The organism is Paracoccus limosus, from assembly GCF_009711185.1.
In the GTDB taxonomy this organism is placed as follows: domain Bacteria; phylum Pseudomonadota; class Alphaproteobacteria; order Rhodobacterales; family Rhodobacteraceae; genus Paracoccus; species Paracoccus limosus.
In genome coordinates this window covers 164,867-220,079 of the sequence record NZ_WMIF01000002.1, presented here as the reverse complement: position 1 = coordinate 220,079, position 55,213 = coordinate 164,867, and the positions used below count along the sequence as shown (strand labels likewise).

Below are 55,213 nucleotides of genomic sequence, written 5' to 3'. Positions count from 1 at the left end.
GCCCGAGGCAGCGGATGAGATCGTGGCGCAACTGCACGCCGCCGGCCTGCCGCTGGCCACCCGCATCGGCACGGTCGAGGCCGGTCCGGCCGGGATCACGGTGATCTAAGCCCGAACCGGCGCGCGAGGGTCTGCCGCTGCGGAACCCCGGCCCCGGCCCGGCGTTGGGCCAGACAGCCGACAGCCGCAGAGGTTCGACCATGAAATCCCGTCATCTGGCCGGTATTCTGGCGCTGGCTCTGGCCGGCGCAGCCCCGGCCTTGGCCCAGACCACCCCCACACCCGCCACGTCCACACCCGGCCCGCAGCCGGCGGCAACCGAATGCCCGCCCGCCGCCGCGCAGGCGCAGCCTGCCACGCCCGAGGTCGCCGGCGCCGATGCCACCGCGCCCTCGAATTCCGGCTCGACCGGATGGACTGGCGGCGCCGGGGGATCGCATATCGGCACCACGCCCTCGGGCGCGGGCACGCAGACCCGGACATGGCAGCCGCCGACCGCACGCGGTCTGGACCTTGCCGGCAGCCCCGAACCGGCGCCGCCCTGCTGACCGGCGCCGGACAGCGCGCGCGCCGGGGGGCGGATCAGATCGAGGCGTCGGGCGAAATGACGCCCTTTTTCAGGATCACATTGGCATAAAGCCGGGTGTCGATGGTTTGCAGCACGGCAAAGGCGCCCCGCGTCAGGTCATAGAAGCTGAACCGATCCACCGACTGGATCACCGAGCCCGCCGTCTGGATCACCGGCACGATCTCGTCGATGGCGGGGGGAACGGCCTCGGGATCATCGACCACCTGCATCGAGATCGCGGCCGCCGGGACGAAACTGTCCAGCGGCAACAGCGACAGCACCATCTGCAGGGCGCCCGGCAACCGCGCCGCGGTCTGGATCACCCGGCCGCTCAGCGCATGGGCGGGAAAATTGGCATCCACGATGGCGATGTCGTCGCCATGACCCATCTGCGCCAGCGCATAAAGCAGGTCGGGCGAGATCCGGGGATCGATTCCCTTGAGCATCTGTCATTCCTTGTTCTTGGTCCCGGCACGGGGCCTCGAACGCCAACAAACCGCCGCCGGCCTGCGCCGTCAATGGGCTGTCACACAACTGCGCGCGGGCTCAGATCATCTCCAGTGGCCGGGCCGAGCGCGGCGGCGCAAAGATCGCGTCCAGCTCGGTCATGACCGCAGGCGTCAGGCCCAGTTCGACGGCGCGCAGGTTCTGATCGACATGCGCGGCGGTGCCGGCCTTGGGGATGGCGATCATGCCGGGGCGGTTCAGCACCCATGCCAAGGCCAGCTGCACCGGGGTCAGGCCCAGACCCGCGCCGATGCGATACAGCGCGTCATGCTGCGCCAGCCGCCCCTGTTCGAACGGGCTATAGGCCATGGCCGGCAAGCCGCGCGCCTGCAACCATGGCAGCAGGTCCCATTCCGGGCCGCGCCGGGTCAGATTGTACAGCACCTGATTCGTCGCGCAGCGCCAGCCGCCCGCCGCCATCAGCTCGTCCATGTCCTGAACCGAGAAATTGCTGACCCCCCAATGCCGGATCATCCCGGCATCGCGCAGCCGCTCCATCGCCTCGACCGTCTCGGCCAGCGGCACGTCGCCGCGCCAATGCAGCAGGTAAAGATCCAGCCGGTCGGTCCGCAGCCGCCGCAGGCTGCGCGCGCAGGCCAAAGGCAGCTGCGTGGCATCGGCATTCCACGGATAGGCCTTCGAGACCAGAAACAGCCCGTCGCGGCGCCCGGCGATGGCCTCGGCGACCAGTTCCTCGGCCGCGCCCTCGCCATACATCTCGGCCGTGTCGATCAGGGTCATGCCCAGATCCAGCCCCCGGCGCAGGGCGGCCAGCTCGGCCTGCCGCCGGCCGGGGTCCTCGGCCATCATCCAGGTGCCCTGGCCCAAAGCCGGAACCGTTTCGCCATCGGGAAGTTTGGTGCGTGGGATCATTCCTCAACCCTGTCTGCGGCCGTCGGCACAGGCAAGCCATCCGATACGCCCCCGACCTCGATTCCCGTCCGCGCCCGGACCAGACATGCAAGGCAGAGCACATGCAGCGACTCGATTGCCCCAGTTGTGGACAAGCTGTCTATTTTCGCAACACCATCTGTTCCTGCGGCGCGCCGCTGGTTTTTGACCCCGAGGTGGGCCGTTTCGTCGCCGATGCGCCGGTCTGCGCCAAACTGATCGATCTGGGCTGCAACTGGGCGGCGGAAAGCGGCGGGCTGTGCCGGTCCTGCGCCATGACCACGACGATCCCCGACCTGTCGGTCGAGGGCAACCACGAGCTTCTGGCCCGCAGCGAAGAGGCCAAGCGCTGGGTTCTGGCCAATCTGGCGCGCTGGCGCTGGTTCACCACCGCCGATCCCGGCCCGCGCCCGGTGTTCCAGATGCTGTCGGAACGCGCCGGCCAGCAACAGGTCAATGTCACCATGGGCCATGCGGATGGCGTCATCACCATCAATGTCGTCGAGGCCGATGCCGCCGTCCGCGTCGAGCGCCAGCTGCAACTGGGCGAGCTTTACCGCTCGATGATCGGCCATATGCGCCACGAGATCGCGCATTTCCTGTTCGAGCGTCTCGCGGCGCTGCCGGGCTTTCTGGAGGCATTCCGCGCCATGTTCGGCGACGAGCGCGCCGATTACGCGCTGGCGCTGCAACAGCATTATGCCCAGCCCAAACCCCCGGGCGGCGAATATATCAGCGAATATGCCACCATGCACCCGCATGAGGACTGGGCCGAAACCGCGGCGCATGTGCTGCATTTGGTCGACATGACCGACAGCCTGATGGCGACCGGCCTGACCGGACCCGAAATTCCGGCGCCGGGCTACGACGCCTATGCCGATGCCGACGGTGACCACCTGCTGCACGCAGCGACGGCGGTGGCGCTGGCGGTGAATGAAATCAACCGCGCGCTGGACAATCCCGACGTCTATCCCTTCGTGCTGACCGATGCGACGCGCACCAAGCTGAAATTCGCGCTGCACTGGCTGTCGGGCGGGGCGACCATGACGCCGCAGGCCGAGGCCGCCGAACTGGCGCTGCCCCCGGCTTGACGGCGGGAATCGCGCGCCGCAGCATGGCGCTTCGATCCGTCAGCAAGGACCAGCCGTGCCCTCCAGCGACCCCACGCATCTTCTGGCCCAAGACCAGCCGCATTTTTCACTGGTTCTGGGCTTTCGGCTGATCTCGGCCACGCTTGACGAGGTGGTGGCCGAAATGCCGGCCACGGTCGAACTGTCGAACCGCAACGGCGTGCTGCATGGCGGCGCGATCATGGGCTTTGCCGACAATCTGGGCGGCACGGCGGCGGTCATCAACCTTTGCCCCGGCCAGTCCACCACCACCATCGAAAGCAAGACCAATTTCCTGCGCCCGATCCGCATCGGCGACGTGGCGCATGGCCGCTGCGTCCCGCTGCACAAGGGGCGCACGACGCAGATCTGGCAGACCACCATCACCCGCCGCGACGGCAAGGTGGCCGCGATCATCACCCAGACGCAGATGATGATGACCTGGCAAGAGCCCGGCCAGGACGCCCGGCAAAACCCCGCCTGACCACCCGCCGGGCGCGAACCATCTCGATTTCGTGATCCCGCGCCACCGGGCAGGCGGCGGGGCCGGCACCCGCCCCGACCCCGAGCGGCCGGGCACCACCGCAGGCCCGGCCCCGCGCGCATTTGCGCAGGCCCGCGCGGGCCGGAAACGGCCACCGCCGCACCCGCCCGGCGCTGCGACCCGGCTCCGCCCGGCCACAGCCTTGCGCCAAACATGCCGCGCAGCGTTGCCCAGCCTGAATTTTCGTGGCAAGAGGACGTGTAGCCAACGAGAGCAGGGTTCGCATAAATGAGCGATTTCGCGCAGCGCCGCACCATGATGGTCGACACCCAGGTCCGCCCCAACGACGTGACCAGCTATCCCGTCATCGACGCCATGCTTCATGTCCCGCGCGAGCAATTCGTCCCCGATTCCCGCCGCGACGTCGCCTATGCCGGCGAGAATCTGGACCTTGGCGCGGGCCGCGTCCTGCTGGAGCCGCGCACCCTGGGCAAGATGATGGAGGTCCTCGACCTGCAATCGGACGATCTGGTGCTGAACGTGGCCGGCGGCTACGGCTATTCCGTCGCCGTGATGGCCCGCATCGCCGAGGCCGTGGTCGCGGTCGAATCCGATGCCGTCATGGCCGCCGAGGCGCAGGCCCGGCTGGCGGCGCAGGACATCTTCAACGTCGTCGTGGTCGAAGGCCCGCTGGCCGATGGCTGCGCCAGTCAGGCCCCCTATGACGCCATGCTGATCGAGGGCGCGATCGAAACCCTGCCCGAGCCGCTGGCCGACCAGCTAAGCGACGGCGGCCGCGTGGTCGCGCTGTTCCAAGAGGGGAATCTGGGCGTCGTGCGCATCGGCCGCAAGGTCGATGGCCGGATCAACTGGCGATTCGCCTTCAATGCCGGCGCACCGATCTTGCCGGGCTTCGAGACGAAACGCGGCTTCATGCTATAGCCGGAACAAACAAAGGACAGGGCATGTTTCGCAAGACGGTGAACGAACTGCGCCAGCGCCTGCGGCGCCCCATGCTCGCGCTCGTGCTTGCCGGGGCGACTGCCCTGCCCGCCCAGGCCGAAAGCCTGGCCGACGCCATGGTCGCCGCCTACCGGCATTCGGCCCTTCTGGACCAGAACCGCGCCGTGCTGCGCGCCGCAGACGAGGACGCGGCCTCGGCCCTTGCGGCCCTGCGTCCGGTCCTGCAATGGGTGGCCAATTACACCTATCAGAACATCGAGGGGTTCGACGGCAATTCGCGCAGCCTGTCGCTGCAAGCCTCGATGACGCTTTACGATTTCGGCCGCAGCGCCATTGCCATCGACATCGCCAAGGAAACCGTGCTGGCCACCCGCGCGGCGCTGGTCGGCGTCGAACAGGACGTGATCCTTGGCGCGGTCGAGGCCTATCTGAACGTGCGCAGCGCCACAGAACAGGTTGATCTACAATCGAATTCCGTGCGCGTCATCGGTCAGGAACAGCGCGCCGCCACCGACCGTTTCGACGTCGGCGAAATCACCCAGACCGATGTTTCGCAGGCCGATGCCGCGCTGGCCGCAGCCCGCGCCAACCTCGCCTCGGCCGAGGGCGAATTGCAGATCGCGCGCGAGGTCTATCGCACCGCCACCGGCAAGATGCCCGGCAAGCTGTCCCCGCCGCCGCCGACGCCCAAGCTGCCGGCGACGCTTGAGCAGGCCCGCGACATCGGTCGCCGCAGCCATCCCGCGATTCAGGAAAGCCAGCGTCAGGCCGCCGTCTCCGAGCTGGGCGTGGCCGCCGCCGCCGCCGAGCGCAACCCGCAGCTGACCGGCAGCGCCTCGCTCAGCACGTCGCGCAACAAGTCGCTCAGCCCCTTTGGCGGCATCTCTCATGGCGGGCAGGATGTCGGCCAGCTGTCGCTGCAGATGTCGCAGACGATCTATTCCGGCGGCCGCCTGCCAGCCGCGCATCGCAAGGCCATGGCGCAGCGCGATGCCGCGCGCGCCGCGCTTTTGAACACCTCGCGTCAGGTCGATCAGGCCGTCGGCACCGCTTGGGCGGGAATCGACGTGGCCCGGGCACAGATTCGCGCCATCGACGAACAGATCACCGCCGCGCAACAGGCCTATGACGGCGTGCGCGAGGAGGCGACGCTGGGCGCGCGCACCACGCTGGACGTTCTGGATGCCGAACAATCGCTTCTGGAGGCCCGCGCAAACAAGATTACGGCGGAAGCCAACCTGCAATTAGCACATTATCAACTTCTCTCGGCTATGGGTTTGTTGACGGTAGAAAACCTGAAACTGGGGATTCCCACCTATGACCCATCGGCCTATTACAATGCGGTGCAGGACGCACCCTATACCAGTCGGCAGGGCAAAAGCCTTGACCGCGTCTTGCGCGCCATCGGCAAGCAATGACCGGCTGATGCCCCCCTTATCGGGGGCACGCCATGCAGCATGAACGCATCCGCCCGACCGGCCAGCAGGCAGGTTCGGAAAATGTCGGCGACGTGCTGGCCTCGATCCGGCGCCTGATCGCGCAGGACCAGACGCCCGCCGCCGCCGGGCTGCGCCCGCGGCTTGCCCATCCGGCCCAGCCGGGAACGGCCTTTGACCCGCCCTTCGTTCTGGCCCGTCAGGACATGGTGGCGGGCCTGCCACGCGGCACGGCTGCCGCCCAGCCGCATCTGTCGCTGGCCAGCAGCGCCGCCCCGGTCCAACCTCTGGCCCAGCCCTTGGCCGAGGCACCAACCGGCTGGCAACCCGCCCCGTTGCGCGATTGGCCCCAGACCGGCGTCGCAGCGGCGACCAGCGACAGCCCGGCCCTTGCCCAGCCTCTGGCCGAGGCCGCCTGTGACGACGCCTCCGCGCCGCTCTCGCCCGAAGAAGAGGCCGAATTTGCCGAGGCCGAGGCGGCCTTGGCCCGGATGATCGCGCCCCGCCCGACCGAGGCGCTGCAAACCCCGCAACCCCCGGCTCCGGCCGAACAGCTGACCCCCACCGAGGAACCCGCAATGGCCCAGGATATGCGCATGATGGAAATGGGACGGATCGACGATTTCACCGCAGTTGCGCCGCAGCCCGGCCTCGACAGCGGCCTTGACGCCCGGCGCGGCACGACCACCAGCGCGCCGAACCTCTTCGGTGAAATCGGTGCCGTCGCCAAGGACGCGACCATGCGCATGCTGATCCGCGACGCCATCCAGCAGGAACTGCATGGCGAGCTGGGCGCCCGGCTCAGCCGCAACATGTGCCAGATGATCCGTCAGGAGGTCGAGGCCGTGATCCGCGAGATCTGCACCGAGCAATAAGCGCTCTGCAATAAGCACTCCGGCCCCGCCGGATTGCCCATGTCCCGGGCATCGCCCGCGACACGCCCCGCAAACGCCGGCCGCCGGTTCTCCGGCCGGCGGATGCCCGGCCAAGGGTCGCAAGGACACGCCACGCGCCTCGCTGTCACCAGCCCGCCCGGTCACAGCCGGCACAAGCGTCCACCGCACGCCCGGCGCCCTGCCACGGCCCATCCGGACCACCACGCCGCCAATTCGGCGGGAGACGCGGAACCGGCCAGAAACGCCGAAAAGTGAAAACGCGCGACCGCGCAGAAACCGGCCCGACGGCCGCAACCTGCCGGACCCAAAACACCGCCGCTCGCCGCGCCTATCCCCGCACAGCGGGCGGCCCCGAAACCGGCCCCGCCCTCAGCCCTCAGCCCTCAGCCCTCAGCCCTCAGCCCTCAGTTCAGATATTTCTCGGGATCGACGCTGTCAAAGCCGTTGCGCACCTCGAAATGCACCACACCCTTGCCCCGCGCCTTGCCCAGCTGGGCGCCGGCGCTGACCTTCTGGCCCTTTTGCACGGTGACATCATCCAGCCCGGCATAGACGGTCATCAGGTTGTTGTCATGGCGCACGACGATGATCGGCACCTGATCCACGTCGCGGGTGATCGCCGCCACCGTGCCCGAGCCGGCCGCCGTGACACTGCTGCCCGGCGCGGCCGAGATGTCGATGCCGTCGTTCTTGCCCTTCTGATAGGTGCGGATGATGGCGCCATTGGCCGGCATCCGGAACTTGCCGCTGCCCGAGGCGGCGGTGCGCGTCTTGCCCAGATCCGGCGCCGCCGGCTTGTCGACCGGCTTGCTGGCCGGCGCCGTCTTTTCCTTGGGCAGCGGTTCGGCGGCCGAGGGCGGGCGCGGCGTCGGGCTGCCGGCGCCGGGCGCGGTCACCACATTGGCGGCACTGGGCGCCTTGCCCGCGACCGGGATCAGAAGGCGCTGGCCGGTGCGCAGCGCCATGCTGCCGGTCAGCCCGTTCCATGCCGCCAGATCATTGACAGCGACATTGTATTTGCGCGCCACCGACCATGCGGTTTCGCCTGCGGTGACCACATGCTGACGCGGCTGGCTGGCCGCCGGCTGCGTCACCGGCTGGGCCGCAGCCGCAGCGCCTGCGGTCGGCACATTGGGCTTTTTCATGCCCTGCCCGGCAAAGGGATCGCTCACCGCACCCGAGGCCGCGCCCGCCGCCAGCGGCGGCGCGACCGCAGCACCCGCCGGTGCCGCCGCGACCCGGCCGGGCAGCGCGACCACGGCGCCCGGATTCAGCGGCGCATTGGCGTCGATGGCGTTATAGGTGGCCAGCTGCGCCGCGTTCATGCCCAGCCGCGCCGCGATGGTCGCGATCGTGTCACCGGCCCGCGCCACCGCGACCTGATACCCCGGATAGCTGATGACGCCGCGGGTGTCGGGCGCCGGGCGCGGCGATGCCGCCGCCGCAGCCGAGGCCGTGTCCAGCCCGCCGCCACCCCAGCCGCGCAGATCGGGGTCCAGCTGGCTCAGGTCCATCCCCCCTTGCGGGCTGCATGCCGCCAGCATCGCCAAGACCCCGGCCGCCATGGCCATCCGACCGAAATTCATCATCTGCCCATCCTCAATTCCTGTGCCGGGGGTCATGTCTGTCCCAACCCCTCGACCAGCGGCACGAAACGCACCTGCCGCAACTCGTCATAGTCAAAGCCGGTCTCGCTGCGCCGGACCCGGATCAGGGTCTGCACGGCATCCGACTGCCCCACGGGCACCACCATGATACCGCCGATCTTCAACTGCGCCAAGAGCGAGCCCGGCGGGTCCTCGGCCGCAGCGGTCACCATGATGCGATCAAACGGCGCCTGTTCCTGCAACCCGCGCGAGCCATCGGCCACCATGGCGGTGATATTGGACAGGCCCAGCTCGCGAAACAGCGCCTCGGCCTCGGCCACCAGCCGGCGGTGACGGTCCAGCGTATAGACCCGGCGGCACAAAAGCGACAGCACCGCCGCCTGATAGCCCGAGCCGGTGCCGATCTCCAGAACCTTGTCGCGCGGCCCGACCTGCAAGGCCTGCGTCATCAGCCCCACGACCGAGGGCTGGCTGATCGTCTGCCCACAGGGGATCGGCAGCGGCGTGTCCTCATAGGCGCGGTCCTCGAAATGGCCACGCACAAAGGCGCCGCGGTCGATGCGCTCCATCGCGTCCAGCACCCGGGGATCGGTCACGCCGCGTTGGCGCAGCGCGAACAGAAAGCGCATCTTGCGCTCGGCCGGGTCGGTCCCGGCCCCCGGCGCATCGCCGGGCTCGTCTCCGGGGTCTCTGGGCGCGCCGCTCATGGCTCAGCCTTCCTCAAGGGCGCGCAGCGCGTCCAGACTGGCGTGGCAGGTCAGGTCCGGCCGCATCGGCGTGACCGAGATGTAATCGTGCATATTGGCATCGACATCGCTGCCCGGCGTGGCCGGCGCCGTCTGCGAGCCACCAAGGATCCACAGAAAGCGGCGGCCATTGGGCGCAAGATAGGGCTCGGCCTCGAAATTGACGCCCTGACGCCGGCCCTGCGGCGCGACCCGGACGCCCTTGACACCTGCGGCATCGCAGGGCGGAAAGTTGATGTTGTAAAACAGCCGGAAGGCGGCCTCGCCGTTCCAGTCGGCGCGATCGAGCAGCTGGCGGATCAGCCGGGGGCCGTGACGGCGCGCGGCCTCGAACGGATCGGCCAAAGCCGCCGTGCGCGTGCCCATGTATTGCGACAGCGCGATCGCCGGCAGGCCCTGCAACGCCGCCTCCATCGCCGCGCCGATGGTGCCCGAATACATCACGTTCTCGCCGGCATTGTTGCCCCGGTTCACCCCCGACAACACCAGATCCGGCGGGCTGTCGCGCATCACGTCCGAAATCGCCGCCAGCACGCAATCGGCGGGCGAGCCTTCGGCGGCAAAGCGGCGCGGGGCCAGTTCGGCGATCAGGGTCGGATGGGTATAGCTGATGCAATGGCCGACGCCCGATTGCTCGAAGGCGGGGGCAACGGTCCAGACCTCGCCGCCCGGCCCGGCCAGCTCGGCCGCGATCTCGGCCATTGCCACCAGCCCCGGAGCATTGATGCCATCGTCATTGGTGATCAGGATCCGCATGCCGTGTCTTGTCCTTTTCTGTCCAGCCCGGCGGCCACGGGCCGCACCCCCGACCGCAATGCAGGCCGGGATCGGCGGGGGCCATCGCCCCCTGCGGGCTGGCACATCACATTGCCGTCACCGGAATGCTTATCCGCGCCACAGTCCTGCGACAACCCGCTGCGAAGGCGCGCGTGCCGTTTGACCTGCCGGCCGGGGACGGGCAGGATCGAACAGGGGCAAGAGCCGGGCCGAACATGCAGATCTATCTTCCCATCGCCGAGGTGGTGGTCAACGCCTTTACCCTGATCGGCCTTGGCGGCATCGTCGGGCTGATGTCGGGCCTGTTCGGCGTCGGCGGCGGCTTTCTGATCACGCCCCTGCTGTTCTTCATCGGCATCCCGCCGGCCATCGCGGTCGCCACCGGCGCCAATCAGGTGGTGGCCTCGTCCTTTTCGGCGCTGCTGGCGCATGTGAAGCGCAAATCCGTCGATTTCCGCATGGGCTGGATGCTGCTGGCGGGCGGGCTTGCCGGCTCGTCCCTTGGCGTGATGCTGTTCAACATGCTGCAAAAGCTGGGGCAGGTCGATCTGGTGGTGCAGCTGTGCTATGTGGTGTTTCTGGGCCTGATCGGCGCGATGATGCTGCAGGAAAGCCTGCGCAGCCTGCGCCGCGCCAAGCAAAGCGGTCCGATCCGGCCGATGCGCCGCCACCAGCACGGCTGGGTGCACCGCTGGCCGCTCAAGATGAAATTCCGCGCCTCGGGCCTTTATATCAGTGCGATCCCGGTGCTGCTGGTCGGCGCCTGCGTCGGTGTGCTGGGCGCGCTGATGGGGGTCGGCGGCGGCTTCATCATGGTGCCGGCGATGATCTATCTGCTGGGGATGCCGACCAAGGTGGTGATCGGCACCTCGCTGTTTCAGATCACCTTCCTGTCGGCCTATACCACGCTGATGCACGCGGTCTATTCCAACACCGTGGACGTGATGCTGGCGCTGCTGCTGATCATCGGCGGCGTGACCGGGGCGCAGATCGGCACCGGGCTCGGCGCCAAGCTGCGGGCCGAACAGCTGCGCATCCTGCTGGCGCTGCTGGTGCTGGTGGTCTGCGGCAAGCTGGCCTTGGACCTGTTCCTGCGCCCGTCCGAGCTTTACTCGCTGACGCCGGGGATCCTGAAATGATCCGCGCGCTGATCGCCCTGCTGGCCCTGCTGGCACCCTGCATCGCGCTGGCGCAGGCCTATGACGATCCCGATGCCGCGCCCCGCGAAAAGATCGTCGCCGGCCTGTCGCGCAATGATGTGGACATCACCACCAGCTTTGACGGCTCGGACATCATCATCTATGGCGCCGTCAAGCGCGAGACGCCGATCCCCTATGACACACTCGATGTCGTCGTCACCGTCGAGGGCCCGGCCCGCGCCATCACCATCCGCCACAAAGAGCGCCGCTTCGGCATCTGGGTGAACACCGGCAAGGTCAGCGTCGGCGCGGCGCCGAATTTCTATGTCGTGGCCACCACCCGGCCGCTGGACCAGATCCTTGACCCGGCCGAGGATGACCGGTTCCGCATCTCGGTGCCGCTGGCGATCCGGGCCTATGCCGGCACCTCCAGCGTCGAGGATGTCGTGCCCTATACCGAGGCGCTGGTGCGGTTGCGCGAATCGGGCGGGCTTTACCGGCTGGACGAAGGCGCGGTGCGGCTGGCGCAGGACACGTTGTTTCGCGCCGATGTCCAGCTGCCCGCCAACCTGATCGAGGGCTTTTACGGCACCCGCATCTTTCTGCTGCGTCAGGGCAAGGTCGTCGCCACCTTCCGCGCCCCGATCGAGGTGCGCAAGGTCGGGCTGGAACGCTGGCTCTATCGGCTGGCCCGGCAGCAGCCCTTTATCTATGGCTTCATGTCGCTGGCCATCGCCGTTCTGGCGGGTTGGGCGGCCTCGGCGCTGTTCCGGCAGCTGCAGCGGCGCTAGCTGATCTCGCCGCGGCGGAACGGGCCCATCTCGGTCAGCGCGGCCATGTCGTAATCGACGGCCTCGCGCTCGCGCTTCAGGAAATCGGCGATGGCCTTGCCAAAGCCCTGATCGCGCACCCAATGCAGCGAATGGGTCGCGACCGGCAGATAGCCGCGCGCCAGCTTGTGTTCGCCCTGCGCGCCGGCCTCGACCCGCTGCAAACCGTGCGCGATGGCCCAGTCGATGGCGCGGTGATAGCACAGCTCGAAATGCAGAAACGGGTGATCCTCGACGCAGCCCCAATAGCGGCCATAAAGCGTGTCGCGCCCGATCAGGTTCAGCGCCCCCGCAATCGGCCGCCCGTCGCGCAGCGCAAGCACCAGCAGGCAGTCGTCGCGCATCGTCTCGTGCAGGAGGTCAAAGAACGCCCGCGTCAGATAGGGCCGGCCCCATTTGCGCCCGCCGGTGTCCTGATAAAACGCCCAGAACGCCTGCCAATGTTCGGGGCGGATGGCATCGCCGGTCAGGCTGACGATCTCGCCGCCGAAATCCAGCGCCCGCTCGCGCTCCTTGCGGATCGCCTTGCGCTTGCGCGAACTCAGCGCGGCCAGAAAGTCGTCGAAACTGCCATAGCCCCGGTTCAGCCAGTGGAACTGCTCGCTGGTGCGGGACATAAAGCCCACCGCCTCGCCCAGGCGCGCCTCGGCCTCGGTGCAAAAGGTGACATGCGCCCCCGACAGGCCCGACCGGCCGGCGACCTCGGCCATGGCCTGCAACAGCGCCGCCTGAACCTGCGGATCCTGCGCAATCAGGCGCGGCCCGGTGACCGGAGTGAACGGCACGGCGCATTGCAGCTTGGGGTAATAGCGCCCGCCCGCGCGCTCATAGGCCTGGGCCCAGGCGTGGTCAAAGATGTATTCGCCCTGACTGTGGGTCTTCAGATAGCAGGGCGCGACGCCTGCCACGCGGCCATCGACCCGCGCGACCAGATGGCTCGGGTGCCAGCCGGCCTCGTCTCCGACCGAGCCGGATGCTTCCAGCGCGGCCAGAAAACGATGCGTGGTAAAGGGGTTATCCCCCGCGCCGCAGCCATCCCATTCGGCGGCGGACAGCCCGGCAATGGCGGGCAGCACGGAAACGGTCAGTTCGCTCATGCGGCGAAACATAGGGGCGTCGCCACGCTTTGTCAGCGGGCGACGCAGGGTTCAGGGCCGGTATTGCTCAAAGGTGATGTTGTCGGCCACCTGCCGGGCATCGGCGGCCTCTTCGGGGCTGCGGATGGTCCAGCACAGCACCGGCACGCCGCGCGCCTTCAGCGCCGTGACCGCAGGATTGTCCAGATCGTTGCGGTCATGCGAGATAAAGCTCGCCCCCACCGCATCGAAATCGGCAATCGCGGCCAGCCTTTCGCGCGTCGGCGCATCCAGCATCGGCCATTCGCCCTCGTCATAGCCGCAGGTGGTCAGGCCGGCGGCTATGCCGGGCGCTGCCGCGTGAAAGGCCGCGATCACATGCGGGTTGAAGGACATGACGGCAACCGGCCCGCCATAGTCGCGCAGCTCCTCGGCGACCCGACCCGGCAAAGCGCCCACATCGGGGCCCGAATCGATGGTCGGATCCTTGATCTCGATCAGCAGCGGCGCGCGGCCGGCGACCTCGGCCAGCATGTCGCGCAGCGTGGGGATGGTTTCGTCGCTTTCGCGCAGATGCAGCTTGACCAGTTGCGCCGGGGTGCTGGCGGCAACGGTGCCGTTTTCGATATCGGTCAGCCGGCCCAGCTCATAGTCGTGAAACACCATGGGCGTGTTGTCCATGGCGCGCTGGATGTCGCATTCGATCCCGTAGCCGGCGGCGATGGCGGCGATGAATGCCGCCATGCTGTTTTCCGGCAGGCTTTCGTCATGCAACCCGCGATGCGCGATCGGCTTTTGCAAAAAGTCCGGGTGCAGGCCCATCAGGCGATCTCGAAAATGGCTTCGATCTCGACCGCCACACCGCGCGGCAGCGCCGGCGAGGACACGGCGGCGCGGGCATGGCGACCCTTGTCGCCGAACACCTCGACCATCAGGTTCGAACAGCCGTTGATGACCTCGGGCTGGTCGGTGAAATCGGCGGTCGAGTTCACAAAGCCGCCCAGCTTGACCACGCGCGCCACCCGGTCCAGCGACCCCAGCGCCGCCTTGGCCTGCGCCAGCAGCGACAACCCGCAGCCGCGCGCGGCCTCGGCCCCCTGATCGACGCTCACGTCTTCGCCCAGTCGGCCCTTCAGCGCCGAAATCTGCCCCGAGACGAACAGCATATTGCCCGAAATCACATAGGGCACGTAATTGGCCGCCGGCGCCGGGGCGTCCGGCAGGGTGATGCCCAGTTCGGCGAGTTTGCTTTCGATGCTCATCGTCTTCCTCATTCGGTGATGGAGGCGCGGAAATCGCCCAGAACGGCACGCCATGTGTTCAGCGTGTCTTCCAGATTCTTGCGCCCCAGCCCGTCGTCCGCAACCCCGATATCCATCTCCAGATAGGGATCGCCGGCGTCGTTCAGCACCAGCTTGCCAAAGGGGTTGTCCCGGTTCCAGGCATTGGCATCCTCGGCCGACATCGGCGCGTTGAGGTTAAAGCCGGTCACCAGCTGCATCCGCCGGCACAGCGGCGTGCAATCATAAAAATAGACGTTGAACAGCGTGTCATCGACGCGGCTTTCCAGCATCGGCTGGCCCTCGATATCCTTACCCTGAGTGGCGGGCATGCCCATCTCGGTCAGCACCCGGGCAATCGCCTTGGGATCGCCCAGAACGGTGGCATGGGCAGGATGCGCCGCAAGGAAAGCGGCAATCAGCAGGAAAGGCAGGGCACGCATGTCAGGGGGTCCGGTCCGGGAATCGCCTGCCAATAGCCGTTTGTCGCTCAGGCGACCAGAGCTTCCGCGCGTTTCAGATCGACGCTGACCAACTGGCTGACGCCCTGTTCCACCATGGTCACACCGAACAGCCGGTCCATGCGCGCCATGGTGACGGCATGGTGGGTGATGACCAGAAAGCGGGTTTCGGTGCGGCGCGTCATTTCGTCCATCAGGTCGCAAAACCGGGTGACATTGGCATCGTCCAGCGGTGCGTCGACCTCGTCCAGCACGCAGATCGGCGCGGGATTGGCCAGAAACACCGCAAAGATCAGCGCCATGGCGGTCAGCGTCTGCTCGCCGCCCGACAAAAGGCTCAGCGTCGACAGCTTCTTGCCCGGAGGCTGGCACATGATCTCCAGCCCGGCGTCCAGCGGATCGTCGGATTCGACCAGCACCAGACGCGCCTCGCCACCGCCAAACAAATGCGTGAAGAGCGTGGTGAAATTGCGGTTCACCGTGTCAAAGGCCGCCAGCAGCCGTTCGCGGCCCTCGCGGTTCAGGCTGCCGATGCCTTGGCGCAGCTTGCGGATCGCCTCGGTCAGGTCGTCCTTTTCGGCGCCCAGGCGGTCGCGCTCGGTCTCCAGCTCGGCCTTGTCCTCGTCGGCGCGCAGGTTCACCGCGCCCAGAGCATCGCGTTGCTGGCGCAGTCGGGCGATCTGATCCTCCAGCGCATCGGGTGCGGTCTCATCGACCTCGCCCAGCGCCTGCAACAGCGCCTCGGGCGTGGTCTCGGCATCCTCATGGATGCGCAGGCGGGCGGCGGCCTCGGCCTCGGTCGCGGCCTCGGCGCGGGCCTGCCGGGCGGCGCGGGCCTCGCGCGCCTCCGAGGCCGCGCGCTCGGCATCGCGCTCGGTCTCGGCGGTGCCGCGCAGCGCCGTCTCGGCGGCGGACAGCGCGGCACGGGCGCGCGCCAGCCGCGCGGCGGCCTGCGCCTCGGCCTCGGTCAGGGTTTCGCGCCGCTCGGCCAGAACCTCGGGCTGCGCCTCGGCCTCTTCCAGTTCGGCGGCGGTCTGATCGCGGCGGGCGGCCAGTTCGGCGGCGCGGGTGCCGGCCTGATCCAGCCGCAGCCGCCAGCCCGATTCCTCCTTGGCGATTTCCTGCAGGCGCTTGGTGCGCGCCATCGCCTCGCGGCGCAATTCGTCCAGCGCGCTGCGCCGGGTCAGCGTGGCGATGCGCGCCGCCTCGACGCCCATGCGGGCATGGTCCAGCGCCTCGGCGGCATCGCCCCGGTCGGGCAGCGCGGCGCGCGCAGCCTCGGCGTCGGCCAGCCGGGCACCGGCGTCGCTGGCATCGGCATGATGCCGGGCCAGCTCGGCGCGGGCCGATTCCGCGCGGCTCTGCGCCAGTGCCAGCTCCGATTCGGCCCGCGTCACCGCACGCGAGGCATCCGACAGGCCGCGCTCGGCCTCGCGCCGGGCATCGCGGGCGCGTTTCTCGGCCTCGGTCGCGGCGGCATGACGTTCGGTGCACGCCCGGTGTACAGCCTGTGTACGCTCGGCACAGGCCTGCGCCGCCTCGAACTGCACCGAGATCTCGGCCAGCTGGTTCACCTTTTGCAGATGCAGCGCGGCGGTCGATGCCGCATCCCCCGCCATCACCCGCATCCCGTCCCAACGGAACAGATCGCCCGCCAGCGTCACCAGCCGCTGGCCCGGATGCAGCCCGGATTGCAGCGCGACCCCGGTCTCGGCATCCGCCACCAGCCCGATCTGCGCCAGCCGCCGCGCCAGCGCCGGCGGCGCCTCGACCCGATCCGCGATCGAAGGCACCGGCAGCACAGGGCCGCCCTCGGCCGGCGGCAGCGCATGCCAGCCCGTGCCGTCCTTGACCAGCGCCGCGCCCAGATCATCGCCCAGCGCCGCGCCAAAAGCCGTCTCATAGCCGCGCGCCACCCGCACCAGATCGAGGATCGAGCCGCTGGCCTGCCCGCGTTCGACCAGCCGTTGCAAGGCCGCACGCTCGGCCTGCAGGGCCGACAACTCGCCCTCTGCCTCGGCGCGCTGCGCCCGTGCCTCGGTTTCCTCGGCCTCCAGCGCGCTGCGGGCCTCCTCGGCGGCACCCAAGGTTTCCTCGGCGATTTCAACGCGTTCCCGGGCCTCTTCCAAGGCCTCCTCGGCGGCGGCACGCGCGGCTTCGATGTCCTGTCCAAGCGCCATCGCCGCCTCGGTCGCGGCCCGCGCCGCCTCGGCCGCGCGGCTGGAGCGGTCGCGCATCTGGGTCAGATCCTGCACCAGACGCTCGGCGGATTGGTGACGGGCGGCAAGGCGGGCGGCCTCGTCGGTCAGCTCGGCCAGCGTGGTTTCGACCTCGCGCAGCGCCTCGGCGGCGGCTTCGGCCAGCTCGGTGGCGCTGTCCTGCCGGGCGTCATGGCCCTCGCCGGCCTTGTCCAGTTCGCGCTGTTCCCATTCCAGCCGCGCGATCACCTCGCCCGCGTCGCGGTTCAGTCCCGATTCGCGCTCGATATCGCGATCCAGCTGGGCAATGCGGCCCAGCAAGGTCTGGATCATCTGCACGGCGCGGGCCTCGGCCTCGTCCAGCGCCTCGCGCTCGACGGTGGCGCGCGACAGGATGGCGCTTGCGACCTGCTCTTCCTCGCGCAAGGGCGGCAATTGCGCCTCGGCAGCCTCGCGCGCGGCAATGGCGCGCCGCGCCTGCGCCTCGGCCTCGCCCGCAGCGCGGATCGCATCATGCAGCGCTGCGGCGGTCGCGGCCTTGGCCTGATCGGCCTCGGCCCAGCGGCGATACAGCAACAGCCCCTCGGCCCGGCGCAGCGCGGCGCCGATCTCGCGATAGCGCGTGGCGGCGCGGGCCTGACGTGCAAGGCTGGCGGCCTGCGTCGACAACTGGTCCAGCGTGTCATCGACGCGGGTCAGGTTCGCCTCGGCCGCGTTCAGCTTCAGCTCGGCCTCATGCCGGCGCTGATACAGGCCCGAGATCCCGGCGGCCTCTTCAAGGATGCGACGACGCGCCTTGGGCTTGGCGTTGATCAGCTCGGAAATCTGCCCCTGCCGCACCAGCGCCGGCGAATGCGCCCCGGTCGAGGCATCCGCGAACAGCATCTGCACATCGCGCGCCCGGACTTCCTTGCCGTTGATGCGATAGGCGGAACCGGCATCGCGGGTGATCCGGCGCGAGATGTCCAGCGTATCGGCATCGTTCATGCCGGCGGGCGCCAACCGGTCCTTGTTGTCGATGCTGAGCGTGACCTCGGCATGGGCGCGGGCCGAGCGCCGGGTGGTGCCGGCAAAGATCACATCCTCCATCCCCTCGCCGCGCATGGCGGTGGGCCGGTTTTCGCCCATGACCCAGCGCAGTGCCTCAAGCAGGTTCGACTTGCCGCAGCCGTTCGGGCCGACCACGCCGGTCAGCCCCTCCTGGATCACCAGATCCGTGGGGTCGACAAAGCTCTTGAAACCGTTCAGGCGCAGGCGGTCGAAACGCAAAGGTCCATCCCACAGGGGTCAATGGCGCCGATTTTTCCCGGTTTTGCGGCAATGAGTCAACCGCAGCCCCTAGATGTGGCGGCGCCGGGAATGTTATCCACAAGATTTGATCGGCCATTCGGGATGCCCGCCATGATACCCGCCCTTCTGATCCTGTTGTCATTTCAGCTGGCCGGAGAGGTCGCCGCCCGCAGTCTGGGCCTGTCACTGCCCGGCCCGGTGCTCGGGCTGGTGGCGCTTGTGCTCAGCTGCAGCCTGCGCCCGGCACTGGCCGAGCGGCTGCGCCCGGTGGTGCTGGGGCTTTTGGGCAACCTGTCGCTGTTCTTCGTGCCCGCCGGCGTCGGCGTGGTGGCGCATCTGGGCGAATTCCGCAGCGACGGGCTGGCGATCGCGGTGGCGCTGATGGCCTCGACCGCGCTGGCGATCGCGGTGGCGGCGCTGGTCTTTGTGCAGGTCGTCCGCCTGACCGGGCGCGGCAAGGCCGAGGTGCAGGAATGACCGATGCGGCGCTGATCTGGTCCTATCTGACGCAGGGGCCGCTGCTGTGGCTGACCGCGACGCTGGCGGCCTATTGGCTGGGCGACAGCTTTTTCCGCATGACCGGGCGGAAAAGCTGGGCCAACCCGGTGGCGGTGGCGGTGATCGTGCTGGCTCTGGTGCTGTGGAGCACCGGCACCAGTTACAAGACCTATTTCGAGGGCGCGCAATTCGTGCATTTCATGCTGGGCCCGGCGACCGTCGCGCTGGGGATGCCGCTCTATGACAACCTGTCGCGCGTGCGCCGCGCCGCGCTGCCGCTGGCGGCGGCGCTGCTGGCCGGTTCGCTGACCGCGATTGTCTCGGTGCTGGTGATCGGCAAGGCCTTTGGCCTGTCGGCCACCATGCTGGCCAGCCTTGCGCCGAAATCGACCACCGCGCCGGTGGCCATCGGCATCGCCGAGGGGCTGGGCGGCGAGCCGACGATCACCGCCGTGCTGGTGCTGCTGACCGGCATGTTCGGCGCGATCGTCGTGACGCCGCTGCTGAACCTGCTGCGGGTGCACGACTGGCGGGCGCGCGGCTTTGCCGTGGGGGTCGCCGCGCATGGCATCGGCACCGCCCGCGCCTTTCAGGTCAACGAGACCGCCGGCGCCTTTGCCAGCATCGGCATGGGGCTGAACGCCGTGCTGACCGCTGTGCTGGCGCCGCTGGTGCTGCGGCTGTTCCAGTAAGCAGCGCGGGGGACGCGGGCAATAAAAAGGCCCCTCGCGAACGAGAGGCTAGAAAACCTGGGCTGACGAACGGCAAGGGGCGGAAACGACCTTGCCGCTGTGGCCAGCCCTGCCGCACGGGCGGCGGGGCGCCGCAGCTGGATCAGGCCGCGTCGGCCTCTTCGGCGGCATGGCGGCGCTCGGATTCCTCGCGCGACAGCGCGACCGAGGTGCGCACGCCCTTGGCCACGAATTCCATCAGGCCCTTGACCACGCGCTCGTTCGGGTCGATGCCGGCGCAGGACAGAACCTCGCGCCCATCGCGTGAGCGTGCCCAACGTGCAATCTGATCGGGCCCGTTGCCGTATTTTTTGTCATCGGCGATGGCGTCATCCAATGCGGCCAGCACGACGGCGGCAAAAAGCTTGCGGGCCCGCTGCCCTTGCTCGAAATTGAAAGCCGAACCATCCACGAAATCGCGCATCTTTTCTTGAATCCTGTTTTTCTTGCTGCCGCATATCGACGGGCCCCCGGCCCTGTCGAGTCATTTTTGCCATTGACTGGCACCGCAGACCGGGGATTATCCGATCCCGGTGCCGATTCGGTATGGCCTCGCCGTCATGTCAGCCATGCGCCCCGCGCAAACCCCTGCAATTTCCAGTCTATTTTACGGGTCGTGACGAATTCACGACATCGCGAAGGCACGCCGTCGGCTTGACATCGCCCGGAATGCGATTCTGTTGCCTGCAGCCGTGCCAAGGGATATAGGTGCGCATCATCGCGGTTCAACCCTTGGGCCACAACGATTAACACAACCTTTTCAAGGTATTGGAAATATGCCCAAGATCAACGGCAACGAAATCAAGCCCGGCGTGGTGCTGGAACATGACGGCGGCCTGTGGGCGGCGGTCAAGGTGAACCACGTCAAACCGGGCAAGGGCGGCGCCTTTGCCCAGGTCGAGCTGAAGAACCTGCGCGACGGCCGGAAGCTGAACGAGCGCTTCCGGTCCGAGGACAAGGTCGAGCAGGTGCAGCTGGAGTTCAAGGACCAGCAATTCTTGTATGAAACCGACGGCAAGCTGGTGTTCATGGACAGCGAGACCTTTGAGCAGACCGAGCTGGACGCCGATCTGCTGGGCGACCGCCGTCCCTTCCTGCAGGACGGCATGATGGCCGCCATCGAATATTACGGCGACGAGGCGCTGTCGGTGCGCATCCCGCAAAAGGTCATCTGCAAGGTGGTCGAAACCGAGCCTGTCGTGAACGGCCAGACCGCCGCGAAAAGCTTCAAGCCGGCGATCCTCGACAATGGCGTGCGCGTCATGATCCCGCCCTTCGTCGGCACCGACGAGGATATCGTGGTGAACACCGAGCTTTTCGAATATTCGGAACGCGCCTGAACGGAGCCGGATGCGGTTCTTATGCGTTGAGGGGCAGGCCCCAGGAGAACGAGCATGTCCCAACCCGCCATTCGCGTCACGCATGAGGATCTTGGCACGGCCGGGCGCTATGTCGTCCATATGCCTGGCATCGATCCCGAGGCCGAGCTGACCTGGCGCAGCGCCAGCCCGGGCGTCATCGTCGCCGATCATACCTATGCCCCGCCGCAGATGCGGGGCACGGGCGTCGCCGAGGCCATGGTGCAGCAGCTGATCGCGGATGCCCGTAACAAGGGGCTGCGCATCGTGCCGGCCTGCAGCTATGTCCGGGCACAGTTCGACCGCCATCCCGACTGGGCCGGGCTGCGCGCCGAGGCCTAGCCGCGCCGCAGGTCCAGCTCGGTCCGCAGCACCGCCATGAAGGCGGCAACGGCGGGATTGCTGAGCTGCCCGCGCAGCGTGACCAGCGAATAGGCCGCGACATTCAGATCCTCGGCCACCGGCAGCAGCACTAGCGGCGCGCCGGGAAAATCGGCGAACTGCCGCGCCGCTGCGGCCGAGATCACCCCCACCGCCTGCGACTGCCGGGCAAAGGCCAGCGTCAGCATGATCGAGCCGGTCGCGATCACCGTTCGCGGCAGATCCAGCCCGCGCTGGTCCAGATAGCGCGCGACCGTGCCATGCAGCACGCTGCCCGCCGGCTGCATCACCCAGTCAAAGGCCAGACAATCGGCAAGGGTGCAATCGGGCCGGTCCAGCGCATGGCCCCGGCGCACGACCAGCGCCAAGGGCTCGGGGCCGACCGGGGTCTGCTCGAAGGGGGCGGGATCCAGCCGTTCGGGGATGCGGCCCAGATACAGGTCCAGCTCTCCGGCCAGCAGGGCGGCGGCCAGCCGGTCGCTGCTGTCGACCTTGATGATGACCCGCATCAGCGGCTCGGCGCGCTCCAGCCCGCGCACCACCGGCAGCACCAGATCCAGCGACGGCCCCGAAACCGAGCCCAGCCGCACCTGCCCGACCTGGCCACGCCCGATCGCCTGCACCTCGCGCCCGGCCAGATCGAGATCGCGCAACATGCTGCGCGCACGCTCGGCCAGCCGCTGCCCGGCCGGGGTCAGGCTGACGCCCCGGCTGTGACGCTGCGTCAGGGCGGTGCCGAACAGCCGCTCCAGATCGGCCAGCATCCGCGAGGCGGCGGGCTGGGTCATGTGCATGATGCCGGCGGCGCGGCCCAGCTGACCGCTGCGTTCCACCGCAACCAGCAGGGCCAGCTGCCGCAGTTTGACCCCACGGGCCAGCAAGTCGCCCCCGACATCATCCTGACGTGACATGTGTTTCATCCTGTTGTTAGCGCCCTGATATATCAGAATCGGCATAATACAGCGCGCAAACCGAAATTGACGCGTCCGATTGCAGCGGTCTAGCCTGTCCACAGGTGCGTGGCTGCAAGGCCGCCGCCGTGGAGGCGGCCCGATCGGCCCCGCCACAAGGGGGGAAGCAGCGAAAGACAGCAAGGGCGCGCTCGACGCCATCTTTCGTATGCGCAAAAAACGGGAGGAAAAATGTTCAACCTCAGGACTATCGCCCTGGCGGCGGCTTCGGTCATGGCGCTTTCGGTGCCGGGAATCGCTTCGGCCGAAGGCATGGTGGGCATCTCGATGCCGACCAAGACCTCGGCGCGCTGGATCGCCGACGGCGACAACATGGTCAAGCAGTTCCAGGAAGCGGGCTATCAGACCGACCTGCAATATGCCGATGACGACATTCCGAACCAGCTGTCGCAAATCGAAAACATGATCACCAAGGGCGTGAACGTGCTGGTGATCGCGGCCATCGACGGCACCACGCTGTCAAACGCGCTGGCCAATGCGAAGGCCGCCGATATCAAGGTGATCGCCTATGACCGCCTGATCCGCGACACGCCCGATATCGACTATTACGCCACCTTCGACAACTTCAAGGTCGGCGTCGAGCAGGCCAACACGCTGGTCGAGGGCCTGAAAGAGCGGTTCCCGGATGTGAAGCCGTGGAACGTCGAGCTGTTCGGCGGCTCGCCGGACGACAACAACGCCTTCTTCTTCTACGACGGCGCCATGTCGGTGCTGCAACCTATGATCGACTCGGGCGCCATCGCGGTGCCTTCGGGCCAGATGGGCATGGACAAGGTCGGCACCCTGCGCTGGGATCCGGCCACCGCGCAATCGCGCATGGATAACATCCTGTCGGCCAATTACACCGACAAGCATGTGAACGGCGTGCTGTCGCCCTATGACGGGCTGTCCATCGGCATCCTGTCCTCGCTCAAAGGCGTGGGTTACGGCTCGGGCGATCTGAAGATGCCGATCGTTTCGGGTCAGGACGCCGAACTGCAATCGGTCAAGTCGATCCTCGCGGGCGAGCAATACTCGACCATCTTCAAGGACACCCGCGAACTGGCGAAAGTCACCGTCAGCATGGTCAACGCCATGATGAAGGGCGAAGAGCCGCAGGTGAACGACACCAAGACCTACAACAACGGCGTCAAGGTCGTCCCCTCCTACCTGCTTGAGCCGGTCGCCGTGACCGAAAAGAACCTCAAGGACGTGCTGGTCGGCTCGGGCTATTACACCGAAGATCAGCTGAAGTGACCCAAGATGCGCCGTCGCGGGGCCGGTTGCGGCCCGGCGGCGGCGTTTTGCGTTCAGGCAAGGGGGAACAGCAATGAACGCCATTCTGGAAATGCGCGGGATCACCAAGGAATTCCCGGGCGTCAAGGCGCTGGACAATGTCAACATCACCGTGCAGCGCGGCGAGATCCGCGCGCTTTGCGGTGAAAACGGCGCCGGCAAATCCACGCTGATGAAGGTGCTGTCGGGCGTCTATCCGCATGGCTCGTATCAGGGCGAGATCCTGTATAACGGCAAGCCGATGGCGTTTCGCGGCATCCCGGACAGCGAAGAACAGGGCATCGTCATCATCCACCAGGAGCTTGCTCTGGTGCCGCAGATGTCGATTGCCGAGAACATCTTTCTGGGCAACGAGCTTGCCCATCGCGGTGTGATCGACCGTCATGAGACGAACCGCCGCACCGCCGAGCTGCTGGCGAAAGTCGGCCTGCGCGAAAGCCCCGAAACCAAGGTTGGCACGCTGGGCATGGGCAAGCAGCAGCTGGTCGAGATCGCCAAGGCGCTGTCGAAAAAGGTCGATCTGCTGATCCTCGACGAGCCGACCAGTTCGCTGAATGAAAACGACAGTGCCGCGCTGCTGCGTCTTTTGGCCAGTTTCCGCGAACAGGGCATGACCGCGATCATGATCTCGCACAAGCTGAACGAAATCAGCCAGCTTTGCGACAGCATCACGGTGATCCGCGACGGCGCCACCGTGGCGCATCATCAGGGTATGGTGCCCGAAAGCCAGATCATCAAGGACATGGTCGGGCGCTCGATGAATGACCGCTATCCGCCGCGCGAGCCCAAGATCGGCGAAGTGGTGATGCAGGTCCGCGACTGGACCGTGGCCGATCCGACCCGCGATGGCCGGCTGATGGTCGACAGCGCCAGCTTCGATCTGCGGCAGGGCGAGGTCCTGGGCATCGCAGGGCTGATGGGCGCGGGCCGGACCGAATTGGCCATGTCGATCTTTGGCCGCTCGATGGGCGAATTCCGCAAGGGCTCGGTCAAGATCCACGGCAAAGAGGTCGATGTCTCGACCGTGCCCAAGGCGATCAAGGCCGGCCTTGCCTATGTGACCGAGGACCGCAAGTCGCTGGGCCTCGTGCTGATCGACACGATCAAGCGCAATATCCCGCTGGCCAACCTGCCCGGCATCGCGCCCAAGGGCGTCATCGACCGCGAGAAAGAGGGCAAGGTTGCCCGCGACTATCGCAAGCAGATCAACATCCGCTCCTCCTCGGTCGATCAGGCCACGGTGAACCTGTCGGGCGGCAACCAGCAAAAGGTCGTGCTGGCGAAATGGCTGTTCTCGGGTCCCGAGATCCTGATTCTGGACGAGCCGACGCGCGGCATCGACGTCGGCGCGAAATATGAAATCTACACCATCATCCGCGACCTCGCGGCCGCCGGAAAATCCATCATCGTGGTCTCGTCCGAGATGCCCGAACTCCTGGGCATCACCGACCGCATCCTCGTCATGAACGAGGGCCGGCTGGTTGGCGATCTGCCGACCGCCGAGGCGACGCAGGAAAAGATCATGTCCATCATCATCCACTCGGGCCACGACCTGACCGACGAATCGGTCACCCCCGAGCAAATCGAGGCGGAGGCAGCCCATGTCTGACAGCACCGAGACCCGCAGCAGCGGGGATACCTTCGGCTTCATCCGCCGCAACATCCGCGAATATGGCATCCTCTTCGCCCTGATCATCATCATGGCGTTCTTTCAGATCGTCACCGGCGGCATCCTGTTCCGCCCGGTGAACCTGACCAACCTGTTCCTGCAAAACAGCCATATCGTCATCATGGCGGTGGGGATGCTCTTGATCATCGTGGCCGGGCATATCGACCTGTCGGTCGGCTCGGTCGCGGCCTTCGTCGGGGCGCTTGCTGCGCTGATGATCGTCAAGATGGGCCTGCCGATCCCGGTCGTGGTGGTGCTGAGCCTTGTCGCCGGGGCGCTGATCGGCGCCGCGCAGGGCTATTGGATCGCCTATTGGAAGATCCCCAGCTTTATCGTCACGCTGGCGGGCATGCTGGTGTTCCGCGGCCTGACCATGTGGATCCTCAAGGGGCAGTCCATCGGCCCCTTCCCGCGCGAATTCCAGATGATCGCCTCGGGCTTCATCCCGGACCTGTTCGGCGTGGGCAAGCCCAATGCGCTGTCGCTGGTGCTGGGCTGGGCCGCCGCCGTCTCGATCCTGTGGCTGCAGATCCGCGCCCGCAAGCGCGAAGAGGCCGTGGGCATCGCCGATGAGCCCTTCGCCTTTTTCGCCGCCAAGAACGCGCTGATCTTTGTCGCGCTGGTCTGGATGACCTGGGCGCTGGCGAATTTCCGCGGCCTGCCCAACGTCTTCATGGTGATGGCGGTGCTGGTGGCGCTTTATGCCTTCATCTCTGAACGCACGACCATCGGCCGCTGGATCTATGCCATCGGCGGCAATGCCAAGGCGGCGAAACTGTCGGGCATCAACTCGGAACGGGTGGTGTTCCTGACTTTCGTCAACATGGGGATGCTGGCGGCGCTGGCGGGTCTGGTGGTCTCGGCCCGGCTGAACTCGGCCACGCCCAAGGCAGGCGTCGGGTTTGAACTGGACGTGATCGCGGCGGTGTTCATCGGCGGCGCCTCGATGGCGGGCGGCGTCGGCACCGTGATCGGGGCTGTGGTCGGCGCCTTCATCATGGGCGTGATGAACAACGGCATGTCCATTCTGGGGATCGGCATCGACTATCAGCAGGTCATCAAGGGCCTCGTGCTGATGGCCGCCGTCATCTTCGACGTTTCCAACAAGAGCAAATCATGACTTTCAAACCCGCTGAGTGGCCGCGCAAGCTGCGGTCACAGCACTGGTATGGCGGCAACTCGCGCGACACCATCTATCATCGCGGCTGGCTCAAGAATCAGGGCTATCCGCATGACCTGTTCGACGGCCGCCCGGTCATCGGCATCCTGAACACCTGGTCCGACCTGACCCCCTGCAACGGCCATCTGCGCGAGCTGGCCGAAAAGGTCAAAGTGGGCGTCTGGGAGGCCGGCGGCTTTCCGGTCGAGGTTCCGGTGTTTTCCGCCAGCGAGAACACCTATCGCCCGACCGCGATGATGTATCGAAACCTCGCCGCCATGGCGGTCGAGGAAGCGATGCGCGGCCAGCCCATCGACGGCGCCGTGCTGCTGGTCGGCTGTGACAAGACGACGCCCAGCCTGCTGATGGGCGCGGCCTCGACCGACATTCCCTCGATCGTCGTCACCGGCGGGCCGATGCTAAACGGCTGGTTTCAAGGCGAGCGCGTCGGCTCGGGCACGCATCTGTGGAAATTCTCCGAGGCGGTGAAGGCCGGAGAGATGACGCAGGACGAATTCCTTGAAGCCGAGCAGGCGATGAGCCGTTCGTCCGGTACCTGCAACACGATGGGCACCGCCAGCACCATGGCCAGCATGGCCGAGGCGCTTGGCATGGCGCTGTCCGGCAATGCCGCGATCCCGGCGGTGGACAGCCGCCGCCGCGTCATGGCGCAGCTGACCGGCCGGCGCATCGTGCAGATGGTCAAGGACGACCTGAAGCCCAGCGACGTGATGACCAAAGAGGCTTTTGAAAACGCCATCCGCACCAATGGCGCCATCGGCGGGTCCACCAATGCGGTGATCCATCTGCTGGCGCTAGCGGGCCGGGTCGGCGTCGATCTGACGCTGGACGACTGGGACCGCTGCGGCCGCGACATTCCGACCATCGTGAACCTGATGCCTTCGGGCAAATATCTGATGGAGGAGTTCTTCTATGCCGGCGGCCTGCCCGTCGTGCTGAAGCGTCTGGGCGAGGCGGGCGTGCTGCATCGCGACGCGCTGACCGTCTCGGGCGAGAGCATCTGGGATGAGGTCAAGGACGCCCGCAACTGGAATGAGGACGTGATCCTGCCGGTCGAAAAGGCGCTGACGCCGCAAGGCGGTATCGCGGTCCTGCGCGGCAATCTGGCGCCGGGCGGCGCGGTCCTGAAGCCCTCGGCCGCCAGCCCACATCTGATGCAGCATCGTGGCCGCGCCGTGGTGTTCGAGGACATCGACGACTACAAGGCGCGCATCAATGACGACGCGCTCGACATCGACGAAAACAGCGTCATGGTGATGAAATACTGCGGTCCCAAGGGCTATCCCGGCATGGCCGAGGTCGGCAATATGGGTCTGCCGCCCAAGGTGCTGAAAAAGGGCATCACCGACATGGTGCGGATTTCCGACGCGCGCATGTCGGGCACGGCCTATGGCACCGTGGTGCTGCACACCTCGCCCGAGGCGGCGCGCGGCGGTCCCTTGGCCATCGTGCGGACCGGCGACTGGATCGAGCTGGACGTGCCGAACCGCCGTCTGCATCTGGACCTGAGCGACGAGGAAATCGCCCAGCGGCTTGCGGACTGGACCCCGCCCGTCGATCCGCCCGCCAGCGGCTATGCCCGCATGTTCCACGACCATGTCGAAGGTGCGGATACCGGCGCCGACTTCGACTTCCTGAAAGGCTGCCGGGGACGCGAGGTTGGCCGTGACAGCCACTGACAAGCCCGGCATCGATCTGGGCATCATCGGTTTCGGCAAGATCGCCCGCGACCAGCATCGCGCGGCGCTGGACGCCTCGCCCGTGTTCCGTCTGGCGGCGACCGTCGATCCGGTGAACCGGGCCGAGGGCGTCGAGGCCTTCGCTGATCTGGACAGCTTCCTGCGCCAGATGCCGCAGGTGCAGGCGGTGGCGCTGTGCACGCCGCCGCAGGTGCGTTTCGCCGTCGCGCGTCAGGCGCTGCTGGCGGGCAAGCATGTGCTGCTGGAAAAGCCGCCGGGCACAACCGTCTCCGAGGTGATGACGCTGGAACGCATCGCCTGCGATCAGGGACGGGTGCTCTTCACCGCATGGCACAGCCAGTTCGCCCCGGGCATTCCGGGCGCCAAGGCGTGGCTTGCCGACAAGCGCATCACCGGCCTGACCGTCACCTGGCGCGAGGATGTGCGGCGCTGGCACCCGGGACAGGACTGGATCTTTGCCCCCGGCGGTACCGGCGTCTTTGACCCCGGCATCAACGCCTATTCCATCCTGACCCATATCCTGCCGGTCGCGCTTTACACGACGCAGGCCGAGCTGGAATTCCCCGAAAACCGCGACACCCCCATCGCGGCCCGGCTGAAGATGCTCTCCGAAGAGGGCGCGCCGGTCGATCTTGACTTCGACTTCCGCGAAACCGGCGTGCAGACCTGGGACATGCGGATCGAGACGGATCGCGGCGTGCTGGAGCTGTCGCAGGGCGGCGCCACGGTGATCATCGACGGTCAGGCGATTGCCAGCGAAAGCTCGCTTTCAGGCGAATACGACCGGATCTATGCCCGCTTTGCCCAGCTGATCCAGCGCGGCGAAAGCGATGTGGATCTGGCGCCGTTCCGCCATGTCGCCGATGCGATGATGCTGGGGCGCCGCATCCAGACCGCCGGCTTCGCATGGTAAGGCCGGACTGGATCGCGGTCGATTGGGGCACCACCCGGCTGCGGGCCTGGGCCATGCAGGGCAACGCGGCGCAGGACAGCCGCGCCTCGGATCAGGGCATGGGCAAGCTTGCCCCCGACCAGTTCGAGCCGGCGCTGCTGGATCTGGTCGCGGACTGGCTGCCGCCCGCAGGCGAAAAGCCGATGCCGGTCATCGCCTGCGGCATGGTCGGTGCGCGCACCGGCTGGGTCGAGGCCGATTATCGTCAGGTGCCCTGCACGCCCCTGGACCCGCACCGCGCCACCCGGCCGCCGGTCAAGGATCCGCGCCTGTTGGTGCATATCCTGCCCGGCCTTTGCCAGTTCGACCCGCCCGATGTGATGCGCGGCGAGGAAACCCAGATCGCCGGCTTTCTGGCCGCGCATCCCGATTTCCACGGGACGCTCTGCCTGCCCGGCACGCATTGCAAATGGGTCGGCATCCGCGCGGGCGAGGTCATCGGCTTTCACACCTTCATGACCGGCGAGCTTTACGCGCTTCTCAGCGGGCAATCGGTGCTGCGCCTGACCGTGGGCGATGCCCGGCCCGAGGCCGCGGCCTTTGACGCGGCGGTGGCGCAGGCGCTGGCCGCGCCCGAAACCGTGGCGCTGCACCTGTTCCCGCTGCGCGCGGCGGCGCTGTTGCAGGGGCTGACGCCGGCCGAAGGCGCGGGCCGGCTGTCGGGCCTGCTGATCGGCGCCGAGATCGCGGCGGCCCGCGCGCTCTGGAGCGGACGACACGTCGCCGTGATCGGCGCGCCCGAGTTGTCGCAGCTTTATGTCAGGGGCTTGACCATGGCCGGCGGCGATGCCTACGAACAGGATGGCGCGGCACTGGTCCTTGCGGGCCTGTCGGCGGCGGCCACAGCCTTGGAGAAGACATGACCAGCCCCATCATCGCCATCCTGCGCGGCCTGACCCCCGCCGAGGCCCTTCCCGTCGGCGAGGCATTGATCGCAGCCGGCATCGACCGGATCGAGGTGCCGCTGAATTCGCCTGACCCGCTGGAAAGCGTGCGGCTGATGTCCACGGCCTTTGCCGGGCAGGCGGTGATCGGGGCCGGCACCGTGCTGACGCCCGAGGACGTGACCCGCGTCGCCGATGCCGGCGGGCGGCTGATCGTCTCGCCCAACATGAACCCCGAGGTGATCCGCGAAAGCCGCCGGCTGGGGCTGGAATCATGGCCGGGCGTGTTCACCGCCACCGAATGTTTCGCCGCAATCGCCGCCGGCGCCAGCGGGCTGAAACTGTTCCCCGCCGATCAGGCCGGTCCCGGCCTGCTCAAGGCGCTGCGCGCGGTGCTGCCGCCCGAAATGCCGGTCTATGCCGTGGGCGGCGTCGGCCCGCATAATTTTGCCGAATGGTTCGCGGCCGGCGCGCAGGGCTTTGGCATCGGCGGCTCGCTTTACCGCCCCGGCGACAGCGCCGAGACGGTGGGCGCCCGCGCGCGCGAGATCGTCGCCGCGCTGGAATGATCCGATGCGCCACACGCTCTTCGACCCCCGCATCTGCACTCTGGGAGAGGGCGCGTTCTGGCACCCCGAACGGCAGCAGGCCTTCTGGTTCGACATCCTCGACCGCCGCCTGCTCAGCCGCCACCACGGGCGCGAGCTGGAATGGCGCTTTCCCGAGCGCGTCTCGGCGGCGGGCTGGATCGACCGCGACAGCCTGCTGATCGCCAGCGAAACCGCGCTGCTGCGTCTGGACCTGAACGACGGCAGCACCCGGCCCTTGGCCGCGCTGGAGCCCGACCTGCCCGGCAACCGCTCGAATGATGGCCGGGCTGATCCCTGGGGCGGTTTCTGGATCGGCACCATGGCGCTGGATGCCAGCGCGGGCGCCGGGGCGATCTATCGCTATTTCGACGGCCAGCTGCACAAGCTTTACGACGGCATCAGCATTCCGAATGCCATCTGCTTTTCGGCCCCGGCCCGGATCGCCTATTACGCCGACACCGCGCAGCAGACCGTCTGGATGCAGGATCTGGACGATCAGGGCTGGCCCGTGGGGGCGCCGCAGGTGTTTCTGGATTTCACCGGCACCGAGGATTACCCCGACGGCGCCGTGCTGGATGCGCAGGGCAACTTCTGGAACGCGCGCTGGGGGCGCGGCGCGCTGGTCTGCCACGCGCCCACCGGAGAGGTGCTGGACGAAATCAGGCTGCCGGCGGCGCAGGCCACCTGCCCCGCCTTCATCGGCGAACATCTGGACCGCATCCTCGTGACCAGCGCCGCCGAGGGGCTGGCCGGCGCCGAGGATGGCCGCAGCTGGCTGGTGCTGCCCGGCAACGGCATCCGCGGCCTGCCCGAGCCCCGCGTCCGGGCATGAGCAGGTTCGGCCGGCTGCCTGACGGCGAACAGGTCATCAGCACCGTGCTGCAGGCCCATGGCCTGCGGCTGACGACGATCAGCTGGGGCGCCTCGGTTCAGGATCTGCGCCTGCAGGGTGTCCCGCATCCGCTGGTGCTGGGTTTTCCCACGCTCGCCCCCTATCTGACCGCCGGAGGCCGCTATTTCGGCGCCATCGTCGGCCGGGCCGCGAACCGCATCGCCGGCGGAGAGGCCGTTCTGGACGGCCGGCAGCTGCATCTTGACCGCAACGAGGCCGGGCGCAACACATTGCACGGCGGCAGTCAGGGCAGCGGCCAGCGCAACTGGCGCCGCGTGGCGCTTGGCCCCGATCACATCGCCTATGCCGATCACCTGCCCGACGGGCATATGGGCTTTCCGGGCAATCTGCTGGTGCGCGCCACCTATCGCCTGCGCCCCAGCTCGATCCTTGAAATCGAGATCCTTGCCATCTCGACCGCCGCGACCCTGTGCAACTTTGCCCAGCACAGCTATTTCAACCTCGACGGCAGCGACAGCATCCGCGACCACGAACTGACCTGCCCGGCGACGCATTACCTGCCGGTCGATGACGCGCTGATCCCGCTGGGCGAACCGGCGCCGGTCGATGGCACGGCGCTGGATTTCCGCAGCCCGGTGCCGCTGGGCCCCCGTCTGGATGAGACCGTGATCGACCACAACCTCTGCCTCGACCGCCAGCGCCTGCGCGAGCCGCGCCCGGTGGCCAGCCTTCAGGCCGGCCGCGTCCAGATGCAGATCGAGACGACTGAACCCGGCCTGCAGGTCTATACCGGCGACCACATCCGCCCCGGCAGCACCGGCATTTCGGGCCACCGCTATGGCCGCAACGCCGGGATCGCGCTGGAACCGCAATGCTGGCCCGACGCGCCGCATCACCCCGACTACCCCTCGATCCGGCTTGAGCCCGGCGTGATCTACCGCCAGACCACCATTCTGCGCTTTGCCCAGCAGTGATATGGTTGACGCACAGGGTGCTTTCGCCGGAACATACCGGCAGGAGGAGATCATGGACGTCGAACCTGCCCAGCGGATCCGCCCGCGTGACTGCACCGCCGGCGGCGACCAGCCGGCGGCTGCGCAAATGCACGAGCTGCTGCGCAAGCGGATTGTCAGCGGCGATCTGATGCCGGGCACCCGGCTTTCGGAACAGGACATCGCCGACCAATACGAATTGTCGCGCCAGCCGGTGCGCGAGGCCTTCATCCGCCTCGCCGCCGAGGGATTGCTGGAAATCCGGCCACAGCGCGGCACCTTCGTCACCCGGATCAACATGGACTGGGTGCTCGACACCCGCTTCATCCGCGAATCGGTCGAGGCCGACATCACCCGCATCGCCACCCGCATGGCCGCGCCGCAGCAGATCGACCGGCTGAACCGGCTTCTGGAACTGCAGGCCGGCCTTGGCAATGACGATGTCGCGGCCCTGGTGGCCCTGGACGAGGAATTCCACGCCACCCTTGCCGCCATCGCCGGCAAGACGCTGGTCTGGTGCCATCTGCAGGGGCTCAAGATCCACCTCGACCGCGTGCGCCATCTGGTCTCGGTGGTGACGCCGCCGGATGTGATGCTGGAACAGCACCGCAGCGTGGTCGAGGCCATCGCCGAAAAAGATCCTGACCGCGCCGAGGCACTGATGCGGCTGCACCTGCGCCGGGTGTTCGAGGATCTGCCGGCGATCATGGAGCTGTCGCCCGAATTGTTCCTGACCAGCGATCCGGCCCTGTCGCGGATGCATTACGATCTCAGCATGAACGTCTAAGACCGCCCCAAATTGACAATGTATACATTTCCGGTGATCCTGCTGCAGGGCAGCCACAACGGGGGAAGCCGGGCATGACCATCAGTACCGCAGTGATCGGATTGGGCTCGATGGGGCTTGGCGCCGCCCTGTCGCTGGCGCGGGCAGGCATCGCCGTGCGCGGCGTCGATCTGAACCCGCAGCCGGTGGCCGAGCTTGTCGCCGCAGGCGGTCAGGCCGCCGCCAGCCCGGCCGAGGCGGCGCGTGATGCCGATGCGGTCTTTGTCTATGTCATCAATGCCGCGCAAACCCGCGAGGTGCTCTTCGGCACGCAGGGCGCGGTGGCGGCGGCCCGGCCCGGCACCGTCTTCGTGCTCTGCCCGACCATGCAGCCACAGGATGCCGTCGCCATCACCTCCGATCTGGCACAGGCCGGCATGCTGGCGCTCGACGCCCCGGTCTCGGGCGGTGCCGCCAAGGCGCGCAGCGGCGAAATCAGCATCACGGCCTCGGGGCCCACGGCCGCCTTCGACCGCATCGCCCCGGCGCTTGATGCCATCGCGGCCCGCGTCTTCCGCCTTGGCGAGACGCCCGACGCCGGCAGCCGCATGAAGCTGATCAACCAGCTGCTCGCCGGCGTCCACATCGCCGCCATGGCCGAGGCAATGGTGCTGGCCGCCAAATCCGGCCTCGACCTCGCCACGGTGCAAGAGGTGATCACCGAATGCGCCGGCAACAGCTGGATGTTCCAGAACCGGGGCCCGCAGGTGATTTCGGGCGATTACACCCCCTTCTCGGCCGTCGATATCTTCGTCAAGGATCTCGACATCGTCACCCGCTCGGCCAAGGCGCTGCAAACCCCGACCCCGCTGGCCGAGGCGGCACTGGCACTTTACCGCGAGGCCAGCGCCGCCGGCCTCGGCCGGCAGGCCGACGCCAGCGTGGCTAAAGTGCTCGCCGCCAAGGCCGGCGCGCGCCTGCCGGGCGACCCCGGCTAGGCTTTCACCATTTTCCAAATACCCATGCGACCGCGCCACCGGCCCAAGCGGCCTCAGGTCGCGCGCAACTGCGGCAACCAGCCCAGACTGTCCTCGGTCGGGCCGGCGGGCCGGTATTCCGCACCGATTGGCCGCTGCCAGCCCAGATCCCGCAGCACCCGGCAGATATGGCGATAATCCAGCTCGCCGTGATCCGGCGCGCCACGGTCGGGCACGGCAGCAATCTGGACGTGACCGATGATCGGCATGAGCGCCTGCAGGCGGCGGCTCAGATCGCCCTCCATGATCTGCAGATGATAGCAGTCGAACATCAGCTTCAGGTTCTCCTGCCCGGCCCGCTCGATCAGCCGCAGCGCCTGTCCCGAGCGCGACAGGAAATAGCCCGGCGCATCATAACGGTTCAGCGGCTCGATCAGGATGGTCAGATCGGGCGCCGCACGGCAGGCATGGGCAAGGTTGGCCAGAAAGATCGCCTCGGCGGCCGGACCCTCGGCGACACCGGCCATGACATGGACCGCACCACAGCCGATGGCACGGGCATAGGCGATGGCGCGGTCGATCTCGGCGCGCGCCTCGGCCTCGCGCCCGGGCAGTGCGGCCAGCCCGTTCTCGCCCGGCAGGCCGCGCCGCGTGTTCAGCCCCAGCATCGGCAGACCGGTCTCGGCCAGCGCAGCCAAAACCGCCTCGGGCGCGGTCTCATAGGGCCAATGACATTCGACCGCGTCGAACCCCGCCGCAGCCGCCGCCCGGATCGCGCCGGGCAGGTCCAGCCCGGCCCAGAGAAAGCCCAGATTGGCCGAAAACCGCATTGCCACCCCCAAATGGACAGCGGCGGGGACATCGCCCCGCCGCCTTGGCCTCAGCGCCGCACCGTCTGGCTTTGCTCGCCCAGCCCCTCGATGCCCAGCCGGATCACCTCGCCGCCCTTCAGGAACACCGGCGGCTTTTGCCCCATGCCGACACCCGGAGGCGTGCCGGTGGTGATCACATCGCCCGGCAGCAGCGTCATCAGCCGCGAGCAATAGGCGACCAGTTCGGCGACCGTGAAGATCATCGTCTTGGTCGAGCCGTTCTGATAGCGCTTGCCATCGACATCCAGCCACATGGTCAGGTTCTGCACATCGGCAACCTCGTCGCGCGTCACCAGCCACGGGCCGATCGGACCAAAGGTGTCAAAGCCCTTGCCCTTGTCCCAGGTGTTGCCGCGCTCCAGCTGCCATTCGCGCTCGGACACATCGTTGACCACGCAATAGCCGGCGACATGGTCCAGTGCCTCGGCCTCGCTGACCTGACGCGCGGTCTTGCCGATCACCACGCCCAGCTCGACCTCCCAATCGGATTTCACCGAACCGGGCGGCAGCACCACATCGTCATTCGGGCCGACGATGCAGCTGGTCCATTTGTTGAAGACCACCGGCTCGGCGGGGACGGCCATGCCGCTTTCGGCGGCGTGATCGGCATAGTTCAACCCAATGGCGACGAATTTGCGCACCTGCCCGACGCAGGCGCCCAGACGCGGCGAACCCTCGACCAGCGGCAGGCCGTTCACGTCCAGCTCGGCCAGCTCGGCCAGCGCCTCGGGGGTCAGCGCCTCGCCGGCGATGTCCGAAACATGGCCCGAGAGGTCGCGGATGCGGCCCTCGCCGTCAAGGATGCCGGGCTTTTCCTGACCCTCGGGGCCATAGCGCAAAAGTTTCATCTGTTTCCCTCCTTAGTTCCGTTCAGACTGTTCCGAAGAAATCGAGATTGCGGAAGTCCTGATTGCGGCAATTCTCTTTCGCCGTCCCGACAGCCAAAGCAGCGCGCCGCCAGCGATGATGACCAGCGCCCCCAGCAGCGTCGAGGCACCCGGCACCTGATGAAACACCAGATAGCCCGCGATGCTCGCAAACAGCAGCTGCACATAGACGACCGGCGCCAGAACCGAGGCATCCGCCATGCGATGCGCCAGCGTCACCAGACTGTGCGAGCTGGCACCGAACAGGCCAATCAGGCACATCATCAGCACCACCAGCCCATCGGCCGGCTGCTGCCATTGCAGATAGGCCAGGGGCGCCAGCGCCAGCGTGGCGATGCCGCTGGCCCAGATCTGCTGGGTCGCGGTCGATTCAGTCGCCAGCATCCGCGACAGGATGAAATAGAGCGAGGTGCACATGCACGAGCCCAGCGACAGAAAGATCGCCCAATGCAGATGCGCGTTCCAGGGCGACACCACGATCAGCACGCCGGCAAAGCCCAGCAGGATGGCGATGAACTGCATCGGCCCGACCTTTTCGCCCAATAACGGCACCGCCAGCAGCGTGACGATGACCGGGCTTGCGAACATGATCGCCGTCACCGTGGTCAGCGGCAGATACCCCAGCGCGACGAAGTTCAGCCCGGTGCTGCCCAGCAGGCAAAGCGAGCGCAACAGCTGCAACCGCGGATTGACCGAGCGCAGCACGCCCAACCCCTTTTTCGGCAGCGTCACCGCCAGCGTCGCCAGCAGATGGCCGGCATAGCGCACGAAAGCCACCTGCAACGCCGCCAGCCCCGAGCCGATCAGCCATTTCGCCGTCGTGTCGAGTGAGGCGAACAGCGCCACCGCTGCGGCAAACATCAACATCCCCATCAGGGTGCGGTTGCGGTTCACGTCGCCTCTCCGGGGCGTGTCTTTGGCTGATCCTGCATGTCCTGCCCGTGCTCCTCGCGGAAATGGTCCTCGATATTCGCGACCATTGCCCCCAGATGGGCGCCGATCTCGGCCTTGATCGCCGTCACATCGCGGGCAGCCAGCGCGGCGTGGATCGCCTTGTGCTGGCGCAGCACGCGTTCGCGTGACAGCTTGCGGCGGGCCGAGAGATAGCGCGCCCGCCACAGGCGCGCCATATAGGATCCATGCGTTTCGCGCAGGGCAGCATTATGGCTGGCAGCAACGATCGAGGCGTGGAACTGCATGTCCAGCTCGAACACGTCGAGGGTGTCGGCCTCGCCATAGATGGCTTCGATACGGTCCTTGAGCGCGCCGATGGCGGCGATCTCGGCGTCGGTGGCGCGGGCGCAGGCCAGTTCGCCCGACAGCATCTCCAGCGCATGCAGCACATGGATCTGGTCGATCAGCTCGCTCAGCGAGGGATCGGCAACGACCGGGCTGCGCAGCGGGCGCAGCACCACCAGCCCCTCCTTGGCCAGAATGCGGATCGCCTCGCGCATGGGGGTGCGCGACACGCCCTGACGTTCGGCATTGTCGCGTTCCTTGATCGGCGCACCCGGCGGCAAATTGCCGCGCAGGATCTCGCGCCGCAATTCATAGGCGATGGCCTCGGCAAGCGTATCCTCGGTCATCGCGGCCCCGCCCTAGTTCACCGGAGTGACGAGCGGCTCGTCGCCCAGCAGCGCAAGGATGTTCTGGCGTTGCAACGCGCCCATCGCCGCGCGCGTCTCATGCGTGGCAGACCCCACATGCGGCAGCAGCGTGACATTGGAGAGCGCCAGAAAACGCGGGTCGATCCGGGGTTCGTTCACGAACACGTCCAGCCCCGCGCCGCGCAGCCGGCCCTGTTCCAAAGCATCCAGCAATGCCGCCTCATCGACGACCGACCCGCGCGAGATATTGACCAGAATGCCATCCGGCCCCAGCGCCGCGATCACCTCGGCCGAGACGAGCCCCGCCGTTTCGGGGCCGCCGACCACGGCGATCACCAGATCATCGACCGCCGCCGCCAGCGCCACCGGATCGGCATGCCACTGCCAGCCGGGCGTCGGTTTTTCGCTGCGGGCGAAATAATGGATCTCGGCCTTGAAGGCGGCCAGCCGGTCGGCGATCTCGCGCCCGATACGGCCAAGGCCAAGGACGCCTATGCGGCGGCCCGACATCTTGCGCGCCAGCGGGAATTCCCCCTGCGGCCAGTTGCCGGCGCGGGTCCAGATATCCGCCGCGACCATGCGCCGGCTTTCGGCCAGCAGCAGCGCGACGGCCAGATCGGCCACATCGTCGTTCAGCACATCGGGCGTGTTGGTGACGCGGATGCCGCGCGCCGTGGCGTCGCCCACGTTGATCGCATCATAGCCGACGCCGAAATTGGCAATCAGCCGCAGGTTCGGCAGCAGGTCCATCACGGCGCCGTCCAAAGCCGCATGGCCCTTGTAGGCCATGGCCTCGACCTCGGCGCGCTCGGGCACGGACAGGGCGGAGATTGCGTCCAGCCCTGCCAGCATCCGCGCGCCCAGATCACCCTGCAAGGCCGCCCGATCCTCGTCGGAATAAGCTCCGATTGCCAGAACCCGTGCCATCTGCCCTCCGCTCAGCCGCGCCCGATATAGGGCATGTTGGTGGCCATCACCGTCAGCCACTGGATATTCGTGCCTTCGGGCATGGTTGCCATATGCCAGACGGCGCGGGCAACCTCGGTCGCATCCATCACCGGCTCGACCCGGACCGAGCCATCGGCCTGCGGCACGCCCTTGGTCATCGCTTGCGCCATGTCCGTCAGCGCATTGCCGATGTCAATCTGGCCGCAGGCAATGTTGAAGGGCCGACCGTCCAGCGACAGCGTGCGCGTGAGCCCGGTGACGGCATGTTTCGACACCGTATAAGGCACCGAGCCCGGACGCGGCACATCGGCCGAGATCGAGCCGTTGTTGATGATGCGCCCGCCCATCGGATCTTGCCGGCGCATCTGCCGGAAGGCCGCGCGGGCGCACAGGAACATGCCCGAGATGTTCACATCCGTCACCGCGCGCCATTCCTCATAGCTGATCTCGTCGATCAGCCGCGAGATCAGCACCGCGCCGGCATTGTTAAACAGCGCGTCAAGCCGGCCCCATTGCGCCACCGCCTGTGCAAAGGCCGCATCCACGGCTGCCGGGTCGGTCACGTCGCAGGGCAGCACCAGCGCACCCTGATGACCGGCGGCGGTCTCGGCCAGCGCCTCTTCGCGCCGACCGATCAGGCCCACGTGCCAGCCATGTTCCAGAAACAGCCGCGCGGTGACGCGGCCGATGCCGCTGCCAGCCCCGGTGATCAGGATATTGGGCATGTCCTCTCCCTAGTGGTTGTCGCGTGGCAGGGTCTGCCGGGTCTTTTGATAGGCGGTCGCCAGCTCAAGACAACCACCCTGCGCCAGTTGCCCGACCTCCTTGCGGTAGATTTCCTCCCAAGGGGTCTGGCATTCCAGCACCGGCGGTGTCCAGGCGTCCTTGCGGGCCTGCCATTCGGCATCCTCGACCAGCGCGTTCAGCGTGCCCGCGTTCAGGTCCAGCCGCACCCGGTCGCCGGTCTGCAGATAGGCAAGGCCACCGCCCACCACCGATTCCGGGCTGGCGTTCAGGATAGAGGGGCTTTCCGAGGTGCCCGATTGCCGCCCGTCGCCCACCGTCGGCAGGTGGTTGATGCCCTGTTTCAGCAGCGCGTCCGGCGGCTGCATGTTCACCACCTCGGCGCTGCCCGGATAGCCGACGCAGCCCACGTTGCGGATGAAGAGGATGCAGTTTTCGTCGATCGCCAGCGCCGGGTCGTTGATGCGCTCGTGGTAATCCTCGGGGCCCTCGAAGACGATGGCGCGGGCCTCGTGCACGCCCTCATGGCCGGGATCGGACAGGAAGCGGCTGCGGAAATCGGCCGAGATCACGCTGGTCTTCATCAGCGCCGAATCGAACAGATTGCCCGACAGCACAAGGAAACCGGCATTCGGCCGCAGCGGCTCGGCATAGGTCTTGATCACCGCATGGTCGCGGCTTTCCCAACCGATCAGGTTCTGGCCCATCTTTTGCCCGGTGACGGTCATGCAGTTTTCGTGCAGCCGTCCGGCGCGCTTCAGCTCGCCCATCACCGCAGGCACGCCCCCGGCATGGAAGAAGCTTTCCCCCAGATATTCCCCGGCGGGCTGCATGTTGACCAGCAGCGGCACGTCAAAGCCGACCTTCTGCCAGTCGGTCACGTCCAGCTCGACACCGATATGGCGGGCGATGGCCTGCAGATGCGGCGGCGCGTTGGTCGAGCCGCCGATGGCCGAGTTGACCACGATGGCATTCTCGAACGCCTCGCGGGTCAGGATGTCGCTGGGTTTCAGGTCCTCATAGACCATGTCAACGATGCGCTTGCCGGTCAGGTAAGCCATGTTCATCCGCTCGCGGAAGGGCGCGGGAATGGCCGAGCAGCCGGTCAGCGACATGCCCAGTGCCTCGGCCATGGCGTTCATCGTGCTGGCGGTGCCCATGGTGTTGCAATGGCCAAGGCTGGGCGCGCTGGCGCAGACCCGCGACATGAACTCGTCATAGTCGATCTTGCCTTCCGACAGCAGGCGGCGGCTTTCCCAGACCACGGTGCCGGAACCCGCGCGCTTGCCCTTCCACCAGCCGTCCAGCATCGGGCCGCCGTTCAGGGTGATCGCCGGAATGTCCACGGTCGCCGCGCCCATCAGCATGGCGGGCGTGGTCTTGTCGCAGCCGGTGGTCAGGACGACCCCGTCCAGCGGATAGCCGTGCAGCACCTCGACCAGACCCAGATAGGCCAGGTTGCGGTCCAGCGCCGCCGTGGGGCGCTTGCCGGTTTCCTGGATCGGATGCACCGGGAATTCCATCGGGATGCCGCCGGCGTCGCGGATGCCGGCCTTGATGCGGTCCATCAGGAAGACGTGGATCTTGTTGCAGGGCGCCAGATCGCTGCCGGTCTGGGCGATGCCGATGATCGGGCGGGCCGATTGCAGCTCTTCGCGGGTGTATTCCTGATTCAGGTATCGCTCGATGTAGAGCGCGGTCATGCCGGGGTTGTTCGGATTGTCGAACCATTCCTGCGACCGGAACCGCTTGTTTGCACGCGTATTGCCCATGGCATGATCCCCCTTCTGGCATCCGTGGCGGCTGTGGGTGAAGCGTTGGTATACCAAAATTGAAACATCGGGAAGGGGGCGGCTTGCATGGAATGAATTTTGGTATACCATCCGCGCCAGATTTGAGGGGATCTCTGACATGGCAAAATATTCGGGCATCTGGCCGGTCGCGCCGGTTGCGTTCAACGATGACGGGTCGCTGGACCTTGAGGGCAATCGCCGCATTCTGGACTGCATGGTGGATCAGGGCGTCGATGGCATCTGTATTCTGGCGAATTTCTCGGAACAGTTCCTGATCTCGGACGCCGAGCGCGAGACGCTGACGCGGCTGTCGCTGGAACATGTCGCCGGCCGGGTGCCGGTGATCGTGACCATCAGCCATTTCGCCACGCCCATCGTCGTCGAACGCGCCCGGCTGGCGCGCGATCTGGGCGCGGCCATGGTGATGATCATGCCGCCCTATCACGGCGCGCTGCTGAAGGGCACGGCCGAGCAGACCTATGAGCAATTCGCCGAGGTCTCCAAGGTCGGGCTGCCGATCATGATCCAGGATGCGCCGCTGTCGGGCGTCGATCTGCCGGTGCCGCTGCTGGTGCGGATGGCCAACGAAATCGAGCAGGTGAAGCTGTTCAAGATCGAATGCCCGCGCGCGGCGGCGAAACTGCGCGCGCTGATCGAGGCCGGTGGCGATGCCATCGAGGGCCCCTTTGACGGCGAAGAGGCGATCACGCTGCTGGCTGATCTGGATGCGGGTGCGACCGGGACCATGACCAGCGCCATGATCGCCGACCAGATCAAGCCGGTGCTGACCCATTGGGCCGCCGGCGACCGTGCGGCGGCGACCGCCGCCTATGCCCGCATCCTGCCCGCGGTGAACCATGAAAACCGGCAATGCGGCTTTCTGTCGGCCAAGGCGGTGATGGTCGAGGGGGGCGTGATCCGCAGCGATTTCAGCCGCCATCCGATCCCGCCGCTGCACCCTGCGACGCGCGCCATGCTGCTGGATCTGGTGCGGCCGCTGGATCCGATCGCGCTGCGCTGGGGCAAATGATGGACCTGCCCCGCGACGGTATCTTCGTCGGCCGCGTCTGGCGTCCCGGCCTCGGCCCCTGTCTGGTCACGCTGCGGGGGGGCGCGATGATCGACATCACCACCCGCGCCGTCCCGACCATGCGCGACCTGATCGAACTGGACGATCCGGTGGCGCATGTCGCCGCCACGCCCGGCGAGGCGGTCGGCGATTTCACCCTGCTCGCCCCCGCCGATCTGCAGGCGATCAAGGCCAGCGGCGTGACCTTCGCCGCCTCGATGGTCGAGCGCGTGATCGAGGAGCAGGCGGCGGGCGATCCCGACGCCGCCGAGGCGATCCGCGCCCGCATCGGCGCCGCCATCGGTGCCAGCTTGCGCGGCATCAAGCCGGGCAGCCCCGAGGCCGCCCGCGTCAAGGAGGCCCTGCTGGCCGAGGGGCTCTGGTCGCAATATCTCGAGGTTGGCATCGGCCCCGATGCCGAAATCTTTACCAAATGCCAGCCGATGGCCGCCGTCGGCCATGGCGCGCAGGTCGGGCTGCACCCGATCAGCCGCTGGAACAACCCCGAGCCCGAGATCGTGCTGGCGGTGGACAGCCGCGGCCGGATCAAGGGCGCGACGCTGGGCAATGACGTGAACCTGCGCGATGTCGAGGGGCGCTCGGCACTGCTTCTGGGCAAGGCCAAGGACAACAATGCCTCGTGCAGCATCGGGCCAATGATCCGGCTGTTCGATGCCGGCTATACGCTGGACCAAGTGCGGCAGGCCGAACTGACGCTGCGGGTCGAGGGCGCGGACGGATTCGTGCTGGATGGCGCCAGCTCGATGTCCCAGATCAGCCGCGATCCGGCGGATCTGGTGGCGCAGATGCTGGGCCGCCACCATCAATATCCCGATGGCGCCATGCTGTTTCTGGGCACGCTCTTCGCGCCGACGCAGGATCGCGGCGCCAAGGGTCAGGGCTTTACCCACAAGCCGGGCGACCGGGTGACGATCAGCGAGCCGCATCTGGGCGCGCTGGAAAACACCGTGCGGCTGTCGACCGAATGCCCGGAATGGCGATTTGGCACCGCCGCCCTGATGCGCAATCTGGCCGGTCGCGACCTGCTTGAACCTCTGGCGTCGCCGGAATCGGCAATGTATACATAAACCGACCGGAGCGAGGGAGGAAGGTTCTGACATGAAGCTGTTGATCATCGGCGCCGCAGGCATGGTGGGCCGCAGGCTGGCAGAGACCATTCTGCGCGACGGCACGCTGGGCGGGGCGCGCGTGGATACCCTGACCGCCTTTGACGTGGTCAAGGCCGGGCTTTCCACCACCGACCGCGTGACCGAGATCGCCGGCGACATTTCCGACCGCGCCACCGTCGAGCGGCTGGTGGCAGATCGCCCCGATGTGATCTTTCATCTGGCCGCCATCGTCTCGGGCGAGGCCGAGGCCGATTTCGACAAGGGCTATGCCATCAATCTGGATGGCACCCGCTATCTGTTCGAGGCGATCCGCGCCCAAGGCGGCGACTATCACCCGCGCGTGGTCTATACCTCGTCGATCGCGGTCTTTGGCGCGCCCTTCGAGGACAAGATCACCGACACCTTCATCACCGCGCCGATGACCAGCTATGGCGCGCAGAAGATGATCGGCGAGCTCTTGCTGAACGACTATTCGCGCAAGGGCTTCTTTGACGGCGTGGGCATCCGGCTGCCCACCATCGTCGTGCGTCCGGGCAAACCGAACAAGGCGGCCTCGGGCTTTTTCTCGGGCATCATCCGCGAACCGCTGGCCGGTCTGGACGCCGTGCTGCCGGTCGATGACAGCGTGCGCCATTGGGTCGCCAGCCCTGACGCCGCCGTGGGCTTCCTGCTGCATGCGGCGACCATGGACACCGCGCCCTTGGGCGCGCGGCGCTGCCTGACCATGCCGGGCCTGTGCGTCAGCATTACCGACATGATCGAGGCCCTGCGCGCCGTCGCGGGCGACGCGGCTGTCGCCCATATCAAGCGCGAACCCGACCAGACCATCCGCACGATCGTCGCCGGCTGGCCGCAGGATTTTGCCCCCGAGCGGGCGCTGGCCGCGGGCTTTGTCGCCGATACGGATTTCCAGTCGATCATCCGGTCGCATCTGCGCGATACCGCCGATGCGACCGGCTGAGTCCGGCAGCAGGAAACGCGACCGCGGCGCGCGCCCGGTGCCCAGCCTGCAAGGGCTGACGGACATGCCTGCGCGCGACCGTGCCTATCACGATTTGCGCTATCGCATCCTGACCGGACGGCTGGCACCCGGCACCACGCTTCTGGAGACCGAGCTGGCCGCCCTGCTGTCACTGTCGCGCACCCCGGTGCGCGAGGCGGTGATCAAGCTGGAGGAAGAGGGTCTGGTCGAGGTGCGCCCGCGCCATGGCGTGACCGTCAAGGCGCTGTCGCTGCAGGATTTCGCCCATATCCTGAACGTGTTCTCGGCGCTTGAGGTGCGCGCCTTCGAGCTGGCGGCCGAACGCGGCCTGCCCCTGGCCGAAGCCACCCGGCTGGAACGGATGCTGGACGAGATGGAGGCCGTGACCGAGCGCGACATCGCGCGCTGGTCGGATCTGGACGACGAATTGCACGCCAGCGTCGTCGCCATGTGCGGCAATGCCCGGTTGCAGGACACGATCAGCGCTTTCTGGGGCCAGCAATACCGCGCCCGGCTGATGATCCTGCCGCTGCGCCCGCCGCCCGTCGATTCCAACAATGAGCATCGCGGCATTCTTGAAGCACTGCGGCTGGGCGACCGCGCGCTGACCCGCGCCCGCCACCACGCCCATCGTGACCGCGCCGACGCGCAGCAGCTGGCTCTGCTGCACCGCTCGCTGGGCGCCAACGGGCTGGCCTGACCCATCGGAGGAGAGGAAAGATGAACCAGATCGATCTGAACGGCCGGCTGGCCGTGGTGACCGGCGGCGCGCAGGGCATCGGCCTTGCGGTGGCGCGACGATTCGTCGACAGCGGCGCGCGCGTGGTGATCTGGGACCGCGACGGCGCGGCGGCCGAACGCGCGGCCGAATCGCTGGGCCCGGCGGCCTCGGCCCGCGCGGTGGAACTGTCCGAGGACGCCCAGATCGAGGCCGCAGCCCTTGCCGCCGGCCCCGTCGACATCCTGATCAACAATGCCGGCATCACCGGCGGCAATGCCAAGACATGGGAGCTGGAGCCCGCGATCTGGCGGCAGGTGATCGAGGTGAACCTGAATGCGCCCTATGTCGCCTGCCGCGCGCTGGTGCCGGGGATGATCGCGCGCGGCTATGGCCGCATCGTCAACGTTGCCTCGATCGCCGGCAAAGAGGGCAATCCCAATGCCGCGCATTACTCGGCCTCCAAGGCCGGGCTGATCGCGCTGACGAAATCGCTGGGCAAGGAGTTGGCCGGCACCGGCGTTCTGGTCAATGCCATTACCCCGGCGGCGGCGCGCACGCCGATCTTTGACCAGATGACGCAGGAACATATCGACTACATGCTGGCCAAGATCCCGATGAACCGCTTTCTTGAACCTGACGAGGCGGCGGCGCTGGTCGCATGGCTTGCCTCGGAAGATTGCGCCTTTTCGACTGGCGCGGTCTTTGACATCTCGGGCGGGCGCGCGACCTATTGAGGGTGGCGCGGTCGGGGGTGGATGGCGCCCCCGGTGCCTTTTGCCGCTGCCGGTGCTTCCGGCGGGGATATTTGAACACGAAAGAAGCCGCACGGGGCGGCTTCGTCGTGGTGATCGAAATGGGCGGGCGCCTCAGGCGTTGAAGAGGAAGTGCAGCACGTCGCCGTCCTGCACGACATAGGACTTGCCCTCGACGCGGAACTTGCCGGCCTCGCGTGCGCCGGACTCACCCCGGTTGGCAACGTAATCGTCATAGGCGACGGTTTCGGCGCGGATGAAGCCGCGTTCGAAATCGCCATGGATGACGCCGGCAGCCTGCGGGGCCAGCGTGCCCTGGTGGATGGTCCAGGCGCGGGCCTCTTTCGGGCCGATGGTGAAATAGGTTTCCAGACCCAGCAGCTTGTAGCCCTCGCGGATGAGGCGGTCGAGGCCGGCCTCGGCGAGGCCCATTTCCTCAAGGAACATCGCAGCCTCTTCGGCGGGAAGCTGGCTGATTTCCTCTTCGATCTTGGCCGAGATCACGACATGGCCGGCGCCTTGGGCCGCGGCCATTTCGGCGACGCGGTCGGATTGGCTGTTGCCTGTGGCGGCCTTGTCCTCTTCGACGTTGCAGACGAAGAGCACGGGCTTGGCGGTCAGCAGTTGCAGCATGCCCCAGGCCTTCTGGTCCTCGTCATCGACCTTGACGGTGCGGGCGGGCTTGCCGGCCTCGAGCGCGGTCTGCGCGGCTTTCAGCAGCTTTTCCTGCGCCACGGCATCCTTGTCGCCGCCTTTCAGCTTGCGCTGGATATTGGCCAGCCGGCGCTCGATCGATTCGAGATCGGCGATCATCAGCTCGGTCTCGATGGTCTCGGCATCGGCGATCGGATCGACGCGGCCCTCGACATGGGTGACATCGCCATCCTCGAAGCAGCGCAGGACATGGGCGATGGCGTCCACTTCGCGGATATTGGCGAGGAACTGGTTGCCAAGGCCTTCGCCCTTGCTCGCGCCCTTCACAAGGCCAGCGATATCGACGAAGGTGATGCGCGTCGGGATGATCTGTTTCGACCCGGCGATCTCGGCCAGAGTGTCCAGCCGCGGATCGGGCACGGCGACCTCGCCCACGTTCGGCTCGATGGTGCAGAACGGGAAATTGGCGGCCTGTGCGGCAGCGGTTTTCGTCAGCGCGTTGAACAAGGTCGACTTGCCCACGTTGGGCAGCCCGACGATCCCCATGCGAAAGCCCATGATACACCTCTTTTCCCGGATTTCCGCGCTTATTATGGGGCGGTGACGCGCAAGTCCAGTGCCGGGGGCGTTGATCTTGGCCGAAGCGCGGGCTAGGGCTTTGGCACAAGATCAGGGGGCAGGGCCATGAGCAGAATTGACGACACTTTCGCGCGGCTGTCGGAGACCGGCGGCAAGGCCTTCGTCGCCTATATGATGGGCTGCGACCCGGATTACGACGTCTCGCTGGAGATCATGCGCGGCCTGCCCGGCGCGGGCGTGGACATCATCGAGCTGGGCATGCCCTTTACCGACCCGATGGCCGATGGCGCCACCATTCAGGCGGCCGGCCAGCGCGCCTTGGCCGCCGGCGGCAGCGTCACCCGCGTGCTGCAGATGGTGCGCGATTTCCGCGCCGGCGACGACCGCACCCCGATCGTGCTGATGGGCTATTACAACCCGATCTATGCCCGCGAGGGCGGGGTCGAGCGGTTTCTGGCCGAGGCGGTCGAGGCCGGTGTAGACGGGCTGATCGTCGTGGACCTGCCGCCCGAGGAGGATGCCGAGCTGTGCCTGCCCGCGCAGGCCAAGGGCATCAACTTCATCCGGCTGGCGACGCCGACCACCGACGACCGCCGCCTGCCGGCCGTGGTCAGGAATACCTCGGGCTTTGTCTATTACGTGTCGGTCACCGGCATCACCGGCGGCCCGGCGGCCAATGCGGCCGAGGTCGCCCCCGAGGTCGCGCGCATCCGCGCCTCGGCCGGCCTGCCGGTCGTGGTGGGCTTTGGCATCTCGACCCCCGAGGCGGCCGAAGCCGTGGCCAGCGTCGCCGATGGCTGCGTCGTGGGCTCGGCCATCGTCAAGCGGATCGGCGAGGGCCGTCCGGTGCCCGAGGTGCTGGATTTCGTCGCCGCGCTGGCCGACGGGGCGCATCGCGGCTGAGGGATCCCCGCCCCCCGCGTGTTCCGCATGGCAGAACGCCGCGTTCCGGCCCATGATGCTTGGGCAAACGTAGCAGGCTGCTATCTTGCTGACATGATGGACGGAGGATCCCCATGACCAAACTGCTGTATCATACCGGCGCCTGTTCGCTGGCGCCGCATATCGTGCTGGAATGGATCGGCGCGCCCTATGAGGCCGAGAATGTCGAATTCGGCTCAAAGGAGCTGCTGGCGGTGAACCCTTCGGGTGCGGTGCCCGCCCTGATCGAGGATGACGGCTGGATCCTGACGCAGGCCGGCGCCATCCTGCACTATCTGGCGCACAAGCATCCCGAAGCGGATCTGGCCGGCGCGCCCGGCGCACGCGGCGCGGCGGAACTGGACCGCTGGTCCAGCTTCTTCACCGGCGACCTGCATCCCAGTTTCTACCCGCTGTTCATGCCCTATCGCTATACGACCAGTCAGGACAAGGAAGCCCAGGCCGATGTGCAAGAGGCGGGCCGCCAGCTGGTGCGCAAGCGCCTGACGATCCTGAACGACCATCTGGCCGGCAAGGACTGGATTCTGGGCAAGCGCTCGGTCATCGACGCCTATGCCTTTCCGATGATCCGCTGGGCCGCGAAGATGCTGCCTGAGGGCACCCAGGGCTGGGCCAATGTGCAGGCCCTGCATGACCGCCTTGCGGCCGATCCGGCCGTGCAGACCGTCCTTGCCCGCGAAAAAGGGCAAATAAGGAGAACGCCATGCCCACCGGCATCCATCACGTCACCGGCATCACCCGCCGGGTGCAGGCCAATGTCGATTTCTACGCCGGCTTTCTGGGGCTGCGTCTGGTCAAGCGCACCGGGGGCTTCGAGGATGCCGAGCAATTGCACCTGTTCTATGGCGACGCGCTTGGCTCGCCCGGTTCGGTGGTCAGCTTCCTTGTCTGGGAGGATGGCGCGCCGGGCCGGGTCGGGCTGGGTCAGGTCGCGGAAATCGCACTGGCCGTGCCGCCGCAAAGCATCGGCGACTGGGTGACCCGCGCCATGACCGCCCGCGTCCCGGTTGAGGGACCGGCGCGCGAGATGGGCGAGACGGTGCTGCGCCTGAAGGACCCGGACGGGGTGATCGTCAAGCTGGTGGGCGTGGACCTGCCGGCAACCGCACCCCTGCCCGACCCGATCGCGCCCACCCGGCTGCGCGGCGTCACCATCCTGACCGAGACGCCGCAGCAGACCGCCGCTTTCATCGAACGCTTTGGCTACCGGCCCGGCCCGGCCGAAGGCGCGATCCGGCGGCTGCTGTCGGATCGCGATGCCATCGACATACGCGATGCGACCGGCTTTTTCCCCGGCATCGCCGGGACCGGCATCTTGGATCACATCGCCTTTCGCGCCACCGATGCCGAAGCCGTCGAGGCCATGCGGCTGGCGCTGAAGGACACCGACGTGACCAATGTGCACGACCGGCGGTATTTCATGTCGCTTTATGTCCGCGAGCCGGGCAATACGCTGCTGGAATATGCCACCGACGCGCCGGGCTTTACCGTGGACGAGCCGGCCGAACATCTGGGCGAGACGCTGTTCCTGCCGCCCGGCAACAATGTGCGCGCCCAAGAGCTGCGGGTGGTCCTGCCGCAATTCGCCCTGCCCGGACAGGAACGCCTGCCGGCGCGCGATCTGCATTTCATCCACCGCTTTCATCATCCCGACGAACCCGACGACAGCACGCTGGTGCTGCTGCACGGCACCGGCGGCGACGAGACCCAGATCATGGGACTGGCGGCGCGCATGGCGCCGCATGCCACATTGCTGGGTGTGCGCGGCCGCTCGACCGAGGAAGGGATCAACCGCTGGTTCCGGCGCCTTGACATGATGCGCTTTGATCAGGCCGACATCCTGTCCGAGATCGAAGCCTTTCGCGCCTTTCTGGCCGAGGCGGTGCGCGCCTATGGGCTGGACCCGCAGCGGCTGACGCTGGTGGGCTATTCCAATGGCGCGAACCTGATCGGCGCGCTGGCGCAGCTTTATCCGCACGAGACGCAGAGCGCCATCTTGCTGCGCGCCATGCAGGTGCTGGAGCAGCCGCCGGTGCTGGCGCCCGATGCGCTGGCCGGTTTGCGCGTGCTGATGCTGAACGGCAGCAGCGATCCCTATGCCGAGGGCGCACCGCCGCTGGAGGCCGCGCTGCGCGCTGGCGGGGCCGAGTTGCAGGTGACGACCCTGCCGCAGGGCCACGAGCTTGCCACAGGCGATGTCAGGGCGGCGCAGGACTGGTTGCGCCGGGGCGGCGCGCCCGCCGCGACCAGCTGAGCCGTTTCAAATAACCGAACGCCGTTTTCCAAAACGGTTGGCTTGCCCAAAAGGCCGCAAGCGCCCATCTTTTGCGGACAACACACCGGATCGGCACCGGCACGGACAACCAAGGATCCAGAAGAATGACCAAACCCCATATCGCCATCATCATCGGCTCGACCCGCGACACGCGCTTTGCCGACAAACCGGCCGCATGGCTGTTCGAGAACGCGCAAAAGCGTGACGACATGACCTTCGAGCTGGTCGATCTGCGCGACTACGACCTGCCGCTGTTCAACGAACCGGCCTCGAACGCATGGATGCCGTCCTCGGACCCGCGCGCCGTGCGCTGGCAGGAAAAACTGGCCGAATTCGACGGCTACATCTTCCTGACCGCGGAATACAACCACTCGGTCACCGGCTCGCTGAAGAACGCGCTGGATCAGGCCTACAAGGAATGGACCCACAAGCCGGCGGCGGCGATGGGCTATGGCGGCGTCGGCGCGGCCCGCGCCATCGAACATCTGCGCGGCATCGCGATCGAACTGCAGATGGTACCCCTGCGCAACGCCGTGCATCTGGGCGGTGGCGAGTTCTTCAAGGTGTCGCCGCTGGGCGCGAATGGCGCCATGTCCGAAGTGGACGCCACGCTGCAGCCCTCGCTGAAAGCCATGCTGGACGAGCTGCATTGGTGGGCCGAGGCGACCATCGCCCAGCGCGCCAAGACCGCCTGAGACGACCCCCGAAATCCAGACGACAGGGAAAGGCGGCTCCGGTCGCCTTTTTCCATGCGATCCGGGCCAGCGGGCCAGCACCCGCCTTGCCCTACCGCCAAGATTTCGCTGTCCTGCCTGCCAAGCGTGGCGCGACGGGCCAGCGCTTTCTATAGCCAATGTGCTGGGCGTGACGCCCCGGCAGGTTCAGGTCGAAGGCGACATGTTGATCGCCTTTTACGGTGAAACAGTGGGCCGCGCGACCATCCGGGTCACAGGCGCGCTCCTGTCTCGCTCGACCTGTTCCGGTCGCATTTTAGGCAGTTTGAGGATGGGCGAATCGGTTGCCTGTCCGCTAGGCAGGAAACAGTTAAGAAACCATTAACGACCCGCCATGCGCCGCCTGTTTCCTGTCCTCGCGCTCTGCCTTGCCCTGCCGGCCTTCGCCAATGAACCGGTCGAAGCCTTTCCGGCGGGCCGACAGATGCGGATATGCTGGCTGCGCGGGAACGGCTGCTCAACTTGGCCGAACCTGAAGAAATCCTCATGCACGCCGCCTGCTGCAAGATGTGCAGCAGTGGCAAAGCCTGCGGTGACAGCTGCATCGGTCGGGACAAGCAATGCCGCAAGGGCGTTGGCTGCGCCTGTGATGGCTGAACGTCGCACTCGGCATGGCAGGAATCGCGAAGTTGCGGGTGTGATCCGCGCGCTCGTCCTTGGGGCCGCCATGGTTGCGCCCGCCGCCGCCTATGCCGCAAGCGAAGATGGCACGCTGATCGTTGGTCGCGCCGTCGTCGTGGACGGTGACACAATCAAGATCGGCTCGATTGCCATCCGCATTCACGGCATCGACGCCACTGAGCAGAGCCAGACATGCAGCACGCGTTCGGGGCAGCAATGGAACTGCGGCGAAGCGGCCACCGGGGCGATGGCGGATCTGGTCAGGAATCAGGTGGTGGAATGCGTGCCGCTGGACACGGACGCTTACCGGCGGATTGTGGCGCGCTGCCATGCCGGTGGCCTTGATCTGGGCGCCGAGATGGTCGGTCGGGGCCTGGCTTGGGCCTATCATCGCTATTCCGACGCTTATGCCGGAGCCGAGCGCGTCGCTCATGCCGGCAACAAGGGCATCTGGAGGGGCAAGTCGCAGCCCGCATGGGATTACCGCGCCAACCGCTGGACCCGCGCCATTGCCGAGGCGCCAAAGGGCTGCCCGATCAAAGGCAATATCTCGAACAAGGGTGAACGGATCTATCACACGCCCTGGTCGCCAGCCTATGCCAAGACCCGGATTGACGAAAACAAGGGCGAACGCTGGTTCTGCGACGAGGCAGCAGCCATTGCCGCTGGCTGGCGCGCCGCTCGCTGGAGATAGGTTCGCGCCCCAAGCAGCAACGCATGATTATCCGCTGGCAGCATCGGACTGCCGCGTAGGCAGTTTTCTCTAACCGCTTGTCATATAAGGAAATACAGTGGTGAGCCCAACAGGATTCGAACCTGTGACCCACTGATTAAAAGTCAGTTGCTCTACCAACTGAGCTATGGGCCCACATCACGGGGGGCTAACTACGGTTGGTGGCTGGTGGGGTCAAGCGGAAAAATCACGACCTCTGGCAAAAAGTTTCGGGCAGGAGTAAGTGACCGCCATGGAACAGCAGCAAAACCTGACTAATGCGGCTCCTCTGCGCTTCATGAAGATGCACGGGCTGGGCAATGATTTCGTCGTCCTGGACGCGCGTGCGGACGGGGCGCTGCCCGATGCCGCCACGGTCGCGGCCATGGCGGACCGTCATCGCGGCGTGGGATTCGACCAATTGGCCGTGATCCTGCCCGGCGAGAATGCCGATGCCCGGCTGGTGTTCTACAATGCCGATGGCTCGCTTTCCTCGGCCTGCGGCAATGCCACGCGCTGCGTCGCGCGCTATCTGATGGATCAGACCGGGGCGCAGAACCTGCGGCTGGCCACCGATCATGCGGTGCTGCTGGCCGAAGAGGCCGGCGGCGGCCTGACCCGCGTCAACATGGGTCCGCCGGTGCTGGGCTGGGCCAAGATCCCGCTGGCGCAGGATATCGACACGCTACACCTGCCGATTCCCGGCGATCCGGTGGCGACCGGCATGGGCAATCCGCATATGACCTTCTTCGTGCCGGATGCGGCGGCGGTCGATCTGGAAAGCTTTGGCCCGGCCCACGAACATCACCCGCTTTATCCGCAGCGGACCAATGTCGAGGTGGTGCAGGTGGTCGCGGATGACGAGATCATCCTGCGCATCTGGGAACGCGGCACGGGAATCACGCTGGCCTCGGGCTCGTGCTCCTGCGCGGCCGTGGTCGCGGCGGCGCGGCGGGGGCTGACTGGGCGGCGCGTGCGCGTGAACGTGCCCGGCGGCCAGCTTGAAATCGACTGGCGCGAGGATGGCGTCTGGATGACCGGCCCAACCGCGCATGTCTTTGACGGGGTCTGGCGGGGATGAGTGCAAAGCCCCCCGTATTCGCCACCCTCGGCTGCCGGCTGAACGCCTATGAGACCGAGGCGATGCGCGAAATGGCCGAAACCGCCGGGCTGCAAGGCGCGGTGATCGTGAACACCTGCGCCGTGACGGCCGAGGCCGTGCGCAAGGCCCGGCAGGAAATCCGCCGGCTGGCGCGCGAAAACCCCGGTGCGCCTGTGATCGTCACCGGCTGCGCTGCCCAGACCGAACCCGAGACATTCGCCGCCATGGCCGAGGTCACCCGCGTCATCGGCAACCATGAAAAGATGCAGCCTGCGACATGGGCCAGCATTCAGGCGCCCGATCTGATCGGCGACACCGAAAAGGTGCAGGTTGATGACATCATGTCGGTCAAGGAAACCGCAGGCCATCTGATCGACGGCTTTGGTCGCCACCGCGCCTATGTGCAGGTCCAGAACGGCTGCGACCATCGCTGCACCTTCTGCATCATCCCCTATGGCCGGGGCAACTCGCGCTCGGTCCCGGCGGGCGTTGTGGTGGACCAGATCAAGCGCTTGCGCGACCGGGGCTTCAACGAGGTGGTGCTGACCGGGGTGGACCTGACCTCATGGGGCGCCGATCTGCCCGGCACGCCGCGTCTGGGCGATCTGGTCATGCGCATCCTGCGGCTGGTGCCGGACCTGCCGCGCCTGCGCATCAGCAGTATCGATTCGATCGAGGCGGATGAAAACCTGATGCTGGCCATTGCCACCGAACCGCGCCTGATGCCGCATCTGCACCTGTCGCTGCAGGCGGGCGACGACATGATCCTGAAGCGGATGAAACGCCGCCACCTGCGCGACGACGCCATCCGCTTTTGCGAGGAGGCCCGCAAGCTGCGCCCCGGCATCGTCTTTGGCGCCGACATCATCGCCGGTTTTCCGACCGAGACCGAGGCGATGTTCGACAACAGCCTGAAGCTGGTCGCGGATTGCGGCCTGACCTTCCTGCATGTGTTCCCCTATTCGGCGCGCAAGGGCACGCCTGCCGCGCGGATGCCGCGCGTGCCGGGCCCGGCGATCAAGGACCGCGCCGCCCGGCTGCGCGCCGAGGGCGATGCGGCGCTGGCGCGGCATCTGGCGGCGCAGGTTGGTGCGGCGCGCATGGTGCTGACCGAGGGGCCGCGCCTTGGCCGCACCGAACATTTCACCGAAGTGGCTTTCGACCGCGACATGCCCGAGGGCACGCTGATGTCCCTGGTGATCGCGGGGCACGACGGCCAGCGCCTGACCGTTTGAGGTCCGGGCCTGCGGCGCCGCTGGCGTCGGGGGCTGTCTGCCCCCAGCGGGTGACGGACCCCTTGATGGGGTCCATCACCCGCTCCCCCGAGGATATTTCACCACGAAAGAAGCAGAATCGGCGCGCGGATGGCGGATTGCCAGCACCTTGGGCATTTGTTCGCGAGCCGGGCCGTCCTTTTCGGCAGTTGAAGGAACATTGGCTTGCGGGGCGGAAAATCGCCGCATAGTCCTTGCCCGATGACAATTCTGTATACGCATCCCTCCGGTTTGCGGCACGTTACGCCGCCCAGCCACCCCGAGCGGCCATCGCGGCTGGACGCGGTGACGGCCGCGCTGAGCGATCTGGACCTCGACCGGCGCGAGGCACCCGATGCCGGGGATGAGGACATCCTGCGCTGCCATCCCGCGACCTATCTGTCGCTGCTGCGCCGCAAGGTGCCGGCCGAGGGTTGGACCATGCTGGATGCCGACACCTATCTGTCCCCCGGCAGTCTGGAGGCCGCGCGCCATGCCGTGGGCGGCGTCTGCGCGGCGGTCGATGCGGTGCTGGCGGGGCAGGCGCCCAATGCCTTTGTCGCCATGCGTCCGCCGGGCCATCATGCCGAGCGCGCCCGGCCGATGGGGTTCTGCATTCTGAACTCGATCGCTATCGGCGCGCAGCGGGCGCTGGACCATCACGGGCTGGACCGCGTTGCGGTGCTGGATTTCGATGTCCATCACGGCAATGGCACGCAGGACCTGCTGTGGAACGAGGCGCGGGCGCTGTTCGCCTCGACCCATCAATATCCGCTTTATCCCGCCACCGGCGCCGCGACC

The 55,213-nt window shown here is 67.1% G+C and carries 56 protein-coding genes, 1 tRNA gene and 1 pseudogene (2 of these 58 cut by a window edge); 37 read left to right on the top strand and 21 right to left on the bottom strand.

The window, feature by feature from the left end; genetic code table 11:
- Together selD and GL279_RS02805 are read left to right on the top strand one after the other, a co-directional pair.
- Positions 1-109, top strand: partial view of a selenide, water dikinase SelD gene (selD, locus tag GL279_RS02810; protein ID WP_155063092.1) — the 3' portion only. It extends 935 nt beyond the left edge of the window; 109 of the gene's 1,044 nt are visible here — the last part of the coding sequence; its start codon lies off the left edge, out of view; the stop codon is at positions 107-109.
- Positions 110-200: 91 nt separating this feature from the next.
- Positions 201-548 carry a hypothetical protein gene (locus GL279_RS02805; protein ID WP_155063091.1) on the top strand — a complete coding sequence of 116 codons (348 nt, stop codon included), beginning with the start codon at positions 201-203 and terminating at the stop codon, positions 546-548.
- Positions 549-582: 34 nt separating this feature from the next.
- Here GL279_RS02805 and GL279_RS02800 read toward each other — a convergent pair whose 3' ends face one another.
- Both GL279_RS02800 and GL279_RS02795 read right to left on the bottom strand, forming a co-directional pair.
- Complete coding sequence (locus GL279_RS02800; RefSeq protein ID WP_155063090.1) at positions 583-1,014, bottom strand: RbsD/FucU family protein; 432 nt, start codon at positions 1,012-1,014, stop codon at positions 583-585.
- A gap of 100 nt (positions 1,015-1,114) precedes the next feature.
- Entirely contained in the window at positions 1,115-1,948 is an 834-nt protein-coding gene (locus GL279_RS02795; RefSeq protein ID WP_155063089.1) for an aldo/keto reductase, read from the bottom strand.
- A gap of 101 nt (positions 1,949-2,049) precedes the next feature.
- Between GL279_RS02795 and GL279_RS02790 the strand changes: the two genes are divergently transcribed.
- From GL279_RS02790 to GL279_RS02770, 5 genes are all read left to right on the top strand, one after another.
- Positions 2,050-3,057 carry a zinc-binding metallopeptidase family protein gene (locus GL279_RS02790; RefSeq protein ID WP_155063088.1) on the top strand — a complete coding sequence of 336 codons (1,008 nt, stop codon included), beginning with the start codon at positions 2,050-2,052 and terminating at the stop codon, positions 3,055-3,057.
- 55 nt (positions 3,058-3,112) lie between these two features.
- Positions 3,113-3,559, top strand: coding sequence for a PaaI family thioesterase (locus GL279_RS02785; RefSeq protein WP_343039688.1), 447 nt, complete (start codon positions 3,113-3,115; stop codon positions 3,557-3,559).
- A gap of 288 nt (positions 3,560-3,847) precedes the next feature.
- Positions 3,848-4,501, top strand: a complete 654-nt coding sequence (locus GL279_RS02780; RefSeq protein ID WP_155063087.1) for a protein-L-isoaspartate O-methyltransferase family protein — start codon at positions 3,848-3,850, stop codon at positions 4,499-4,501.
- 23 nt (positions 4,502-4,524) lie between these two features.
- Positions 4,525-5,940, top strand: coding sequence for a TolC family outer membrane protein (locus tag GL279_RS02775; RefSeq protein ID WP_155063086.1), 1,416 nt, complete (start codon positions 4,525-4,527; stop codon positions 5,938-5,940).
- A 32-nt stretch (positions 5,941-5,972) separates the two neighbouring features.
- Complete coding sequence (locus GL279_RS02770) at positions 5,973-6,833, top strand: hypothetical protein (RefSeq protein ID WP_155063085.1); 861 nt, start codon at positions 5,973-5,975, stop codon at positions 6,831-6,833.
- A gap of 425 nt (positions 6,834-7,258) precedes the next feature.
- Here the strand turns inward: GL279_RS02770 and GL279_RS02765 are convergent, their stop codons facing one another.
- Genes GL279_RS02765 through surE form a run of 3 tightly spaced genes read right to left on the bottom strand, consistent with a single transcriptional unit; the run spans position 7,259 to position 9,963 of the window.
- On the bottom strand, positions 7,259-8,443 hold the full coding sequence (locus GL279_RS02765; RefSeq protein WP_155063084.1) for a LysM peptidoglycan-binding domain-containing protein: 1,185 nt from the start codon (positions 8,441-8,443) through the stop codon (positions 7,259-7,261).
- A gap of 29 nt (positions 8,444-8,472) precedes the next feature.
- Positions 8,473-9,168, bottom strand: a complete 696-nt coding sequence (locus GL279_RS02760) for a protein-L-isoaspartate(D-aspartate) O-methyltransferase (protein ID WP_155063083.1) — start codon at positions 9,166-9,168, stop codon at positions 8,473-8,475.
- A 3-nt stretch (positions 9,169-9,171) separates the two neighbouring features.
- Positions 9,172-9,963: a 5'/3'-nucleotidase SurE gene (gene surE, locus GL279_RS02755; RefSeq protein ID WP_155063082.1), complete on the bottom strand. Its 792-nt coding sequence runs from the start codon at positions 9,961-9,963 to the stop codon at positions 9,172-9,174.
- A 236-nt stretch (positions 9,964-10,199) separates the two neighbouring features.
- On the opposite strand from surE, the gene GL279_RS02750 reads away from it, so the two are divergent.
- Positions 10,200-11,123: a sulfite exporter TauE/SafE family protein gene (locus GL279_RS02750; protein ID WP_155063081.1), complete on the top strand. Its 924-nt coding sequence runs from the start codon at positions 10,200-10,202 to the stop codon at positions 11,121-11,123.
- Positions 11,120-11,914: a TIGR02186 family protein gene (locus GL279_RS02745; RefSeq protein ID WP_155063080.1), complete on the top strand. Its 795-nt coding sequence runs from the start codon at positions 11,120-11,122 to the stop codon at positions 11,912-11,914. The genes GL279_RS02750 and GL279_RS02745 overlap by 4 nt, the downstream gene beginning before the upstream one ends.
- Here the strand turns inward: GL279_RS02745 and GL279_RS02740 are convergent.
- The 5 genes from GL279_RS02740 to smc are packed head-to-tail and all read right to left on the bottom strand — an operon-like array spanning position 11,911 to position 18,237.
- On the bottom strand, positions 11,911-13,050 hold the full coding sequence (locus GL279_RS02740; protein WP_246175095.1) for a GNAT family N-acetyltransferase: 1,140 nt from the start codon (positions 13,048-13,050) through the stop codon (positions 11,911-11,913). The genes GL279_RS02745 and GL279_RS02740 overlap by 4 nt on opposite strands.
- Before the next feature lie 51 nt (positions 13,051-13,101).
- A complete protein-coding gene (locus GL279_RS02735; protein WP_155063078.1) occupies positions 13,102-13,851 on the bottom strand; it encodes a glycerophosphodiester phosphodiesterase family protein in 750 nt (249 codons plus the stop codon).
- On the bottom strand, positions 13,851-14,291 hold the full coding sequence (locus tag GL279_RS02730; RefSeq protein ID WP_155063077.1) for a RidA family protein: 441 nt from the start codon (positions 14,289-14,291) through the stop codon (positions 13,851-13,853). Before GL279_RS02730 ends, GL279_RS02735 begins: the two co-directional genes overlap by 1 nt.
- Before the next feature lie 8 nt (positions 14,292-14,299).
- Positions 14,300-14,752: a YbjN domain-containing protein gene (locus GL279_RS02725; RefSeq protein WP_155063076.1), complete on the bottom strand. Its 453-nt coding sequence runs from the start codon at positions 14,750-14,752 to the stop codon at positions 14,300-14,302.
- Positions 14,753-14,799: 47 nt separating this feature from the next.
- Complete coding sequence (smc, locus tag GL279_RS02720) at positions 14,800-18,237, bottom strand: chromosome segregation protein SMC (protein ID WP_155063075.1); 3,438 nt, start codon at positions 18,235-18,237, stop codon at positions 14,800-14,802.
- A 132-nt stretch (positions 18,238-18,369) separates the two neighbouring features.
- Here smc and GL279_RS02715 point away from each other — a divergent pair, with 132 nt between their 5' ends.
- Complete coding sequence (locus GL279_RS02715) at positions 18,370-18,735, top strand: CidA/LrgA family protein (protein ID WP_155063074.1); 366 nt, start codon at positions 18,370-18,372, stop codon at positions 18,733-18,735.
- Positions 18,732-19,448 carry an LrgB family protein gene (locus GL279_RS02710; protein WP_155063073.1) on the top strand — a complete coding sequence of 239 codons (717 nt, stop codon included), beginning with the start codon at positions 18,732-18,734 and terminating at the stop codon, positions 19,446-19,448. Before GL279_RS02715 ends, GL279_RS02710 begins: the two co-directional genes overlap by 4 nt.
- A gap of 142 nt (positions 19,449-19,590) precedes the next feature.
- Here GL279_RS02710 and GL279_RS02705 read toward each other — a convergent pair whose 3' ends face one another.
- The gene (locus tag GL279_RS02705) at positions 19,591-19,911 is read right to left on the bottom strand and encodes a DUF6280 family protein (RefSeq protein ID WP_024842734.1); all 321 of its coding nucleotides are present in this window, start codon (positions 19,909-19,911) and stop codon (positions 19,591-19,593) included.
- A gap of 352 nt (positions 19,912-20,263) precedes the next feature.
- Between GL279_RS02705 and efp the strand changes: the two genes are divergently transcribed.
- Both efp and GL279_RS02695 read left to right on the top strand, forming a co-directional pair.
- Positions 20,264-20,827 (top strand): elongation factor P, encoded by a 564-nt coding sequence (gene efp / locus GL279_RS02700; protein ID WP_155063072.1) that lies wholly within the window; start codon positions 20,264-20,266, stop codon positions 20,825-20,827.
- Between the two features lie 54 nt (positions 20,828-20,881).
- Complete coding sequence (locus GL279_RS02695; RefSeq protein ID WP_155063071.1) at positions 20,882-21,187, top strand: GNAT family N-acetyltransferase; 306 nt, start codon at positions 20,882-20,884, stop codon at positions 21,185-21,187.
- On the opposite strand, the gene GL279_RS02690 is transcribed toward GL279_RS02695, so the two are convergent.
- Positions 21,184-22,137, bottom strand: coding sequence for a LysR family transcriptional regulator (locus GL279_RS02690; protein ID WP_170293904.1), 954 nt, complete (start codon positions 22,135-22,137; stop codon positions 21,184-21,186). The genes GL279_RS02695 and GL279_RS02690 overlap by 4 nt on opposite strands.
- Before the next feature lie 231 nt (positions 22,138-22,368).
- Between GL279_RS02690 and chvE the strand changes: the two genes are divergently transcribed.
- The 11 genes from chvE to ltnD all read left to right on the top strand — a co-directional run bounded on the left by chvE (position 22,369) and on the right by ltnD (position 34,056).
- The gene (chvE, locus tag GL279_RS02685; protein WP_155063069.1) at positions 22,369-23,433 is read left to right on the top strand and encodes a multiple monosaccharide ABC transporter substrate-binding protein; all 1,065 of its coding nucleotides are present in this window, start codon (positions 22,369-22,371) and stop codon (positions 23,431-23,433) included.
- Between the two features lie 73 nt (positions 23,434-23,506).
- On the top strand, positions 23,507-25,081 hold the full coding sequence (gene mmsA, locus GL279_RS02680) for a multiple monosaccharide ABC transporter ATP-binding protein (RefSeq protein WP_155063068.1): 1,575 nt from the start codon (positions 23,507-23,509) through the stop codon (positions 25,079-25,081).
- On the top strand, positions 25,074-26,261 hold the full coding sequence (gene mmsB / locus GL279_RS02675) for a multiple monosaccharide ABC transporter permease (RefSeq protein WP_155063067.1): 1,188 nt from the start codon (positions 25,074-25,076) through the stop codon (positions 26,259-26,261). The genes mmsA and mmsB overlap by 8 nt, the downstream gene beginning before the upstream one ends.
- Complete coding sequence (araD, locus tag GL279_RS02670; protein ID WP_155063066.1) at positions 26,258-28,000, top strand: L-arabinonate dehydratase; 1,743 nt, start codon at positions 26,258-26,260, stop codon at positions 27,998-28,000. The genes mmsB and araD overlap by 4 nt, the downstream gene beginning before the upstream one ends.
- On the top strand, positions 27,987-28,934 hold the full coding sequence (locus GL279_RS02665) for a Gfo/Idh/MocA family protein (RefSeq protein WP_343039687.1): 948 nt from the start codon (positions 27,987-27,989) through the stop codon (positions 28,932-28,934). Before araD ends, GL279_RS02665 begins: the two co-directional genes overlap by 14 nt.
- On the top strand, positions 28,928-29,836 hold the full coding sequence (locus GL279_RS02660) for a 2-dehydro-3-deoxygalactonokinase (protein ID WP_155063064.1): 909 nt from the start codon (positions 28,928-28,930) through the stop codon (positions 29,834-29,836). Before GL279_RS02665 ends, GL279_RS02660 begins: the two co-directional genes overlap by 7 nt.
- Positions 29,833-30,426, top strand: a complete 594-nt coding sequence (locus tag GL279_RS02655; protein WP_155063063.1) for a 2-dehydro-3-deoxy-6-phosphogalactonate aldolase — start codon at positions 29,833-29,835, stop codon at positions 30,424-30,426. The genes GL279_RS02660 and GL279_RS02655 overlap by 4 nt, the downstream gene beginning before the upstream one ends.
- 4 nt (positions 30,427-30,430) lie before the next feature.
- Entirely contained in the window at positions 30,431-31,279 is an 849-nt protein-coding gene (locus GL279_RS02650) for an SMP-30/gluconolactonase/LRE family protein (RefSeq protein WP_155063062.1), read from the top strand.
- The gene (locus tag GL279_RS02645) at positions 31,276-32,274 is read left to right on the top strand and encodes an aldose epimerase family protein (protein WP_155063061.1); all 999 of its coding nucleotides are present in this window, start codon (positions 31,276-31,278) and stop codon (positions 32,272-32,274) included. The genes GL279_RS02650 and GL279_RS02645 overlap by 4 nt, the downstream gene beginning before the upstream one ends.
- A 52-nt stretch (positions 32,275-32,326) precedes the next feature.
- Complete coding sequence (locus tag GL279_RS02640; RefSeq protein WP_155063060.1) at positions 32,327-33,079, top strand: GntR family transcriptional regulator; 753 nt, start codon at positions 32,327-32,329, stop codon at positions 33,077-33,079.
- Between the two features lie 74 nt (positions 33,080-33,153).
- Positions 33,154-34,056 carry an L-threonate dehydrogenase gene (gene ltnD / locus GL279_RS02635; RefSeq protein WP_155063059.1) on the top strand — a complete coding sequence of 301 codons (903 nt, stop codon included), beginning with the start codon at positions 33,154-33,156 and terminating at the stop codon, positions 34,054-34,056.
- Positions 34,057-34,109: 53 nt separating this feature from the next.
- Here ltnD and GL279_RS02630 read toward each other — a convergent pair whose 3' ends face one another.
- Genes GL279_RS02630 through GL279_RS02600 form a run of 7 tightly spaced genes read right to left on the bottom strand, consistent with a single transcriptional unit; the run spans position 34,110 to position 40,865 of the window.
- On the bottom strand, positions 34,110-34,865 hold the full coding sequence (locus GL279_RS02630) for a hydroxypyruvate isomerase family protein (protein ID WP_155063058.1): 756 nt from the start codon (positions 34,863-34,865) through the stop codon (positions 34,110-34,112).
- 50 nt (positions 34,866-34,915) lie between these two features.
- Entirely contained in the window at positions 34,916-35,755 is an 840-nt protein-coding gene (locus tag GL279_RS02625; RefSeq protein WP_155063057.1) for an ureidoglycolate lyase, read from the bottom strand.
- A gap of 12 nt (positions 35,756-35,767) precedes the next feature.
- Positions 35,768-36,688: a DMT family transporter gene (locus GL279_RS02620; RefSeq protein WP_343039686.1), complete on the bottom strand. Its 921-nt coding sequence runs from the start codon at positions 36,686-36,688 to the stop codon at positions 35,768-35,770.
- A complete protein-coding gene (locus tag GL279_RS02615; RefSeq protein ID WP_155063056.1) occupies positions 36,685-37,380 on the bottom strand; it encodes a GntR family transcriptional regulator in 696 nt (231 codons plus the stop codon). The genes GL279_RS02620 and GL279_RS02615 overlap by 4 nt, the downstream gene beginning before the upstream one ends.
- Before the next feature lie 12 nt (positions 37,381-37,392).
- Complete coding sequence (locus GL279_RS02610; RefSeq protein WP_155063055.1) at positions 37,393-38,328, bottom strand: 2-hydroxyacid dehydrogenase; 936 nt, start codon at positions 38,326-38,328, stop codon at positions 37,393-37,395.
- 11 nt (positions 38,329-38,339) lie between these two features.
- Positions 38,340-39,074, bottom strand: coding sequence for an SDR family oxidoreductase (locus GL279_RS02605; RefSeq protein ID WP_155063054.1), 735 nt, complete (start codon positions 39,072-39,074; stop codon positions 38,340-38,342).
- 9 nt (positions 39,075-39,083) lie between these two features.
- A complete protein-coding gene (locus GL279_RS02600) occupies positions 39,084-40,865 on the bottom strand; it encodes an IlvD/Edd family dehydratase (protein WP_155063053.1) in 1,782 nt (593 codons plus the stop codon).
- Positions 40,866-41,004: 139 nt separating this feature from the next.
- Here GL279_RS02600 and GL279_RS02595 point away from each other — a divergent pair, with 139 nt between their 5' ends.
- The 5 genes from GL279_RS02595 to GL279_RS02575 all read left to right on the top strand — a co-directional run bounded on the left by GL279_RS02595 (position 41,005) and on the right by GL279_RS02575 (position 45,522).
- Positions 41,005-41,916, top strand: coding sequence for a dihydrodipicolinate synthase family protein (locus GL279_RS02595; protein ID WP_155063052.1), 912 nt, complete (start codon positions 41,005-41,007; stop codon positions 41,914-41,916).
- Positions 41,913-43,043: a fumarylacetoacetate hydrolase family protein gene (locus GL279_RS02590; RefSeq protein ID WP_155063051.1), complete on the top strand. Its 1,131-nt coding sequence runs from the start codon at positions 41,913-41,915 to the stop codon at positions 43,041-43,043. Before GL279_RS02595 ends, GL279_RS02590 begins: the two co-directional genes overlap by 4 nt.
- 31 nt (positions 43,044-43,074) lie before the next feature.
- Positions 43,075-44,046 (top strand): D-erythronate dehydrogenase, encoded by a 972-nt coding sequence (gene denD, locus GL279_RS02585; RefSeq protein WP_155063050.1) that lies wholly within the window; start codon positions 43,075-43,077, stop codon positions 44,044-44,046.
- Positions 44,047-44,110: 64 nt separating this feature from the next.
- On the top strand, positions 44,111-44,767 hold the full coding sequence (locus GL279_RS02580; protein ID WP_211371243.1) for a GntR family transcriptional regulator: 657 nt from the start codon (positions 44,111-44,113) through the stop codon (positions 44,765-44,767).
- A gap of 20 nt (positions 44,768-44,787) precedes the next feature.
- Entirely contained in the window at positions 44,788-45,522 is a 735-nt protein-coding gene (locus GL279_RS02575) for an SDR family oxidoreductase (protein WP_155063049.1), read from the top strand.
- A gap of 132 nt (positions 45,523-45,654) precedes the next feature.
- On the opposite strand, the gene ychF is transcribed toward GL279_RS02575, so the two are convergent.
- Entirely contained in the window at positions 45,655-46,752 is a 1,098-nt protein-coding gene (ychF, locus tag GL279_RS02570; RefSeq protein ID WP_155063048.1) for a redox-regulated ATPase YchF, read from the bottom strand.
- A gap of 126 nt (positions 46,753-46,878) precedes the next feature.
- Here ychF and trpA point away from each other — a divergent pair, with 126 nt between their 5' ends.
- From trpA to GL279_RS02545, 5 genes and pseudogenes are all read left to right on the top strand, one after another.
- Positions 46,879-47,676 (top strand): tryptophan synthase subunit alpha, encoded by a 798-nt coding sequence (gene trpA, locus GL279_RS02565; protein WP_155063047.1) that lies wholly within the window; start codon positions 46,879-46,881, stop codon positions 47,674-47,676.
- A 113-nt stretch (positions 47,677-47,789) separates the two neighbouring features.
- Positions 47,790-48,356 (top strand): annotated as a pseudogene (locus GL279_RS19655) (glutathione S-transferase family protein); the annotation flags it as partial.
- Between the two features lie 62 nt (positions 48,357-48,418).
- Positions 48,419-49,969, top strand: coding sequence for a VOC family protein (locus GL279_RS02555; RefSeq protein WP_155063046.1), 1,551 nt, complete (start codon positions 48,419-48,421; stop codon positions 49,967-49,969).
- Between the two features lie 125 nt (positions 49,970-50,094).
- On the top strand, positions 50,095-50,685 hold the full coding sequence (locus GL279_RS02550; protein ID WP_155063045.1) for an NADPH-dependent FMN reductase: 591 nt from the start codon (positions 50,095-50,097) through the stop codon (positions 50,683-50,685).
- Positions 50,686-51,058: 373 nt separating this feature from the next.
- Positions 51,059-52,039, top strand: a complete 981-nt coding sequence (locus GL279_RS02545) for a thermonuclease family protein (RefSeq protein ID WP_211371242.1) — start codon at positions 51,059-51,061, stop codon at positions 52,037-52,039.
- Between the two features lie 98 nt (positions 52,040-52,137).
- Here GL279_RS02545 and GL279_RS02540 read toward each other — a convergent pair.
- A tRNA-Lys gene (locus GL279_RS02540) sits at positions 52,138-52,213 on the bottom strand.
- 97 nt (positions 52,214-52,310) lie between these two features.
- Between GL279_RS02540 and dapF the strand changes: the two genes are divergently transcribed.
- The 3 genes from dapF to GL279_RS02525 all read left to right on the top strand — a co-directional run.
- The gene (gene dapF, locus GL279_RS02535; RefSeq protein ID WP_155063044.1) at positions 52,311-53,138 is read left to right on the top strand and encodes a diaminopimelate epimerase; all 828 of its coding nucleotides are present in this window, start codon (positions 52,311-52,313) and stop codon (positions 53,136-53,138) included.
- Positions 53,135-54,394, top strand: coding sequence for a tRNA (N(6)-L-threonylcarbamoyladenosine(37)-C(2))-methylthiotransferase MtaB (mtaB, locus tag GL279_RS02530; protein WP_155063043.1), 1,260 nt, complete (start codon positions 53,135-53,137; stop codon positions 54,392-54,394). The genes dapF and mtaB overlap by 4 nt, the downstream gene beginning before the upstream one ends.
- 240 nt (positions 54,395-54,634) lie before the next feature.
- Positions 54,635-55,213, top strand: the 5' portion of a protein-coding gene (locus tag GL279_RS02525) for a histone deacetylase family protein (RefSeq protein WP_155063042.1). 339 nt of this gene lie beyond the right edge of the window; only the first 579 of its 918 coding nucleotides appear in the window; the start codon lies at positions 54,635-54,637; its stop codon lies beyond the right edge, outside the window.

Excerpts from the sequence above, each read along its gene's own strand:
- GL279_RS02610 (WP_155063055.1), bottom strand. The coding sequence starts at position 38,328 with ATGGCACGGGTTCTGGCAATCGGAGCTTATTCCGACGAGGATCGGGCG.
- ychF (WP_155063048.1), bottom strand. The coding sequence starts at position 46,752 with ATGGGCTTTCGCATGGGGATCGTCGGGCTGCCCAACGTGGGCAAGTCG.
- GL279_RS02780 (WP_155063087.1), top strand. The coding sequence starts at position 3,848 with ATGAGCGATTTCGCGCAGCGCCGCACCATGATGGTCGACACCCAGGTC.
- surE (WP_155063082.1), bottom strand. The coding sequence starts at position 9,963 with ATGCGGATCCTGATCACCAATGACGATGGCATCAATGCTCCGGGGCTG.
- GL279_RS02575 (WP_155063049.1), top strand. The coding sequence starts at position 44,788 with ATGAACCAGATCGATCTGAACGGCCGGCTGGCCGTGGTGACCGGCGGC.
- GL279_RS02650 (WP_155063062.1), top strand. The coding sequence starts at position 30,431 with ATGCGCCACACGCTCTTCGACCCCCGCATCTGCACTCTGGGAGAGGGC.
- GL279_RS02795 (WP_155063089.1), bottom strand. The coding sequence starts at position 1,948 with ATGATCCCACGCACCAAACTTCCCGATGGCGAAACGGTTCCGGCTTTG.
- GL279_RS02615 (WP_155063056.1), bottom strand. The coding sequence starts at position 37,380 with ATGACCGAGGATACGCTTGCCGAGGCCATCGCCTATGAATTGCGGCGC.
- GL279_RS02730 (WP_155063077.1), bottom strand. The coding sequence starts at position 14,291 with ATGAGCATCGAAAGCAAACTCGCCGAACTGGGCATCACCCTGCCGGAC.
- GL279_RS02590 (WP_155063051.1), top strand. The coding sequence starts at position 41,913 with ATGATGGACCTGCCCCGCGACGGTATCTTCGTCGGCCGCGTCTGGCGT.
- GL279_RS02545 (WP_211371242.1), top strand. The coding sequence starts at position 51,059 with ATGCGCCGCCTGTTTCCTGTCCTCGCGCTCTGCCTTGCCCTGCCGGCC.
- ltnD (WP_155063059.1), top strand. The coding sequence starts at position 33,154 with ATGACCATCAGTACCGCAGTGATCGGATTGGGCTCGATGGGGCTTGGC.
- GL279_RS02705 (WP_024842734.1), bottom strand. The coding sequence starts at position 19,911 with ATGCGCGATTTCGTGGATGGTTCGGCTTTCAATTTCGAGCAAGGGCAG.
- GL279_RS02660 (WP_155063064.1), top strand. The coding sequence starts at position 28,928 with ATGGTAAGGCCGGACTGGATCGCGGTCGATTGGGGCACCACCCGGCTG.
- mmsB (WP_155063067.1), top strand. The coding sequence starts at position 25,074 with ATGTCTGACAGCACCGAGACCCGCAGCAGCGGGGATACCTTCGGCTTC.
- GL279_RS02740 (WP_246175095.1), bottom strand. The coding sequence starts at position 13,050 with ATGAGCGAACTGACCGTTTCCGTGCTGCCCGCCATTGCCGGGCTGTCC.
- GL279_RS02640 (WP_155063060.1), top strand. The coding sequence starts at position 32,327 with ATGGACGTCGAACCTGCCCAGCGGATCCGCCCGCGTGACTGCACCGCC.
- mtaB (WP_155063043.1), top strand. The coding sequence starts at position 53,135 with ATGAGTGCAAAGCCCCCCGTATTCGCCACCCTCGGCTGCCGGCTGAAC.
- GL279_RS02715 (WP_155063074.1), top strand. The coding sequence starts at position 18,370 with ATGATACCCGCCCTTCTGATCCTGTTGTCATTTCAGCTGGCCGGAGAG.
- GL279_RS02710 (WP_155063073.1), top strand. The coding sequence starts at position 18,732 with ATGACCGATGCGGCGCTGATCTGGTCCTATCTGACGCAGGGGCCGCTG.
- GL279_RS02655 (WP_155063063.1), top strand. The coding sequence starts at position 29,833 with ATGACCAGCCCCATCATCGCCATCCTGCGCGGCCTGACCCCCGCCGAG.
- GL279_RS02645 (WP_155063061.1), top strand. The coding sequence starts at position 31,276 with ATGAGCAGGTTCGGCCGGCTGCCTGACGGCGAACAGGTCATCAGCACC.
- mmsA (WP_155063068.1), top strand. The coding sequence starts at position 23,507 with ATGAACGCCATTCTGGAAATGCGCGGGATCACCAAGGAATTCCCGGGC.
- GL279_RS02690 (WP_170293904.1), bottom strand. The coding sequence starts at position 22,137 with ATGTCACGTCAGGATGATGTCGGGGGCGACTTGCTGGCCCGTGGGGTC.
- GL279_RS02630 (WP_155063058.1), bottom strand. The coding sequence starts at position 34,865 with ATGCGGTTTTCGGCCAATCTGGGCTTTCTCTGGGCCGGGCTGGACCTG.
- GL279_RS02765 (WP_155063084.1), bottom strand. The coding sequence starts at position 8,443 with ATGATGAATTTCGGTCGGATGGCCATGGCGGCCGGGGTCTTGGCGATG.
- GL279_RS02555 (WP_155063046.1), top strand. The coding sequence starts at position 48,419 with ATGCCCACCGGCATCCATCACGTCACCGGCATCACCCGCCGGGTGCAG.
- GL279_RS02600 (WP_155063053.1), bottom strand. The coding sequence starts at position 40,865 with ATGGGCAATACGCGTGCAAACAAGCGGTTCCGGTCGCAGGAATGGTTC.
- GL279_RS02770 (WP_155063085.1), top strand. The coding sequence starts at position 5,973 with ATGCAGCATGAACGCATCCGCCCGACCGGCCAGCAGGCAGGTTCGGAA.
- GL279_RS02775 (WP_155063086.1), top strand. The coding sequence starts at position 4,525 with ATGTTTCGCAAGACGGTGAACGAACTGCGCCAGCGCCTGCGGCGCCCC.
- GL279_RS02550 (WP_155063045.1), top strand. The coding sequence starts at position 50,095 with ATGACCAAACCCCATATCGCCATCATCATCGGCTCGACCCGCGACACG.
- efp (WP_155063072.1), top strand. The coding sequence starts at position 20,264 with ATGCCCAAGATCAACGGCAACGAAATCAAGCCCGGCGTGGTGCTGGAA.
- GL279_RS02735 (WP_155063078.1), bottom strand. The coding sequence starts at position 13,851 with ATGGGCCTGCACCCGGACTTTTTGCAAAAGCCGATCGCGCATCGCGGG.
- GL279_RS02760 (WP_155063083.1), bottom strand. The coding sequence starts at position 9,168 with ATGAGCGGCGCGCCCAGAGACCCCGGAGACGAGCCCGGCGATGCGCCG.
- GL279_RS02800 (WP_155063090.1), bottom strand. The coding sequence starts at position 1,014 with ATGCTCAAGGGAATCGATCCCCGGATCTCGCCCGACCTGCTTTATGCG.
- GL279_RS02750 (WP_155063081.1), top strand. The coding sequence starts at position 10,200 with ATGCAGATCTATCTTCCCATCGCCGAGGTGGTGGTCAACGCCTTTACC.
- GL279_RS02625 (WP_155063057.1), bottom strand. The coding sequence starts at position 35,755 with ATGAAACTTTTGCGCTATGGCCCCGAGGGTCAGGAAAAGCCCGGCATC.
- GL279_RS02805 (WP_155063091.1), top strand. The coding sequence starts at position 201 with ATGAAATCCCGTCATCTGGCCGGTATTCTGGCGCTGGCTCTGGCCGGC.
- denD (WP_155063050.1), top strand. The coding sequence starts at position 43,075 with ATGAAGCTGTTGATCATCGGCGCCGCAGGCATGGTGGGCCGCAGGCTG.
- GL279_RS02790 (WP_155063088.1), top strand. The coding sequence starts at position 2,050 with ATGCAGCGACTCGATTGCCCCAGTTGTGGACAAGCTGTCTATTTTCGC.
- dapF (WP_155063044.1), top strand. The coding sequence starts at position 52,311 with ATGGAACAGCAGCAAAACCTGACTAATGCGGCTCCTCTGCGCTTCATG.
- GL279_RS02745 (WP_155063080.1), top strand. The coding sequence starts at position 11,120 with ATGATCCGCGCGCTGATCGCCCTGCTGGCCCTGCTGGCACCCTGCATC.
- GL279_RS02605 (WP_155063054.1), bottom strand. The coding sequence starts at position 39,074 with ATGCCCAATATCCTGATCACCGGGGCTGGCAGCGGCATCGGCCGCGTC.
- GL279_RS02725 (WP_155063076.1), bottom strand. The coding sequence starts at position 14,752 with ATGCGTGCCCTGCCTTTCCTGCTGATTGCCGCTTTCCTTGCGGCGCAT.
- trpA (WP_155063047.1), top strand. The coding sequence starts at position 46,879 with ATGAGCAGAATTGACGACACTTTCGCGCGGCTGTCGGAGACCGGCGGC.
- GL279_RS02580 (WP_211371243.1), top strand. The coding sequence starts at position 44,111 with ATGCCTGCGCGCGACCGTGCCTATCACGATTTGCGCTATCGCATCCTG.
- GL279_RS02695 (WP_155063071.1), top strand. The coding sequence starts at position 20,882 with ATGTCCCAACCCGCCATTCGCGTCACGCATGAGGATCTTGGCACGGCC.
- araD (WP_155063066.1), top strand. The coding sequence starts at position 26,258 with ATGACTTTCAAACCCGCTGAGTGGCCGCGCAAGCTGCGGTCACAGCAC.
- chvE (WP_155063069.1), top strand. The coding sequence starts at position 22,369 with ATGTTCAACCTCAGGACTATCGCCCTGGCGGCGGCTTCGGTCATGGCG.
- GL279_RS02595 (WP_155063052.1), top strand. The coding sequence starts at position 41,005 with ATGGCAAAATATTCGGGCATCTGGCCGGTCGCGCCGGTTGCGTTCAAC.